The sequence below is a fragment of the Caulobacter sp. SSI4214 genome (assembly GCF_012184455.1).
GTDB classification, from domain to species: domain Bacteria; phylum Pseudomonadota; class Alphaproteobacteria; order Caulobacterales; family Caulobacteraceae; genus Caulobacter; species Caulobacter vibrioides_E.
This window is the reverse complement of sequence record NZ_SZWJ01000036.1, coordinates 1-41306: the sequence shown is the minus strand read 5'-3', so window position 1 is coordinate 41306 and position 41306 is coordinate 1. Positions and strand designations below refer to the sequence as shown.

The following is a 41306-nucleotide window of genomic DNA, read 5'->3' as shown; positions in this document are numbered from 1 at the left end:
GCGGCGGCGGCGGCCGTGGCCCTGGTGATCGGCGGGACGATGTCGTTCGGAACCTCGACCGCCTACGCCACCGCCATCGGCGAGCGCCGGGTCGTCGTGCTCAGCGACAACAGCCGCATCGAGCTGAACACCGACAGCAAGGTCGTGGTCCGCTACGCCCACGGCGTGCGCGAGGTGAAGCTGGTGCGGGGCGAGGCGGTCTTCGAGGCCGCCAAGGACATCCGCCCCTTCGTGGTCAAGGCCGCCGACGCGGTGCTGCAGGCCGACGGCGGCGCCGAGCTGGCCGTGCGCGTGGCCGGCGACGGCGGCGCGGTCACCGTCAAGCGGGGCCAGGTCGAGCTGGACGCCGCGCCAGCTCAAGGCCGCGAGGAGCTGAAGCTGCGCGCCGGCGTGGCGGCGACCTATGGCGGCGGCGTCAGCCGCGCCCAGCCGGTCTCCGACAGCGAGATCGACCGGACCCTGGCCTGGCGACAGGGGGCGATCGCCCTGAACGGCCAGTCGCTGGCCCAGGCCGTCGCCGAGTTCAATCGCTACAACCGCCAGCAGATCAGCATCGCCGACCCGTCGATCTCGGGTCTGCGCCTGGCGGGCTATTTCCAGACCACCGAGCCCAAGAGCTTCGTCGCCGCCGTGACCAGCGCCTTCCCGGTGCGGGCGTCCGAAAGCGCCGATGGCGCCATCCGCCTGACGCGGCGGAGCTGACGCGCAAAAACTTCCCCTGGGACTGGCGGAAGCCCGACTTGGGGACGTCGGTCTATCGAAGAGTCCTTCCCGCGCGCGCGAGGGCTGGGACCAACAGGGGGTGGCTAAGAGGCATGTCCGACCGGCGCGGCCGCGGCGTTCGCGGCTTCCTGATGACGTCCGTGGCGGCGGCGGTGCTGGCGGGGCCGGCCCTGGCGGAGGACGCGCGTCACAGCTTCAACATCCCGGCCGGCGATGCGGTGGCGGCGTTGCAGACCTTCGCCCGGCAGTCGGGCCGCCAGGTGCTGTTCGCCTTCGAGGCGGCGTCGGGCAAGCGCACCCCGGCGGTGGCCGGAACCTTGTCGGACGGCGAGGCGCTGACGCGCCTGGCGCGCGCGGCCGGTCTGGTCGTTCAGTCGGACGACGGAAAGACCGTGACCCTGCGGTCCGTTCCGGCCGAAACGGCGCCGTCTCCGCTCCCCCAGCCCTCGAGCGCGGGGGCCCGCGCGATTGAAGAAGAGGCCCAGGTCGTCGACACCCTGGTGGTCGTCGGCTCCCAGATCGAAGGCGCCAAGCGCACCGCCGCCCTGCCGGTGACGGTGATCGGCGAGAAGGAGATCCTGGCGACCGGCGCGGTGTCGGGCGACGAGCTGTTTCGCGCGATCCCCCAAGCCGGCGACGTGCAGTTCCAGGAGGCCCGCACCACCGGCAATCTGAACGACGCGCGCGGCGACGTCGCGTCGCTGAACCTGCGCAGCCTCGGGACCGGCAACACCCTGGCCCTGCTGAACGGCCGCCGCGCCGTGCTCGCGCCGGGCAGCCAGACCGAGAACCTGGTGCCGGTCCAGACCGTCAACACCAACGCTTTTCCGGTGGCGGGCATCAAGCGGGTCGAGGTGCTGCGCGACGGGGCGGCGGCCATCTATGGCGCCGACGCGGTGGCCGGCGTGGTCAATGTCGTGCTGGACACCCGGTTCCGGGGGCTGCGCATGGAGGCTCAGGCTGGCGGCTCGGAAGGAACCGGCTACCGCGAGGGCACGGTCAATGTGAAGGCCGGGACGCGATTGGCCGACGGTACGCGCCTGACCCTGTTCGGCGGCTACACCGCCCACGGCCGTCTGATGGCCAGCGAGCGCGCCTACGCGGCCAGCGAGGATCATCGCGCCGCGACGGTCGGCACGCCCTGGGAGGGCGACACCGCCTTCGACAACCGCTCGACCTCCAGCCCCTGGGGCGCGTTCACGGTGATCCCGGCCTCGACGACGGTGCGCCAAGGCGCCAGCGCCCTGACGACCTCGGGCGTGTTCCACGTCGAGCCGACCAGCAACACAGCCGCCGGCTGTTCCAGCGCCCCGCTGGCCGGCGACCTATGCCTTAAGGCCGGCGTGATCACGGGCGCCGCCGACCGCCCGCTGCGCTATGACGAGAACCCCGACCGGACGCTGAAGGGCGGGCTGGAGCGGTTCAACCTGTTCTCGACGGTCGAGCACGACTTCGGCGCGGTCACCGCCTATGGCGAGGCGGGCTATTACCACGCCCTGTTCTCGGGAAGCCGCGAGCAGTCGGCGCCGATCAGCTCGGCGCCGATCAGCATCGCCGCCAACGCCTACTGGAATCCCTTCGGTCCGGCGACCAGTCCCAATCGGCTGGCCAATCTGAGCGGCGTTCCGGCCTCCGGCCTGGCGATGACCATCACCAACTATCGTCCCGTCGACGCGGGTCCGCGCACCTACACCGTCACCGACGACAGCTACCGCCTACTGGGCGGGCTGAAGGGCGATTGGAAAGGCTGGAAGTGGGATTCGGCGCTGCTCTATTCGACGGCCCGCACCAAGGACATGACGCACAATGCGATCAGCAACACCCTGTTCCAGCAGGCGCTGAACCGCACGGACGCCAGCGCCTACAACCCGTTCAACGGCGGCGGCCTCGACAACTATTCCTTGGGTGACGCCACGCCCAACGGCCGGGACACGATCAATTCGTTCCTGATCAACGTCTATCGCGTCAGCGAGACCTCTCTGGCCCTGGCCGACTTCAAGATCTCCCGGAAGGACCTCTTCCGGCTGCCGGGCGGCGATGTCGGGGTGGCCGCCGGCGTCGAATGGCGGCGCGAGACCTATGACGACAATCGCGACAAGCGCTTGGACGGGACGATCAAGTACACCAACACCGTCACCGGCGTGACCTACGACACCGACGTGATGGGCGCCTCCGCCGCCCCGGACGTCGCCGCGCATCGCCAAGTCGCCTCGGCCTTCTTCGAGCTTGCCGTTCCGGTGATCTCGCCGGAGATGCGCATCCCGTTCGTCGAGGAGGTCAGTCTGCAGATCGCCGCCCGCGACGAGCGCTATTCCGACTTCGGCAATGTGCTGAAGCCCAAGGGCGCGATCTACTGGAAGGTCGGCCGGGGTTTCGCCTTGCGCGGCTCGGTCTCGCAGAGCTTCCGCGCGCCCAACCTGCCGCAGTTCTATAGCGACGGCTCGACCGTCTCCAACACCCGCACCGACTGGGCGGCGTGCAAGATCAACAATCCGGCCGCGACCACCTGCGCCAGCGCCTCGACGCTGGAAGTGCGCAGCGGCAACAAGACCCTCCAGCCCGAGCAGGCCGACAACGCCACCATCGGTTTCGTCTACCAGCCGAGCTTCATCCCCGCCGCCCTCGGCAAGCTGACCCTGACGACGGACTTCTGGTCGATCCGCGAGAAGAACGTCATCGGCATTCTGGGCGGGGGCAACCAGATCTATTACGACTGGCTGCTGCGCCAGAGCGGGTCGTTCAATCCCAATGTCGTGCGCGACGCGCCGGTCGGGACCAACACCGTCGGGGCGATCGCCTATATCAACGACACCTACGCCAACCTTCAGCCGCGCGTGGTCCAGGGCGTCGACTTCTCGCTCGGCTATGACTTGGACGGGACGCGCTGGGGCGACTTCGGCGTGGACGTCAATGTCGCCAAGCTGCTGAAGTTCGACCAGGCCCCCAGCCCGATCGAACGACTGCTGATCGAGGCGGCGGCGGCTGGCAAGCTGCCGGGCGTCTCGATCGTCTCGTCCGGCAACCAGATCAAGCTGGGCGGCTTTCCCGAGTTCCGCGGCGGCGCCAGCCTGACCTGGCGTCAGGGCGGCTGGGGGGCGGGCGCCTTCGTCAACTATGTGGGCGAGGTGTTCGACACCGGCTCCACCCTGATCAATGGGCGCTATTGGAAGCTGAACGCGTGGACGACCGTGAACCTCTACGGTCAATACGCCTTCGACGACGGCTGTCTGGCCGGTTCGACGGTCCGCCTGGGCGTCCGCAATGTCGGCGACAAGGACCCGCCGCTGTCCGCCTCGAACTTTGGCTACTACGGCTCGCTGCACAACGCGACGGGTCGCTACTGGTACGTGAACTTCAGCAAGCGGTTCATCTAGATCTTCGACCTGGGCGGTCCACCGCCCACGCCGGAGCGATCGCGCCCCTCCCGGGCCATCCCTCCCCCCCGAGAAGCCCTCGGGACGCGATCATCGGCGCCGGAGCTGCCCCTCCGGCGCCGAACTTCGTTTTGGGAGGTACTGGTCCCGCCTACTTCCCGCTCACCGCCGGCCCGTACAGCAGGCCGTTGAACAGGAACTTGAACGTCCCCCACGACTGGGCGCGCTGGGTGATTTCCGGGCCGAAGACGAAGACCTTGCCCTTGCCCACGTCGATGTCGAGCATGTCGGCCGAGCCCTTCAGGCGCTCCTGGCCGACCGCCCAGCCGCTGTGCAGCGGCTTGTCGCTGTCGAACCACGAGACCTTGGCCACGCCCTTGGCCTCGGCCTTGACGGTGAAGGTCGGGCTGCGGTCGAAGAAGACGTCGATGTCGGGACCCGAGCCGTAGGCCAGGGGCTGCTTGACGTCGACCTTGGCGCGCAGAACCGAGCCGGGGATGTAGAGCTCGCGGGTCGACAGGGCCTTCAGTTGGCCGTTCTCCATCTTTGCCGTGGCGACGTCGATCGGGGCGCCCAGGGCCTGGGCCAGGCGCGTCGACGCGCCGATGGCCACGACCGTGCCGCCGCCCTTCACGAAGTCGGCGATCTGGGGAAGGGTCTTGTCGTCGCTGATCCGGCCCAGCCAGGAACGGTACTGGGCCGGAATGGCCTCGGGCTTGGGCTGCGGCCCGCCGCGTCCGGCCTTGTAGGGGCCGTCGGCCGGGGCGGGGACGACGCCGTCGGGGAACACCAGGACGTCGAAGTCCTTGCCGATGTCGCCCGCGTCGAGGCGCTGCGGGTACACCACCTGGAACGGCGCCTCGAACTTCTCGAACATCCAGCGGTTCCAGCCGGACGGCATCGAGCCGCCATAGACGTCGACCAGGCCGACGCGGATCGGCTTGAGGGCGATGGTCGCGCCCGAGGGTTTGCCGCCCACGGCGTAGGCGTCGATGCCCAGGTCCTTGACGCCCTTGTCGATCACCGCCTTGGCGGCGGGCGAGGCGGGGACGAAGATCGCGCCGGGACCAAAGGCCGTCTTGCCGGCCTTGGCGCCGTCCTTGACCCAATAGACCTTGGCGCCGGCCTTCAGCAGGCGGTTGGTCAGGGTGAAGCTGGCGTTGGCCTCGTGGCTGATCAGCCAGCCCGCGCCGCCCGAGCCCTTCACCGCGCCCGGCGCGACCGAGATCAGGTCCGGCACGCGGGTCGTCGGGGCCTCGAAGCCCTCCAGGATCCGGTCGAACTTGATCCCCATCTGGTAGGCTAGGGTGTAGCCGGTCACGTCATAGGGCGCCTTGGGCGGGCCGCCCGGATATTCCAGGTCGTGCGGGTGATCCTGCGGCTCGAACATGTCGAGGATATGCGGGCGATAGGCCTGGGCCGTCCGCACGACATACGAGCCGGCGGGATAGGTCTTGCCGGCGATCGCGAAGGGCTTGGTCGCCTTGTCCACGTCGACGCCGGTCTTGATCAGGGCGTTCAGGAACGCGACCACGGTGGGCATGTCGGCCTGATCGGCGGGGATCACATAGCCGCGCGGGTCGCGGCTCTCCGGCGTCTGCAGCACCGTCTTGTACAGGCTGGGGTCGATCGCCGCGCCGTAGGGGCCCGGCTTGTCCTTGCCCGCGGCGGCCAGCGCCTCGACGCGGGTCGGGGTGGTCGTCCAGCTATCCTTCGAGCCGCGCTTGATGCTGTTGTCGCCCATCTTCCAGATGCCCAGAAGCAGGCGTTCCCTGTTGCGCGACGCGTAGTCGATGACCGCCCGGTTCATCGTCCACTGGTAGTCCAGCGAGTCCTGCAAATGCCATTCGCGCGGCGCGATGGGGGCGGGGCGGTCGTTGCCCGGCAACTGCAGTTCCGGCACCAGGTTGACGGTCGTCGGGGTGGGGCCGCCGATGATCTCGGTCAGAAGGCCGATCGAATTGTGGAAGTAGGCGACCGACCGCTCCATGCCGTTGTGCCAGGTGGAGTAGGGCGCGGCGCTGCGGGCGCCCGAGCCGGGCTTGTCCTCGGCCACCAGGCGGCTGTGCATGGCCATGCCGACTTCCTGCAGCTCGGTCATGACCAGAGGGTCGTAGTTGAAGTTGAACGGATCGCGGAACGGCGGAACGAACACGACCATGCCGTTCGGGCCGGTCTGGTGCTGGTTGTAGATGATCTGCGGGTACCATTCGCGGAACAGCTGCCGGTTGACGTTGGTCGTCTCGGCCATGGCCGACATGAAGCTGTCGCGGTTGTTATCGTGGCCGATGTACTTGTGGTACAGGCGCGGCAGCGAGCCGAACTCGCGCTTCTTCGGGTCCTGGTTCCGCATGTACCAGTCCGAGACCATCTCCATGCCGTCCGGATTGTCCTGGCCGAACAGGATGATGGTGTCGTCCAGCATCCGCAGGGTCTCGGGATCGGTCTGCGTCAGCATCCGATAGAGCACTTGGATCTGGCCCTGCGAGGTGATGGTCTCGCTGGCGTGCAGGCCGGCGTCGATCCAGACGATGGCCTTGCCCTCGGCGGCCAGCTTGCGGGCCTCGTCCTCCTTGACGCCGTCGGCCTTGGCCAGCTTGCGGGCGATCTCCTTGTAGCGGTCCAGCTTGGCCAGGTTGGCCGGCGACGAGACGATGGCCACCCACATGGTGCGGCCTTCCTCGGTCTTGCCGATATCGACCAGCTTCATGCGGTCCGACTGGCCAGCCAGGGTCTTCAGATAGGCTTCATAGGCCGTGTAGTTGGCCAGGAAGTAGTCGCTGCCGACCGGCTGGGCGAAGGCCTTATCGGGCGGGGTGATGTCGGCGGCGATCGCGCCGCTGAGTCCGCTGAAGGCCAGTACCAAGCCCAAGGCCGCTCCGGCCATCGCTCCGCCACGCGTCATTTCCAACCCCGTAAGCTCTGGGCGGACGCATCGGCGCGCCGCTCCTCCCTAGACTGACGTAACTGGAGAGCGTTTCCGCACCCGGAGCAACGGACCGTTCAGCCCATTTTTTCGGGTCGCCAAAAGAAAAGGGGCCGCCCTCGCGGGCGGCCCCTTCCATCTCATCCGGCCCTACTCACGCGGCCGGTAAGCGAGATAGCTCGGAAACTCAGTACTTCAGGCGGACGCCCAGCCGGAAGTACCGACCCACGGCGCCGGCCTGCGAGTAGGTCGGGTTCCAGTTCACCGCGGCGTAGTTGGCCGGGTTGAACATCGGGCCCGCGTCGAACAGGTTCAGCACATCGGCATAGACCGTGGCCTTGTCGTTGATGTCGTACCGGCCCGTCAGGTCGAAGTCGTAGAAGTCCTTGGTGTGGCACTTGAAGCCGTCCCCGCCATACAGGCACGACTGGTCGCCGGTGTAGCTCTCGTCGATCTCACGGATGCCGCTGACATAGTTCAGCGTGCCGGTGAAGCTGATCGGACCGCGGGTCAGGGTGTTGCTCCACGACGCGCGGTACTTCGGCGTGCCGGCGCCCGACGACAGGGCGTAAGGCGCTTCCTTGCCGGTGTAGTTATAGGTCACGCCGTCCTGCGTGTACTTGAAGTCGAACATCGCGGTGGCTTCCAGATTGCTGGTCCACTTGATGTCCGCCGGCAGGTACATGGTGTTCTGGACGCTGAGGTCCATGCCGCTGGTGCGCAGCGAGTCGGCGTTGATATAGGGCGACGACACCGACAGGATGCGCGGCAGGGCGGTCGGGTGATCCGGATCCGGCAGGTCCGGGGTCACCACATAGCCGGCCGGGATGGCTTGACCCGCGTAGTAGGCGGCGATGGCCGTCCCCGCGCTGGCCTGGGCGATCACGTTGTTCTTCTTGATGTGGTAGTAGTCCAACGCGACGCTGAAGCCGCGCGTCGGGGCCCACACCACGCCGGTGGTGAAGCTGGTCGACTTCTCGGGCTTCAGGTCGGGGTTGGCCGCGGTGATGTTCGAGAGCGAGTAGGTCTTGGTGTACTCGCTGCCGCCGTGGGCCGCGACGAAGGCCGGGTAGTTCGTGAACGAGAAGTTCGTGAAGCCCTGGCTGGCCGAGTTGCCCGATTCCGAGAACGACGGCGCGCGGAAGCCCTTCGAGAAGGTGGCGCGCAGGGCCACGGTCTTGATGGGCGTGTACTTGATCCCGATCTTCGGCGAGAAGTTGCCGCCGAAGTCCGAATAGTGGTCGTAGCGGCCCGACAGGTTCAGCTCGACATTGTTCAGCACCGGCATCCCCAGTTCGGCGAAAGCCGAGGCGACCGTGCGGTTGCCGATGGTGCGGGCGTTGCCGAGGCCTTGCGCGTCGTTGACCGGGTTCAGGGCCGGATCGTTCGTGGCCTCGTAGCGGAACTCGCCGCCCACACCCAGCTGGGCGGGGCCGCCCGGCAGGTTGAAGACGTCGCGCGAGGCCACGAAGTTGATCGAGTCCAGGTCGGTGGTCGAGGTCTTGGTCAGGGCCGGGGCGAGGGCGGTGCGCACGGCCTGGCTGTTCTGCGACGGGTCGATGAAGTTGTAGGTCCCGTTCTTCACCGCGCTCAGCAGGTTGCTGTAGCTGACGAAGCCGTTGGACGTGCTTTCCAGCCAGCCGTGGGCGATGACCAGATTGGCCTTGTAATTCCAGTCGTGGGTCGTGCCTTCCACGCCGCCGACCATGCGGGCCATGCGATTGGTGTAGCGCGAGCCGGTCGCCAGGTCGCTGAAGGCGTAGCGGATCAAGGCGTCATAGCCTTGGGCCGCGAACGGGTCGTTCGGGTTCAGCTGGCCGTTCGACAGCACCGCCGGCAGGACGATGGTCGACAGGTTGTGCGGGGTTGACGACGAGATGCCGGGAGGGCCGCCGGTCACCGAGGTCTTCGACTGCATGAAGCTGGTCGACAGATAGGCCTGGAAGTCGTCGCTCGGCTTGATCGTGAAGCGGCCGTAGACGCCGGCGCGCTCCTGCTGGGGCTGAACGTCGCCGAAGGTGGCGAGGTTCTGGGCGCAATAGGTCCCGCCCGCCGAGGTGGTCAGCGGAGCGTTGGCGCCGCAGGTGCGCAGCGGTTGCCACAGCGAGCCGGGGACGGCCACGCCGGTCGAGATGTCGCCGGGCGTTCCCTGGGTGGCCGGCTTGACCTGACCATAGAAGGTGCTGCCGCCGGCGCCCGGATTGTTGTTTTGGCCGCCGGGAATGCCCGACAGGTCGTTGGTGTTGTACGGATAGCCGCGCTGGTCGATGCGGATGCGCTGGTCGCGCTGGTACTCGACGTCCAGATAGACGTTGTACTTGTCGGTATCGAGGTCGCCGTGGCCGATCTCGCCGTTGAAGCGGTACTGGTTGCCGCCGCCATGCTGGGACGTGCCGACCGACAGGTCCGCGCCCATGCCCTGGTAGTTCGACTTCATGATGATGTTGACCACGCCGCCGATGGCGTCGGCGCCGTACAGCGACGAGGCGCCGTCCTTCAGCGTCTCGATGCGCTCGACCGCGTTGAACGGGATCGAGTTCAGGTCGACGAAGCCGCGCTGGCCGTCGTCGGCCAGGGGATAGTTGGCGTTACGCAGGCCGTCGATCATGACCAGGGTCGAGTTGACGGTCAGGCCGCGCAGGGCCACGCCGGTCGAGCCGGCGGCGAAGCCGTTGCCGAAGGCGGCCGGAACCGAGCCGGAATTGTCGGCCGACAGGCTGCGGATGGCGTCGGCCACCGTGGTGATGCCCTGGGCCTTCAGCTGTTCGCTGGTCTGGACGGTGACCGGCGACGGGGTGGCGGTGTCGGTGCGGCGCAGCAGCGAACCGGTGACGACGACGGCCTCGACCTCGTTGTTCTGGGCGGCCGCGGGCGCGGCGGGGGCGGTGGTCTGGGCGTTCGCGGCGAAGCCGGCCAGCGTGGCCATGCCCGCGATCATCGTGGTCGCGAGCAAACGACCCCGGGTAATCTGGTACTTCATTTTCGATCCTTCCGGGCAGCCCGCGCCGGCGGTGGCCGACGTCCTCACGCCCGATCCAAGATTGACGTTCCCGTCGAAATCGGCGGTTGAGGCGGCTTAGAAGTCGGAAGGCGAAGCGGTCAATCGCACATGACGAATATGTAAATGCTTTGTCTTGGTGCTGTCGCTTTAAGGCAACGCCTTGCGCCAATTGAGGCGGCAATAAGTCAAAAACTTCGCCTAGGCGAAACATTACAAAAATTTATCGGCAAAAAGTCGGAACCGAACGCATATTTGGGCAATGCGCGAACATGAACATTTTTTCATTTTATGAATATCGATACTCAATATCGAACTTTATTCAATAACGATGATCTTTCATTTGGCGGGGGCACGCGCGGTCAAGTTCGCGGCGCAAGGCTTCGCGGTCGGCGGGGCGTCGCGGCAAAGGGGAAATCGCAGCGGCTCAAACTTATTTGGCCAATTTGGTCTGACCAATCTTGCCGCCCTTTCGTGATCGGTTATGGTCTCCGTCGCGACCGCGAAAATCGGCGTTTCGGGAGGCTTCGGGATGGTGCGATCGGTGATCGGGGGCGTGGCCCTGTGCGCGAGTCTGCTGGCCAGCGTCCCCTGCCTTGCCTTGGCCGACCCTGTCGGCGGCGCGCCGGTCTGCCGCGCCAGTGACGGCTACGCCGCCGACTTCGGCGGTCGCCGCACCTTCCGCTGGACCCCGCGAGGGTTGGCCGCCGCTAAGGCCGACCGCGACAGCCCAGCCCTGGCGCCCGCCTACAAGGCTCTGATCGCGCGCGCCGACCAGGCGTTGGCCGGACCTGTCTATAGCGTCGTCGACAAGTCCCGGGTCCCGCCCAGCGGCGACAAGCACGACTATATCTCGATGGGGCCGTATTGGTGGCCCGACCCCGCCCGGCCGAACGGCGAACCCTATGTCCGTAGGGACGGCGAGGTGAACCCCGAACGGGACACCAACGCCTTCGACGCGAGCCGGATGGAGCGGATGTCCGCCGCGGTCGAGGCCCTGTCGCTGGCCTACTACTTCACCGACGATCCCCGGTACGCGACCAAGGCCGCCGCGCTGCTGCGCGTCTGGTTCCTGGACCCGACCACGCGGATGAATCCGTCGATGACCTACGCGCAGGGGGTGCCGGGGCGCACGCCGGGCCGGGCCGAGGGCGTGCTCGACACCTATCGTCTGCTGCGGGTCGTCGAGTCGATCGGCGTGCTGGCGCCGTCCAAGGTGCTGACGGTCGCCGATCAGAAGGGCTTGGAGCGCTGGTTCGCCGACTACGTCCAGTGGATGCGGACCGCTCCGACCGCCCTGGAGGAGCGCGCGGCCAAGAACAACCACGGCATTTGGTACGACGCCCAGCTGGCGACCTTCGCCCTGTTCGCGCGCCAGCCTGACCTCGCCAAGGCGGTGATCGCCGGCGCGGGGCCGGGACGCATCGACCCGCAGATCCAGCCCGACGGCAAGCTGCCCGAGGAACTGGCCCGCACCAAGGCGCTGCACTACAGCTATTTCGCGCTGGAGCCCCTGGTCGGTCTGGCCGAGCTCGGCCCTTGCGTCGGCGTCGACCTCTGGCGTTACAAGGGGCCGAAGGGGCAGGGGATCCGCGTCGCCTTCGACTATCTCTCCCCGTTCGTCGGCGACGAGGCGGCCTTTCCCTACAAGGACCTCAAGCCCCAGGAGGCCACGCGCGAGGCCCTGCCGCTCTACGACGCGGCGGCCTGGGCCTATGGCGACGCGGGTTTCGCCGCCAAGGCCGACCAGATCGCCAAGACGGAGCCGGCGGCGATCAGCCGGCTGACGGCGCCGGCTTATCGGAAGTAGGGGCGTTCAGATCGCCGACCGTCGCGCCAGCTCCGTCCGGCGCGCGGCCACTTCCTTGCGGGCGCGTTCCAGGGCGTCGATCTCGGTGGCGGTCAGAAGGTTGTCGATCACGCGGCCCAGATGTTCGCGCATGGCGTTGCGGGCGGCGGTCGGATCGCGCTCCTTGAGGGCCAGCAGGATCTCCTGATGGTCGTCGATCAGCGGACGGACGCCGACTTGGCGGGCGCGTTCCAGCATCGCCCGGCACAGAGGCGACTTGTAGCGCAGGTCCCAGAGGTTCTCGACCACGGTGACCAGAGCGCTATTGCGACTGGCGCGGGCGATCGAAACGTGGAAGCGACGGTCGGCGCGCTCGCCGCCGCGCGGATCGCTGTCGTTCTCCACGACCATGTCGTCCATGATCGCGGCCAGCTCGGCCAGCTCCTCGTCGGTGATGGTGGCGGCGGCCAGGGCCGCGACCTCGCCCTCGATCAGGCGGCGGGCCTCGGTCAGCTCGAAGGCGCCGATGTCGAGCTCGGGCTCGGCGGCCTCGGCGCGCGGGGTTTCGGTCACATAGACGCCCGACCCGTGACGCGCCTCGACCAGGCCGCGAATTTCCAGCGCGATCATCGCCTCGCGCACGGTCGGGCGGCTGACCTTGTAGTCCTCGGCGAGGTCGCGCTCGGACGGCAGGCGCTGGCCGGGCTTGTGCAGGCCGTCGCGAATCGACTCGGCGATCGCGTTGGCGACCTGTTGGTAGAGCTTGCGGGTTTCGGCCGTCGAAGTGGTCATATGTTTCTGGTCCAGCCGGCGCGGCGCCGGCGTTTGGCTCAACCTATTGCAAGCCTCCTCGCTTCGCTACAGCCCTTGGCGACCAGAAACTGGCAAGGCCACTAGCATCTTGCCAGATATCTCTATAGAAGTGGTCAGGCCACTTAACGCCACGTCCAACCCCTTAGGTCCATGCTGAAGATCATCGACGCCAAGGTCATCGTCACCTGCCCCGGCCGCAATTTCGTGACTCTGAAGATCACGACCGAGGACGGCATCACCGGCGTCGGCGACGCCACGCTGAACGGCCGCGAGCTGGCCGTCGTCAGCTATCTCCAGGATCACATGATCCCGTGCCTGATCGGTCGCGACGCGCACCAGATCGAGGACACCTGGCAGTTCTTCTACCGCGGCTCGTACTGGCGCGGCGGCCCCGTGGGCATGAGCGCCCTGGCCGCCGTCGACATGGCGCTTTGGGACATCAAGGCCAAGGTCGCCGGCCTGCCGCTGTACCAACTGCTGGGCGGCGCCAGCCGCGTGGGCGTCACCGTCTATGGCCACGCCAACGGCGAGACGATCGACGAGACCATCGCCGAGGCCGTCCGTTATAAGGGCCTGGGCTATAAGGCCATCCGCCTGCAGACCGGCGTGCCGGGCCTGCCCAGCACCTACGGCGTGTCCAAGGACAAGATGTTCTACGAGCCGGCGGACAACGATCTGCCGTCCGAGAACGTCTGGTCGACCCCGGCCTATCTCAGCCACACCCCCAAGCTGTTCGCCAAGGCCCGCGAGGTTCTGGGCTGGGACGTCCACCTGCTGCACGACGTGCACCATCGTCTGACCCCGATCGAGGCCGCGCGCCTGGGCAAGGACCTGGAGCCCTACCGCCTGTTCTGGCTGGAGGACTCGGTTCCCGCCGAGAATCAGGCCGGCTTCCGTCTGATCCGCCAGCACACGACGACGCCGCTGGCCGTCGGCGAGATCTTCTCGAACGTCTGGGACTGCAAGCAGCTGATCGAGGAGCAGCTGATCGACTATCTGCGCGCGACGGTCCTGCACGCGGGCGGCATCACCAACCTGAAGAAGATCGCCGCCTTCGCCGACCTGCACCACGTCAAGACCGGTTGCCACGGCGCGACCGACCTCTCGCCGGTGACCATGGCTGCGGCCCTGCACCTGGGCATGGCGATCCCGAACTTCGGCCTGCAGGAATATATGCGCCACACGCCGGAAACGGACGCGGTCTTCCCGCACGCCTACACGTTCAACGACGGCATGTTGCATCCGGGCGACCAGCCGGGCCTGGGCGTCGACATCGACGAGGCCGAGGCCGCCAAGTACGACTACAAGCGCGCCTACCTGCCGGTGAACCGCCTGCAGGACGGTACCATGTTTAACTGGTAAGACCAAATCGACTTGACATCTATCGGTGTGCGCTGAGATTGGTCATGCCAACTCGGCGCCGCCGGCTTCGCCATGGCGTCCGAATAACCGACCCGTCTGGGAGGCGGGCGCCATGAGCGAGCGATGCGCGTGCGTGATCTTCTGTTTCTGACGGCGGCCCTCGCGATCGCCGGCGCCGTTCCCGCCATCGCCGCCGAGGATCCGCGCGGTCCGCTCTACGCCGGCGCCCTCGCGCCGATGAACCAGACGATCGAGACGCGCCTGCTGCCGCGCATGGCCGTGCTGGCCGACAAGCTGCTGGCCGAAAAGCGAGACATGGCCCTGGACGGGGTCAAGGTCTTCGAGGCCGACGACAAGTTCCTGCCGGGCAAGATCGCCGTCGGCCTGGCCTATCTGATCATCGACACGCCGAGGAGCGATCCCAGGTCGGCCAAGTACCTGGCCGCCTATCGCCAGATCGCCGACATGACGGTCGACGACCCCAATGAGACCTGGGGCGTCTACTACTACTGCCAGGCCATCGTCATGCTGAAGCAGGCGGGGCTGCTGGACCAGGCGATCTCGCCCGCCACGCTGGAGAAGCTGAAGGCCAAGCTGGACTGGCGTCGCTTCGTGCGCGAGCGCGACATGACGCTGATCGGCCTGCCCAACAACTATTACGGCGTGGCGTTCAGCGTGGCGCGGCTGCGCTATCGGCTGGGCTGGGAGGACGCCAGCGCCAGCGAGGCCCTGCTGGCCCGCACGCTGGACCACTATCGCCAATATTCCGGCCAGTACGGCTTCGCCGACGAGACCGACGGCGACGGGCGGTTCGACCGTTACAGCGTCCTGCTGATCGGCGAGATCAGCCACCGCCTGATCGAGGCCGGGATGCCCGCCACCCCCGAGGTCCGCGTCTGGCTGCGCCGCTCGGTCGACCTGATGCTGCCGCGCCTCAACCCGCGCGGCGAGGGCTTCGAATATGGTCGCAGCATCGGGACCTATGGCGAGACGGCGTTTCTCGAGGTGCTGACCGCCGCCGCCAAACTGGACGTGCTGACGCCGGAAGAGAAGGCCATGGCCTATGCGTTCAGCGCGCGGGTCGCGGCCCGCTACATGGACTTCTGGTTCGATCCAGCCACCGGCTCGGTCGACATGTGGGACCATGGCCGGCGGACGGACGCCTATCGCGGCAAGCACCGGATCCTGGGCGAGAACCTCAGCCTGGGGCGGCAGTACATCTATACGAACGCGATCTGGAACGAGCTCGGCTTCAAGGACCAGGCGCCGGACCCCCGCTTCCAGGCCTGGCTGGATCGGCTGCCCAAGCGGACCGTGACCTGGTTCGCGCGGGGCCGATATGACCGGCTGGTCGTGACCCTGCGCGATGGCGGCCACGTGATCGGTCTGCCGATCATCAATGGCGGCGAGGGGCAGCACATGAACACGCCCTACTATCCGATCCCCTTCTCGCCCGGGATGCTGCAGGGCGTGGCCGACGGGGTGTTTCCGCAACTGCTGCCGCGCCTGACCCTGGAGGACGGCGCGCGACTGGCGCCGCTGGCCTACGCCAAGGGCGTCAAGGTGGAGGGCCGGGGCGCGCGGACCACGGTCAGCTATGCTCAGGACCAGCTGGATCGCCTGGGCGGCAAGGCCCCGGTCGCCGATGACCGGGTCGGGGTCAGCACCACCTATCGGTTCGAGCCGGGCCGGATCAGTCGGACCGATGTCTTCACGCCCAAGCCGGGCGTCATGATCAAGGCCGTGGACCTGGCCTTCGCCAGCTTCTCAGGCCAGGCCGTGACCCGGGGCGCGGCGACCGCCTTCGGAACCGGCGACGTGACCGGTTTCAAGGTCGAGGGGCTGTCGTGCTCGACGCGCGCCCTGGCCGACGAGCCGGCCTATCGTTCGCCGACAGGCGCGATGACCAGCCTGACCAGTTGCGCCGGCGCCGCCGGAACGACCGGTCCCGTCACGATCAGCTGGGAAATCACCTATCGATAGGGGGCGTCGCCGAAGGGCTTCGTCCTCTGCAAGGCCGTTCGAGGTGGGCGGCGGCTTGCCATCTTCGCCGGGCGCGGAGCGGGATCCCAAGCTGACCTGGGATCGCGCTGGGAGTTCGCGCGCGAAAATCAAAATTTCTGATCTATAGTTCCAGCTGCAATGTATCCAATAAACCATGATAATTAAACAGTAATCCGATTAAGATATCGGTCTTGTGTCGGATACTCGACTAATCGAGGTTGGTCGCGGTCAAATTTTATATTGTTCGTACTCAAATCGGGTGGTAATGTGTATAAATCATTGGCACCGATTATTGAGCGCTGATGGCTGAGAGGGAAGGCTTCCTTCACTCCCGCTCGCAGAAGCCGGAGCGCACTCCATGCCTACCTATCTCTTTTATCCTAGACGCGCGGATGGCGTGTCGCTGACCTTCATCGCCGAAGCCGCCCCGAACGACGTCGAGGCCATGGATCTGGCCGCCGAGATCGCCGAGGCGCATGACTGTGTCGGAGTCTTCGTCTGGGAGCCCGGCGAGCAGGACGTCAAGGACCGCTTCGTCGGCCGCGCGGAGCGCCACGCGACGACCCATGGCGATGTAAACCACGAACGTCCGGAGCGCGCGTCGGAGGCGTCCGCCGAAGCCTGAAATCCGACCGCGCCGATCAAGTCTGGACGTCGGGGCTTGTCGATGGTAGCGGTAACATCCAGCGAAGCCGACCCAACGGCTCGGCGGGAGGATGTCGCCGTTGTTTCCGAAAATCCGAGCCCTGCGCTGGTGGATCATCGGCCTCGTCATGCTGGGGGCGATCGTCAACTACCTGACCCGCTCGACCATGGGCGTGGCCGCCCCCACGGTGCTGAAGGACCTGGGCGTTTCGGTGAAGGAGTATTCCTGGATCACCAGCGCCTTCCAGCTGGGGATCATGCTGCAGCCGGTCTGTGGCTATGTGCTGGACACCCTGGGCTTGCGCACGGGCTTCGCGATCTTCGCCGCCGCCTGGTCGCTGATCGCCATGGCCCACGGCCTCACCCACGATTGGAGAGGTCTCGCGGTCTTGCGGGGGCTGCTGGGTTTCGCCGAGGGCTCGGCCCAGCCGGCGGGCATGAAGACGGTGGCGACCTGGTTCCCCGCCAAGGAGCGCGGCTTCGCCGGCGGGGTCTTCAACATCGGCGCCTCGATCGGCTCTCTGCTGGCGCCGCCGCTGGTGGTCTGGGCCGTCCTGACCTGGAGCTGGCGAGCCGCCTTCGTGCTGACCGGCGCGCTGGGCGTCGTCTGGGTCGCGCTGTGGCTGCTGCTGTACCGCTCGCCCGAGACCCATCCGGCCTTGACGGACGACGAGAGGGCCCGCATCGCCGCCGGCCAGGAGGCGCGGCTGGCCGAAGCTGGCCCGCGACCGTCGATCGTCTCGGTGCTCAAGCAGGGCCAGTTCTGGGGCATAGCCCTGCCGCGCTTCCTGGCCGACCCGACCTGGGGCACCCTGTCGTTCTGGGTTCCGCTGTACCTGTCCCAGACGCGGGGCTTCGACCTGAAGCAGATCGCCCTGTTCGCCTGGATGCCGTTCGTGGCCGCCGACCTGGGTTGCCTGGCCGGGCCGGCCATCGCCCACGTCCTGCAAGGGCGAGGGGTGTCGCTGATCAACGCCCGCCGCGTGGCCTTCACCCTCGGCGCGATCCTGATGACCGGCATGATGTTCGTCGGCAAGGTCCATAGCCCCTATGCCGCCATCGCCCTGCTGTGCCTGGGCGGGTTCGCCCACCAGACGCTGTCGGTCACCGTGATCACCATGGCCTCGGACCTCTTCCGCAAGACCGAGGTGGCCACCGTGGCGGGCCTGGCCGGGATGATGGGTAATCTCGGCCTGCTCATCTTCTCGCTGATGATCGGCGGGCTGGTGACGAGGATCGGCTACGACCCGTTCTTCGTGGCCCTGGGCGTGCTGGACCTAGCGGGCGCCGCCATCCTGTGGACCCTGGTGCGCGACCGCGCCCCGTCCGTGACTTCCAACCCGTGAGCGTCTCCGTGATCCGCAATCCGATCCTGCGCGGCTTCAACCCCGATCCGTCGATCGTCCGGGTGGGGGAGGACTACTACATCGCCACCTCGACCTTCGAGTGGTTCCCCGGCGTTCAGATCCACCACTCTCGGGACCTGAAGAACTGGCGCCTGCTGACCCGGCCGCTGACCCGTCCCAGCCAGTTGAACATGTTGGGCGATCCGGACAGCTGCGGCGTCTGGGCGCCGTGCCTGACCCACGCCGACGGCAAGTTCTGGCTGATCTTCACCGACGTGAAGCGCTATGGCCGCACGACCGTGGGCGGGGCGTCGGGCGCGTCTCTGCGCGACTTCCACAACTACCTTGTCACGGCCGAGACGATCGACGGCCCGTGGTCGGATCCCGTCCATCTGAACAGTTCGGGCTTCGATCCGTCGCTGTTCCATGATGACGATGGCCGCAAGTGGCTGGTCAACCAGCTGTGGGATCACCGGCCGGGCCAGAGCCGGTTCGCCGGCATCGTGCTGCAGGAATATTCGGTCGGCGAGGGCCGCCTGGTCGGTCCGCGCAAGGTGATCTTCGAGGGCACGGCGATCGGCCTGACCGAGGCGCCGCACCTCTACAAGCGCGACGGGTGGTACTACCTGGTCACCGCCGAGGGGGGCACCGGCTGGGGCCACGCGATGACCATGGCCCGGTCGCGGCGCCTCGAGGGACCTTACGACCTGCATCCCGACACCTACGTGCTGACCGCGCGCGATCGGCCGCATGTTCCGCTGCAGCGGGCCGGTCACGCGGATTTGGTCGATACCGCCGATGGCGAAACCTACGCCGTCTATCTCTGCGGCCGTCCATTGCCCAACCGCGGCCGCTGCGTCCTGGGTCGCGAGACGGCGATCCAGAAGCTGGTCTGGGGCGAGGATGGCTGGCCCCGCACCCTCGACGGCTCGGGCGATCCGACGCTGGAGACGCCGGCGCCGGAACTGCCCGAACGCCCCTGGCCCCACGCGCCGATCCGCGAGGACTTCGACGGCCCCGACCTGCCGATCGATTTCCAGTGGCTACGCACGCCCTATCCCGACGAGATCTTCAGCCTGACCGCCCGGCCGGGCGCCTTGCGGCTTTATGGCCGCGAGAGCCTGGGCAGCCTTTTCCGCCAGGCGCTGGTCGCTCGCCGCCAGCAGGCGATGTGCTATTCGGCGGCGACGACGCTGGACTTCGAGCCCGAGCACTTCCAGCAGGCGGCTGGCCTGGTCTGCTACTACAACGGTGCCAAGCTGCACTATCTGCACGTCACCCACGACGAGGCGCTGGGCAAGCATCTGCGGGTGATGAGCTGCCAGCCCGACAGTCCGCAGGCCGACAGCTTCACCCGCCCGATCGCGTTGGCGGCTGGGCCGGTGGAGCTGCGGGTCGAGGTCGACTTCGAGCGCTTGCGGTTCGCGTTCCGGCAGGGGCGGGGCGACTGGACCTGGCTGCCGGAGGTGTTCGACGCCTCGATCCTGTCCGACGAGGCCACGGCGCCGGGCGCGCCCAACTTCACCGGGGCGTTCGTGGGCATGGCGTGCCAGGACACCGCCGGAACGGCCGCGCCGGCGGACTTCGACTGGTTCGACTACGAGGAACGCGACTACCGCGCCTGACTTTCTCAGGGCGCAAAAGAAAACCGGCCGGCCTTGCCCTTGGGGCCCGGCCAGCCGGTCTAAACAAAAAGGTGTCGGACGCGGTGGGGTGCGCCGAGTTCTAGACACATCCAATGAGTCAGCCGCCGACGCAATGTCGAAGATCGAAAGAGCGTGCGGCGAAACGGCGCGGGTCTCCCCGATCCGGGGTCTGACGTTTTGGGACGGCCTACTTCCCCGCTTCCTTCGCCTCGTAAAAGGCCCGCAGCACGAAGAAGGCCGGCTTGCGGCGACCGGTCGGCGAGACCAGACCCTTGCGGTTCCAGCCCTGTTGATAGATCGGGTGCTGGCGGCGGGGCGCGCGGAAGTCCTTCAGGATCCAGGGCGACATGCCGCGAAGGGTCGGGATCGCCCGCGCCATGGCTAGGGTCTTCTCGTAGTACGCCTTTTGGAAGTCCTCGGAGAACTTGCGCTTCAGCACCGGGTCGCTGAAGCCCGACAGGGCGTCGGCCCCGAATTCGGAGAACACCATCGGCTTGTCGGTGGCCTTCCACGTCATGGACGGCAGGTCGTCCAGCGCGTCGTCGGTGTACCAGCCGTTGTAGGTGTTGGCCGCCAGCACATCCAGCTTGTCGGCCAGCGGGTCGTTCAGCCCGATCACAGGATGGCCGTCGACCGTCTTGCGGTCGGTCAGCAGAGCGGCGGTGACCAGGCGCGTGTCGTCCAGGGCCTTCACGTCGTCGACCAGCTGGCCGAGGAACCGGTTGCGGAGATCGGTGATCGGGGTCTCGTTGGCCACGCTCCACAGGATGATCGAGGCGCGGTTGCGGTCGCGGCGGATATTGTCGGCCAGCATGCCGCGCGCCAGGGCCAGGGTGCGCGGATTGCCGAAGTCGACCAGCCAGTAGACCGGGATCTCGCTCCAGACCAGCAGGCCCATCTCGTCGGCCAGGCGGGTGGTGATCTCGCTGTGCGGATAGTGGGCCAGGCGCACGAAGTTGCCGTGCAGCCCGGTCTTGACCTCGCTGAGCAGCGCCCGCGCCCCGGCCTCGGTGATGGTGCGCGCGGGGTTGTCGCCGAACTCCTCCTCGTGGACCGAGATCCCGCGCAGGAAGATCGGCTTGCCGTTCAGCAGGATCTCGCTGCCCTTGGTCTCGATCGTGCGGAAGCCGACGCGGTCGCTCAGGTGGTCGTCACGGCTCTCGACGGCGATGTCGTAGAGCTTGGGCTTGTCGGGCGACCATCGGACCAGGGCCTTGGGCGCGGCGGCCGAGACGTTCAGCACGCCGCTCGCGTCCGTCCTGCCGGCCACGTCGAGACCGAGCTCGGCGACGCGAACGTGCACGTCCTGACCCGCCGCCTGGGGGCCGTCCAGCTTGACGGTGGCGGCGATGCGGCCGTCGCGGGTCATCCGGACCCACGCCTCGTCGATGAAGGTCCCGGGGGTGATGACCAGGCGCATGGGCCGGGTGATCCCGCCATAGTTCTCCCAGTCGGTGACGGGCGGGGGCGCGCCGTCGGCCTTGGGCGTGGAGTCCACCCCGACCGTGAGCTGGTTTTGGCTGGCCCGCAGGACGTCCGTGACCTCCATCGAGAACGGCGTGAAGCCGCCCTCGTGCTCGCCGACCGGCTTGCCGTTCAGATAGACCTTGGCGGTGTAGTTGGCCGCCTCGAAACGCAGGAAGGCGCGCTGGCCGGGCTTCAGGGCGGGCGCGTCGAAGCGGCGCTCGTACCACATCAGGCCCTGGTAGTAGCGCAGGGTCGGGTCGTGGCCGATCCAGCCCTGGGGCAGCACAGCCGTCGGACTCCGGTCCATGTCATATTCGTAGAGCGCCGTCGGCTTGGCCTTCAGCAGGGCGTCGACATCGACATCGTCATAGCGCCGATGCCCCGCGCCGGGCGCGCCCCGGTGGAAGCCCTCCAGGCCGTCGCGATAGGGATCGACCGAATAATGCCAGGTTCCCGACAGGTCGCGCCCCTCGCGGGTGTCGGCGCGGGTCAGGGTCGGCGAAGAGGCGTTCGCGCCCAGCGGCGCCAAGAAGATCAAGGCGCACGCCGCGCCCAGCAAGGCCTTCAACACCATCGCTTCCTCCCAGCCCTTCGGCTTGTATGGCGCTGTTGAAGCACGGGTATGGTCAGGGCGCAATGAAAATTGGCCAGGCCAATTTGGATGGCAAAACGGCCCGACCGTGAGGTCGGGCCGTGAAGGTGGGATCTCTGGAGTTCGTTAGAAGCTCTTGCGGACCGTCACCCCGTAGGTGCGCGGCTGGGACGGATAGCCGCTGTAGCTGCCGTCCTGGGCCACGGTCGGGAAGGCCGAGATCAGGTACTTGTCCTTGGTCAGGTTGCGCGCCCAGAACATGATGTCGATCTGGTTGGCGCGGTTGGTGACGCCGATGGAGGCGTTGACCACGTTCTGGCTGTACGAGTTCAGGTTCGGCGGCACGGTCTCGGTCAGCTGGGTCTTGCTGACATAGTCGTACTCGACGCGGGCATAGCCCGAGTAGTCGTTGCCGAAGTCGTGGTTGATCGTCGCCGAGCCCGAGACGGTCCACTTCGGAATGCCGGCCGGGGTGTCGCCGGTCAGGTTGCGGAAGTTCGGACGCAGGCCGGTGGCCGGGTTCACCGGGCAGCGGGCGGTGTCGTAGTTCACGCAGGCCGCGCCGGTGAAGCTGTCATAGACCGGATCGAGATAGGTCGCCGCCGCCGTCAGGTTCAGCCAGCTGATCGGGCGCCAGGCGCTGTCGAACTCGAAGCCCTTGACCGATTCCTCGCCGGCGTTGACCAGGCTGTAGCCCAGGCCCGTATAGGCGTTGGACTGGAAGCCCTTGATCGACTGCTTGAACACCGCGACGTTCGCGTAGCCGCCGGTGAAGCTGGTCTTCACGCCCAGCTCGTAGACGTCGACGTTTTCCGGCTGGGCGGTGCGGCCCACGCCGTTGGCGTTCGGCGGACGGCTGTCCGAGGACAGGTTGTAGGCGCCGGCCTTCCAGCCCGTGGAGTAGCTGACATAGGCGTTGATGTGGTGGCCGAAGTCATAGGCCGCCCGGATCGCGTAGGTGACCTTGTCGCCCTTCAGCTCGCCCGACTCGGTGGCGTTCGGGAAGTTGACCGGCGCGTGGTTGGTCGTATTGGCGTAGAAGAACTGCAGCGCGCCCAGGGCCTGATACAGGTTGCCCGGCAGGCCGATCGCCTGGAACTGCGGCACGGCGGCCAGGTTCAGCGCCGAGAACGGGTCGTTCATGACCACGTTCGAGCTGGCCTTCTTGTCATCCGACAGATAGGCGAGGCCGCCGGTGATCGTCAGCTTGTCGGTGACCTTGTAGTCGGCCTGGCCGAAGATCGAATACGACCGCTGGGTCATGCTGTAGTAGTCGTTCAGGCCTTGGCCCGCCTGGAAGTAGGTCGAACCCGGCTTGACCAGGGTCGGCGTGGCCAGGCTCTGCAGGAATTCCAGCGCGTAGAGGTTCGACTTGCCGGTCAGGGCCGGGCGCAGCGTCGGGGGCAGGGCGCCGAGCAGGGTGGCCGGAACCGCGCCCGACAGGACGTCGGCGTAGGAGCGGATGTCCTTGCCGTAGGTGATGGTGCGGCCGGTATCGAGCTTTTCGTGCTCGTAGAAGCCGCCGATCAGCCAGTTCAGCGGGCCGTCGCTGTTCGACGCCAGGCGGACTTCCTGGGTGAACGTCTTGATGTTGTTGGCGGTGCGGTTGTTGGAGATATCCGCGCCCGAGAAGTCGATGTCCTGGAACGAGGCGTTCTTCTGGTTCCGGTAGGCGGTGATCGAGGTCAGCTTGGCAAAGCCGAAGTCATGGTCGATCTGGCCCGACACGCCCTTGCCCGACAGATCGTTCGACGGGTCGGTGTTGAACACCACGTTGTAGCTAAAGATGTCGTTCGGATTGCCGATCTGCTTGCCCAGCACCGCGCCGATCGCCTGGGTGGCCGGGCCGTTATAGATCTGGGCGACCGCGCAGCAGGTTTCCTTGATCTTGTTGTAGTCGGCGATGATGCGCACCGAGGTCTTGTCGGTCGGCTCCCACAGCACGTCGCCGCGCACCGACCAGCGGTCGCGGGTGTTGACGTCGTTGCCGGTGATCACGTTGGTGAAGAAGCCGTCGCGCTTGTTCAGGCTGCCCGACAGGCGGATCGCCAGGGTGTCGCTGAGCGGGGTGGTGAAGGTGCCCTTGATCTGTTTCTGGTTATAGTTGCCCATCGTGGCCTCGACCTTGCCGCCGGTCTCGAACTGGGGCTTCTTGGTCACGATGCTGATGGCGCCGGCGGACACGTTCTTGCCGAACAGGGTCGATTGCGGGCCGCGCAGCACTTCGATGCGCTCGACCTCGGGAAGGTCGTCCAGGGCCGCGGCCGAACGCGAGCGGTAGACGCCGTCGATGAAGACGCCGACCGAGCTTTCGATGCCGTCGTTGCCGTTGCCGTTGCCGAAGCCGCGGATGACGAAATTCGTCTGGCCGGTGGCGTTGAACTGCGAAACCTTCAGCGAGGGCACGACCGACTGCAGGTCGATCAGGTCCTTGACCTGGGCGCGTTCGATCGTCTGCTGACCGGTGACGGCCACCGAGATCGGCACGTCCTGAAGGGTCTGTTCGCGCTTGGTGGCGGTGACGACGATCTCTTCGATGGAATTGTTATCGGCGGCCTTCTGTTGCGCGAAGGCGGGCGAAGCGATGGCGAGCGCCAGGGCCGACACCCCCAGCAGGTGGACGTTTCTCATACCTAACTCCCTGTTTATATTTATTGATCGCCGCGTTTCTTCCCGCCCCAGCTCGAGCAATCCTGGGGTCTTCCGTGGGAAGGGCGGTCGTGATGACGTAGGGGAAGGGCGATCGGGGCCGGATCGCCGCCGTGCTGGCCTGGAAAGCCGAGACGGACGGTTGGGCCAGACCTTCAGTGCAGACGCTTTGCGTCATGTTTTCGCCCCAGCACGCCCGGTCTTGCATCCCGCGCGTGGCTACGCCGATTTTAATATGACCTCGATATTTTAGCGCAAGTTAGAATTTATCGGATTGATCCAAATCGCGTTCCGGATCAGCGTCACATTTCGGCGTTCGCTCGACGACAGAATCGAGCGCGCCGCGCGGAGGAGAGAGCGCGATTGGCGAAGGGTGCCGACCCCTCGGCCCTGACGGACGACGTCAGGCCGTTGGCGCAGAGCGAGAAGTCGGTCAGGAAACGCGAGGCGATCCTGCGGGCCGCGATCGAGATCATCAACGCCAGGGGCTTCGCCGCCGCGACCATGACCGACATCGCCGCCGCCCTCGATCTGAAGGACGCCGCGCTCTACTACTACTTCCCCAACAAGCAGGCCCTGGCCTATGCCGGCCACCAGCGTTCCCTGGAGCGGTTCGAAGCGCTCCTCCTGCGCGTCGACGCCGACGGCGGCACGGGGCTCTGCAAGCTGCGCCGCTTCCTGCGGGCCTTGCTCGATGACGCGGTCGACAACGGGCCGCAGCTGTATTTCGGCGACAACTCCTATCTCGACCCCGACCAGCGCCAGGCCATCGAGACCTGGGCGGCGCGTCTCTCCAAGCGCCTGGAGCGCTTTTTGGAGGAGGGCATGGCCGACGGCTCGCTGGCGCCGTGCGAACCGGAACTGGTGGTCCAGCTGATCCTGGGCATGTTGATCTGGCTCACCAAGTGGGCCCCGGGCACGCCGGGCCTGACCAACGAGCGGCTGCTGGGCGCCATCGAATCGATGGCCCTGAACGGGCTCGCCGGCCCCCGGGCCGGGCGGGAATAGGCCCCCGCGACCGCCCGCTCGGCCGCCTTCGGCCCCCGGGACGGCCCGTATCGCGTCTTTCGTCGGGAACGCGCTTGCTACCGGCCGGCCCCTGAGTATATTGCGCGCCTTCCCGCGCCGGGGGTCTCAACCACCCCCGACCCGAATGCGCTGGTGAGGTGGCCGAGTGGTTGAAGGCGCACGCCTGGAACGCGTGTATAGGGGAAACTCTATCGAGGGTTCGAATCCCTCTCTCACCGCCACGCATCTTCAATGAAATCAACGGGTTATTGGGATTTTTGGTGCCCGCAGTTTTGCGGACTATACGCGCTTGGTTGGAGGCTTTGATGACTCGGAAGTTGCCATCAGTTGGTTAGTCTAGGCTTCTGGGTCGCCGATGAGCTTCTTGTAGGCTAACCAGTGCGCCTCAAGCATGTCATCGAAATCGGTGGCGTTTGCGATCTCTTTGAAGGCAACAGTTCCGGCCAAAAGGAAGCAGCAGGCCAATTCGATCGTTGGCCCAATCTCCGCCGAGCTGCAGTCAGGACCCCACATAATATCCGCGCCGACGCCACCTTGTCTGTCGTCGACATATCGGTTCAAGGCATCAAGCATGGGATGGGCAGCGTCCGATGACAGCTGGCGGAAGAAAATATAGAGATCGTGTAGTCCTCCACGGCGCGCCATATCTTCAGCTGGAAATCCGCCGGTCGGGGTATTCTCTGACTGAAGCTTGTCGAGAAAACCCCGCAGTTCAGCCTGCGACTCTGGTGCCAAGAACTCATCTTGGTTCGACCGCTCAAGTAGCCAATAGGCTTTCGTTCTCCGCGAACCCATGTCATTGGCAATCATTTTATGGACGAAGGTCTGGTCCATTTTCACGGCGGCTCCGAGGGCGAAGACTGTCTCTAGGCATGTCCGAGCCAGCGTTCTTGCCTCGACTACAGCGCCGCGTTCGGCCATCAAAATGGCACCCTGAAAGTTTGATAGAGTTCGCACAAAGAGGAGCTGAGCGAGGTTCTTCTCGCTATAGCTCTTACTCTCTATCTTCACTCTGGCGGCTGCCATCAATTTCTGGGCGGTCTTGTTAAGGCCCTCGGCGAGTTCGAAGGCTTCCGCATTCGTGTGCCGATGCTCGCGAATGAACCGGCCAATGTCGGGCGAGAGGAAGCCCTGTTCCAAAATCGACATCGTCGCTCTCCTACTGCCTTGCAGAAGCGGTATGCCTAGCTAGCGGGTCCCCGCCGCCGCCTTCAGCGCCGCCAGCTGCCCGTCGATCATGATCCGGTTCGGATCGTGCCCCGTGCGCGGCAAGAGAACCCAGGTCTTCTGCGGCGCCTCAATTGCGTTGAAGTACGGCTTGGAGACGTCGGGAGGCGTCACGAGGTCGGCCTCTCCCTGCAGAATCCAGATTGGCATGGCGAACCTTGTCCCCAGCTTTCGCAGATCGATCCGCGGCCCCATGCCATCGCCGTGCAAGCCGACAAAGTTCAGGAAGGAGTAGTCCTCGCCCGCTGTGTAGTCGGCCTCGTAAGCAGGGGTGTCGTAGCCGGGACCGAAAGCGAACCAGTCCTTGGGCGGCGCCTCGGCGCCCTGAGCCTCGTACTTTCGAGTGATGCGGCGCAGGATCCCAAAGGCGCGAGGATCCGTCCAAGGCGGCGGGCCCAACGGCTGCAGCTTAGCAAGGGATTCGGAATCGCCCGCAGCCTTCGCCAACGCCAGGGTCTTGGCGTAGCTGGTCTGCATGTCCAGTTGATAGTTTACCAGCTGGGCCGTGCCGATGTAGGCGCTGAACAGCTCTGGCCGCGCCATGGCGATGTTGACGGCCAGGGCCGATCCCCAAGAGCCGCCCATCAGGATCACTTGGCGCTTGCCAAAGCGCTGCGCCGCGTAGCGCGCCATCTCGACCCCGTCTTCGGTCAGCCGCGCCATCGTCAAGGGCTCATCCTCGGCGGGCTTGTTCTCGCCGTAAGTCTTTCCCGCGCCGCGTTGATCCCATTGGACGACGGTAAAGTCCTTGGCCCAGCCGCCGAATAGGTTGTGGGCGAAGGGGGTGTTGGGGTTGCCGGGGCCGCCGTGAACGATCAGCACCACCGGATTGGCGCAATCCTGGCCGTCCACCGTGACCCATTGCCGGATGCCGCCGATCTGGACGAAGCCCTGTTCGCTGACGGGCCGACCTGGCGCGCGACAGGCGGGATTGAGTTCCGTCGCCCAGCTTGCCTCATTCCCGGCCATCAGAGCCATGATCGCCGTTGCGACCGCCCACAGACGTTTCATCGAGCCCCCGAGGTTCATCTCTCGCCGAGCCGTGGGGCAAGTCGGGCCGCACGGCAAGAGCGCCTTCGCCCAGTGTTAGCCTTCCCGAACAAGTGCTGGAAGGGCGGTTCCCAGAGCGGTCCCAACGGCGGCGACGGGCGCGATCGGGGCGCAGCGTCGGCAGGGGCGCGGCGGCGATCAACGAATAGTTTCAAACCGGGGCGGGGGAATTTTCGTCACGCTGCGTCTTCATACCTTGGGTGCGTCCATTTGCGGCGGGGCGCCGAGAGAGGTGACGTGACGGAGGGCGGGTTGTGAGGCGGGGAGGGCGTCTGGCCGCGGTCGATCCGGCCTCGCTGGCGAGCTTGGCGCTGTCCTATCGCCAGCCGCTTCTGCGGTTCTTCGCCCGACGTTCGCTGACGCCAGAGGCGGCCGAGGACTGTGTGCAGGACGTCTTCATGCGCCTGGCTCGCGTCGCCGATCCTGGTGTCGAGAACTCCGAGGCCTATCTGTTCAAGGTCGCGCGCCACGTTCTGATCGATCGCGCCCGGCGGGCCAGCGTCCGCTTCGAGGGCATGCACGATCCGATCGCCGACCTACAGCTAGTCAGCTCCGAGGGCTCGCCGTCGCGGATCCTGGAGGGCCGCGAGGCGCTGGAGCAGGCCGCCAAGGCGCTGCGCGAACTGCCCGAGCGAACCCGCAATATCTTTCTGCTGAACAGGCTGGACGGGCTGACCTATACCCAGCTGGCCGCGCGGTACGCCGTCAACGTTAAGGTCATCGAACGCGAGATGAGCAAGGCCTTAAGTCACCTTCGTCAACGGCTGCCCGATAATGACCGACGCTGAGCGCACAGAAGGGGAAGCGGCGGCCTGGGTCGTGCGTCTGCACTCGGATCAGCGCACGCAGAGCGACCAAGAGGCGTTCCGCGCCTGGCTCGACGCCGACGCGGCCAATGTCGAGGCCTTCTCGGCCCACGTGGCGATCTGGGACTCCGTGGCGGCCTGGGGCGATGACCGGGAGGCGCGGGAAATCCTGCAGTTCTCGCCGTTGTGGTCCGGCTTTGGTCGGCGGGTGGCGAAATGGGGCGTGTCGATCGGAGGGGTGGCCGTCGCCGCGGCGCTGGTCGTTTTCGTGTCGGGCGGTCTTCGGCTGTCGCAACACTATGCCACCGTACCGGGCGAGCTGCGCACCATCTCGCTCAGCGATGGCTCGACCCTGCTGATGAACACCGACTCCAAGGTCAGCGCCCGGTTCAGTCAGGGCGAGCGACGGGTCTATCTTGAGCGGGGACAGGCTTATTTCCGCGTGGCCAAGGACAGTCACCGCCCGTTCCGCGTGTTCGTCGGTCACGACGAGGTCCGCGCCGTCGGCACGGCGTTCGAGGTCCGGCGGATGGGAGACCGCGCCGAGGTGGTGCTGGAGGAGGGGCGGCTGGCCATCTTCCGCGGCGTGGAGCAGCCGGCCGACAAACCACTACTGCCTACGCGCGCGGCGTCGACGCCGCCAAAGCCTTTGCTCTACATGACCGCCGGCGAGGCGCTGGATCTCGCCGATCGGACCCCGCCTGTCGTGCAGCCGGCCAATGTCGTCCAATCCAGCGCCTGGCGTTACGGCCGCGTGGTGCTGGACGAAACCCGGCTGGAGGACGCCGCCGCCGAACTGAATCGCTATGGCGGTCCGCGCATCGTCCTGTCTGATCCGCGGCTCGCCGATATCCGCATCAGCGGCGTCTTCCATACCGGGCGGCCTCGCGACGTGGTCAGCGACGTCGTCCGCGCCTTTCCCATCAAGGTGGTGAAGGACGATGGCGAGCAGATCGTCCTGGCCATGGTCCCGTCGGCGAGCCCCGCCGACGCCCCGGCTGTCGTCAAAAATTCACGGTGAGTTTCCAGGGGTAGGTTCGTCGGACTGCGTCTTCCCAGCTGCCGGCAAAGGCCGGAGACGGGGATGATCATGCAGTACAAATTCTTGTCCGCCGCCCTGGCGGGCGTCTCGGCTTTCGCCGTCGGTCTGTCGGCGCCTTCCGCCCACGCCCAGGTCCAGGCGCGCGCCTTCGAGATCGCGCAGCAGCCGCTGGGCCCGGCCCTCCGCGCCTTCGCCCTGCAGAGCGGCAAGGACATCGTGTTCGATCCCAAGCTGGTGCGCGGCAAGAACGCGCCGCCGCTGAAGGGCCAGTACCTGAACGAGGAAGCCCTGCGCCGGCTGCTGGCCGGCTCGGGACTGACCTTCGAGGGCTCCGCGACCGGCGGCTTCATCATCCGCGCCCTGGCGACGCTGGGCGCCGACGCCCGATCGGGCGAAGATGTCGCCGACATCGGCGGTGTCGTGGTGATCGGCCGCCGCTCCGTCGAGACGCCGCGCGACCAGATCAAGCGCTTCACCTCGGGAATTTCGGATTCGGTGACCGTCGCCGACATCGAAAACACGCCCGACACCACGCTGCCCGAGGCCTTGGACCGCGTGGTCGGCGTCAGCGCCGACAAGTACTACGGCACCAGCGACGGCGGCTATGTCTCGATCCGGGCTTTCGATTCCCGCTACAACAGCATCGACATCGACGGCAATCCGATCTGGTTCAGCAGCCAGAACAACCGCGGGGCCCAGATCGGCGTCTTTCCATCCTCGATGGTCAAGGAAACTAGCGTCTACAAGACCGTGACGCCCGATCAGGACGGCAATTCGGTCGGCGGGCACATCTCGCTGCGCACCCTGCGGGCGTTCGACGGCGGCGGCCGGCCCTATCTGTCGCTGGGCGGGCGCGTCGGCCGTTTCGACCAGGAGGGCGCCGTCGCCTCGGGGCCGTCGATGCGCCTGTACGGCGCGGGCAAGGCCACCTTCGGCCCCGATCGCCAGTACGGCGTGGTCGTCGGTTTCAACGCCCAGCGAATGCGCAACGCCGACAAGTACGGCGGGGTGGACGCCTATACGCAGGTGAACGGCGCCGACCTGGTCAACAACAGCAACGTCTATGCCGACAGCGCCTACGACAAGGACGTCAAGAACCTGGTCGGCTACGCTAAGGTCGAGCTGCGCAAGAACGACGGCCTCTACGCTTTCCTGTCGGGGACGGTGATCGACGACAAGCGCCGCCAGTATCTGCAACGTGAAGGCACTTACATCTACCAGACCAACGGGCGCACGACGAACTTCAGCGACGGCGCGGCCGACTTCAACAAGGCGGTCGGCCAGACCAAGGAGTACGACTACGACGGCAACCGCAAGGCCAAGATGCTGGGCGGCGGGGTGGACTACCAGATCGGCGCCGGCGGCGTCCTGACGGTGCGGGGCAACTATACGGACTTCCGAAACGACCTGATCACCCGTTACCCGGAGACGTTTCAGTTCAGCAACCTGTCGGGCCACTACGACCTGAACGGCGACCTGCCGACGATCCGCTACGACAACCCGGCCGCCTACGCCGACCCGACCAACTGGGTCAACCGCAACACCACGGCGTCCTATGTTCGCGACCAGGACCTGAGGGACAAGGTCACGGCGCTCAGGGTCGACTACAGCCAGAACACCTTCGCCGACGCTCGTGGGTTCGGCTTTGCCGCCGGCGCCAGCTGGACGCGGCTGGATCGGCGCTACGACCAGAACCAGGACAACTATCTGTTGCCCAAGGGAACGACGCTGCGCCTGTCGGACGTGATCGATCCCGGCGCGACCATGGCCGGCAACGCCGCGATCAAAATGAACTGGGACCGGTTCTGGACCTATGTCTACGCTAACGGGATCAAGACGACCGACCTCGCCCCGGCGTCGGACTACGCCCTGGTCGAGGACGTCGCGGCCGGCCACGCCGAGGCCTATCTCAGCGGCGATCGCTATCGGGTGATCGCCGGCGTTCGCTACGAGACGACGCACGACGTGGACGACACCGGCGACACGGTAGGCGGAGTCTCCACCCCGTCGCATCGCACGAACCGCTATGGCAATTGGATGCCCAACATCCAGGGCAGCTATGACCTGACGCCGCGCCTGAAGCTGAAGCTGGCCTTCACCAAGACGATCGGCCGACCAGACTTCGCCGATATCGCGCCGGGCCGGACGGTGGGCGTGGACGCCAACGGCAATCCGGTGATCAGCGGCTCGAACGCGCAACTGGGCCCGCGCCTGTCGACCAACTACGACGCCAGCCTCGAATACTATCTGAAGGACGGCTACGTCTCGCTGGCGGCGTTCCACAAGGATCTCGACCACGAGACCTTCAACGAGAAGACCGTGACGCTGGACGCCAGCGGCGCCGTGATCCTGACGCGGACCACGCCCCTGAACAGCGGCAGCGCCTGGGTGACGGGGGTCGAGGCGTCGTTCGCCAAGCGGCGGCTGGAGTTCCTGCCGGGCCCGCTAAAGCGCCTCGGCCTCACCGCCAACTACACCTGGCTGGACAGCCGCTGGTCGGTGGTCCTCACCGACGGGACGGTCCGCAGCATCAACTCGCTGCGCAACCAGCCCAAGTACATGGGCAATGTCGGCCTCAGCTACGACCTCGGACGGCTGGACCTGCACCTGGACTATCGCGTCCGCGGCCGGGCCTTCACCACGACGTTCGGGACCACGCCCGCCGGCGACCAGTGGATCAAGGCCAGCGACCAACTGGACCTGCAGGCCAACTGGCGGGTGCGGCGCGACCTGCAGCTGACGTTCGAGGCTCGGAACCTGACCGACAGCTACACGACCATGACCACGGGCGTCACCAACGCCATCTACAACAGCGTCGGCGGCGGCAGGAGCTACTTCGCCGGCTTCAAGTATCGCTATTGAGGCGGGCGTCATGACCGACCATCGAGACGAGGCGTCGCGGCGGGCCTTCCTGGCCGGGGCGCTGGGCCTGACGGCGACCGCCGAGCTGTGGCCCGGCGCTCTGGCGCGAGCCATGGAGACGCCGGCCGCCCATCGCACCGGCACGATCCGCGACGTCGAGCACGTGGTGATCTTCATGCAGGAGAACCGCTCGTTCGATCACTACTTCGGGACGCTGTCGGGCGTGCGCGGCTTCGCCGATCGGCGGCCCTGGACCCTGCCGAATGGCGACCCGGTCTGGCGCCAACCCGACGGAAAGGGCGGGGTGGTCACGCCGTTCCGCTTCGACGCCGAGGGCACGAACTTCCCGGTGATGAAGAGCCTCCACCACGACTGGGCGACCGGCCACGCGGCTTGGAACGCGGGGCGCTACGACAACTGGATTCCGGCCAAGGGCCCCCTGACCATGGGCTATCTGGCCCGCCCGGACATCCCCTATCACTTCGCCCTGGCGGACGCCTTCACCGTCTGCGACGCCTATTTCTCCTCGCTACAGGGGCCGACCTGCCCCAATCGCCTCTATCTGATGACGGGCTGTGTCGACCATCACGGCAAGGGCGGCGGTCCCGTGATCGCCAACATCGACATCACCCAGAAGCCCGACGGCATCGTCTTCGGTCCCGAATGGCGGACCTATGCCGAGCGCCTGCAGGACGCCGGGGTGTCGTGGCGCCTGTATCGGCAGGGGGCGGACCTGGCCAGCGACGACGACAGCGACGGCGGCATGAACACGCTGATGGCGTTCGAACGGTTCCACACCGCCCGCCCCGGCGATCCGCTGTATCAGGCCGGCGTCGAGCCTCGGCGGCTGGAGCAGCTGAAGGCCGACGTCCAGAACGACCGCCTGGCCCAGGTCTCGTGGATCACCCCGCCCCGGATCTTCTGCGAGCATCCCAACTGGCCGCCGGCCTACGGCGTCGAATATCTGGCGCGGATCCTCGACGCCCTGACCTCGAACCCGGACGTCTGGAGCAAGACGGTGTTCCTGGTCATGTACGATGAGAACGACGGCTTCTTTGACCACGTGGTTCCGCCCGTTCCGCCGTTCAGCCGCGCCGAGGGGCGCAGCACCGTGGCGACCGACGACGAGCGCCATCCGGCGACCGGGCAACCCTACGGCCTGGGCATGCGGGTGCCGATGTTGGTCATCTCGCCCTGGAGCCGGGGCGGCTGGGTATGTTCGGAGGTTTTCGACCATACCTCGGTGATCCGTTTCCTGGAGGCGCGGTTCGGCGTCCACGAGCCCAACATCAGCGCCTGGCGGCGCGCGGTTTGCGGTGACCTGACCAGCGCCTTCGACTTCAAGACCCCAAACGGCGAGCCGCCACGCCGCCTCGCGACGATCAGCGCCGATCTGGCCTTGCCGAACCAGGCCGCCTTCAACGCCTACAAGGCGGTGGTGGGCAAGCGGCCCAAACCAGTCGTCCCCGCCAGTCCGCCCCAGCCGGTCGCGGAACCAGGTCAGCGTCCCTGGCGGCCTTTGCCTTACGATCTGGCGGTGGACCTGAAGTCGGAAGAGGAGGGTGTCGTCCTGACCTTCCGTAACGCCGGCAAGGCGGGGGCCAGCTTTTACGTGAATGATCGACTTGCGCCCGAGACGCCGCCTCGGCGGTTCACGGTTGGGGCCGGTCGGTCACTTTCGGATCGGTGGAAGGCGATCGACGGGCGCTATGAGCTCGTCGTGCACGGGCCGGCCAGCTTCTATCGCGCGTTTGAGGGCGGTGACGACGACGGGCTTGAGGTGCGTCTGCGGACGTCGGCGGACGGCGGGGTGAGGCTGGATTTGAGGAACCGGACGGCGCACCGTTTGGACCTGGCTGTTCACGATCACTACGCGCCCAAGTCACGGAGCATTTCGATGGGGCCCGGCGCGAGGCTCGCTCGTCTTTTTGACCTCAGGCAGAGCGCTCGGTGGTACGACCTGACGATCAATACAGCGGGGCTTAGCTATCGTTTGGCGGGACACGTCGAGTGCGGGCAGGGCAGCCTCAGTGATCCCGCCGCGGCGCGCTGAACAGCTTCGCTGTCGGCGTTCCCGATTTCGAACCGAATGTCCAGCCTTTGGAAACGCGCCAAAGACAGCGATTGGCGCATCGCTTCGGTCGAACTGTCCCGCGCTCCCGCGGGACGCTAAAGGAAGCCCCTGTTCCAGGCCACCAGCGGCCGGGCGGGGGAGAGCGTGCTCTCCGAAAGGTCGCCAGACTTGGCGACCTAGATGTGCGCTCTCAATAGGTTGTCCATCCGGTCCGGACCCGAGAAGCTGTGGTTGCGAAGCTACAGAACCTCAGGAGAGGATCGGATGAACGTGCATAAGAATGCCCGTCTGATAGCGCACAGTCGAGCCGAGGTGGTGCGGCGTGTGTTGGATGAAGGTCAATTGTGGAGGGCAGTCGCCACAAATGAAACGGGTTGGCCTCCTTCGGGCGGACGGTGGATCTGACTCGCGATGCAAGCGCCGTCGATCGCGGACGGCCGTCGCCCGTCCGGGTCAGGTCAGCCGGTAGCGTTCGGGCGTGATGGGCGGCGGCAGGTCTTCGCGGCCGAGGGAGAACAACAGTTCGCGCTCCACCATGCGGGCCATGGCGTCGAGCGGCAGATCATTGTCGTCATGGCCAAAGGGATCCTCCAGCTGATCCCCAAGCGCGTCGAGACCGAAAAAGGTGTAGCTGACGATCACGACCAGCAAAGGGGTCCACCATCCCAGCGTCGGCGCGAGGCCGAACGGCAGGAGAACGCAAAACAGAAGCGCGGTGCGATGCAGGAGCAGCGAGTAGGCGAAGGGCAGCGGCGTGGTCTTGATCCGCTCGCAGGCGGCCTGCACGACGCTGAGCTCGGACAGTTTGGTTTCGAGCACCGAGTAGTGAATATCCGAGATCGTCTTGCTGGCGGCTAAGCGCAGACATTCGGCGCCGACCTCGGCCAGGACGGCGTCGGTCGGATTGGGCGCCGCCCGCCACGCGCGATGTTGGACCCAGGGCGCGATGGCGGCGATTTCGTCGCTTTCCCGCAACCGCGCCGTGAGGCCGTGGGTGAACCCGCAGACCCCGGTCAGCAAGGCTTCGCGCGTCTCCTTATCCAGCGTCGCCGTCTGCCGAGCGAAGGATCGCGAGGCGATGATCAGTTGCCCCCAGAGTTTTCGAGCCTCCCACCAGCGATCGTAACAAGCGTTGTTTCGAAAGCTCATGAAGATCGAGAGCGACAGTCCGATCAGCGCGAACGGCATCGTGCTCAGATGGATCATCTGTCGCGGGAACTGGATGTGGAGCAGTATCGCCAGAAAGGAAATCGCGGTCAGGGCGACGAGGCGGGCCGCGATTTTCGGAATAATCGAACCGTGGATCGCCAGCAGAACATCTAAAGTTTCCGGCCTGTCCCTGACGATCATTACCGAATACCTCTTTTTCGTTGTGTTCGGCTTACGGCACAAAACGCGGGCTAGCCATGCGACATACTGGAGCAGGCGATGGCTCTGAATCGAATTAAATAATTGATATAATTAAATATTTTAGAGCGGGCGAGCGGACCTGGAATGCGGCCAAGCCCAGCTCGATGGCGTCGGCGGAGGCTTTTCTCGCGCGCCGTGTTCGGGGCTTGCGACCTTTGGACGCGTCCGCTTGGCCGCGTCTTCGCTTGCGAGGTTCGAATTCCAAGCCAGAACTAAACCTAGAACAGCAGAAACCTCGCTCGACCGGATTCACGCGATCTCTCGGCGGCGCGAGGTTTACAAAGCCGATTGGGGAGGGATTCAAACGATGCGGCCGCGTCACTGGCTCGCGCCTCTGTGGGGCGTCGTCCTGAGCTTGCCAGCGGGTTTCGCCGCGGCGGCGGACAACGGGGCCGCCGCGGCCGTGTCGCCCGTCGTGGTGGTGGGCGTCACGCCCCTCGGCGCCGGCGTCGACGCGGACAGGGTGGCCGCGCCCGTGCAGACCGCGACGGGCGAGGATATCGACCGAAGCCATGCGCTGGACCTGTCGGCCTTCATGATCCGCAAGCTGCGCGGGGTTTACGTCAACGATATCCAGAACAATCCGCTGCAGCCGGACCTGAACTACCGGGGCTTCACCGCTTCTCCGTTGCTGGGCACGGCGCAGGGGCTGTCGGTCTTTGTCGATGGCGTTCGCTTGAACCAACCTTTCGGCGAGGTCGTCAGCTGGGACCTGATCCCCCGCCAGGCTATCGCCGATATGGCGCTTGTCCCGGGCTCCAATCCGTTGTTCGGGCTGAACGCCTTGGGCGGCGCGATCTCGATCCGCACCAAGGATGGCCGGCGCGACCCTGGCGGCATGGTTCAACTGAGTTACGGCTCCTACAACCGACGTCTGGCCGAAGCCGAGATCGGCGGCGCGTCCGGCGCTTTCGACTGGTATGCGACCGCGTCGGCGTTCAAGGACAAGGGCTGGCGCGACGCCTCGCCGTCCAACGCCACGCAAGGGTTCGCCAAGCTTGGCTGGACGGGGGATCACACCCGGCTGACGCTTTCCGGCGCCTACGCCAATACCGATCTGACCGGCAACGGCCTGCAGGAGCAGCGCTTCCTGGCGCGCGACAGAGCCAGCGTCTACACCAAGCCCGATGTCACCCATAACCTGTCGCGTCTGGTCAACCTGACCTTCGATCACGACGCGAGCGACGGGCTGGTCCTGTCGGGCAATCTCTATTTTCGCGAGATCCACACCCGCACCCTCAATGGGGATATCAACGACGACTCGCTGACCGAGAGCGTCTATCAGCCCAACGCCGCCGAGCGCGCCGCGCTGGCGGCGGCCGGCTACGCCGGGTTTCCAGTTTCCGGCGAGAACGCGGCCAACACCCCGTTTCCTTCGTATCGCTGCATCGCCAACGCGTTGCTGAATAGCGAGCCCAACGAGAAGTGCAACGGCCTGCTGAATCGCACCGGCGCGCGTCAGCGCGAAGGGGGCGTCGCGGTTCAGGCCGCCTGGCGAGGAACCCTGGCCGGGCGTGACAACATGTTCGTGGCGGGGGGCGGCTACAGGGAAAGCCGAGCGCATTTTCTGCAGTCGTCGCAATTTGGCTATCTGACCGCGGACCGTGGGGTGATCGGCGTCACGGGCCCCGGCGCCTTCGCCGATGGAACCCAGGATTCCGAAAACGCCTTCGACGCTCGCGTCGACCTTTCGGGCAGGACACGAAGCTTCGGCGCCTATGCCGCCGACATCCTCCAACTGACCCCTGTTCTGTCGGCCACGCTGTCGGCGCGATACGATGTCGACCATGTGCGCGATCGCGACGCCATCACGCCGGGCGGCGGCCCCGGTTCGCTGGACGGCTCGCCGAGGTTTTCACGCCTCAATCCGGCCTTGGGGCTCACCTGGAAAGCCTCCGCCAGCCTTACGGCCTATGCGAACCTGAGCCAGGGCGGACGAGCGCCGTCGGTCATCGAGCTGGGCTGCGCCGATCCCGCCAACCCCTGCCGGCTGCCCAACGCCATGGCCGGCGATCCGCCGTTGAAACAGGTTCGGACACGCACGGCCGAGCTGGGCGCGCGCGGCGCGTTGTCGGGCGTCCATTGGACGATCAGCGCCTTCCGGGCCGACAATCGCGACGACATCCTGTTCGTCGCCGACGACACGGCCGGCTATGGCTATTTCAAGAACTTCGGACGCACGCGTCGGGAAGGCGTCGAGCTGGGCCTGGAGGGACGCCATGGGCCGGTGTCCGCCAGCCTGAACTACACCTATCTGCGCGCCACCTATCGCACCGCGGAAACCGTGGGCGGGGCGGGCAACAGCGCCAACGACATCGGCCCGGGTTTCGCGGGCAACATCCAGATCGCGCCGGGCGACAGGATCCCGCTGATCCCCGAGCATCTCTTCAAGGCTCAGCTGGACTGGGACGTGACCAGCGCCCTGGCGCTCAGCGCCGATATGGTCGCCCAGAGCGGCATCTACGCCCGCGGCAACGAGAACAACGCGCACCGACCGGATGGCGTCTATTATCTCGGCGCGGGCAAGACCAAGGGCTATGCGGTCTTCAATCTGGGCGCGGACTATCGTCCGACCAAGACGGTGAAGCTGTTCGTTCAAGTGACCAATGTCTTCGACGCGCGATACGAGACGGCGGCGCAACTGCGCGCGACGGGCTTCACCGATACGGGCGCCTTCATCGCCAGGCCCTTCAGCGGACCGATCGTCGGTGGCGAGCGTCCGGTGCGCTCGGCCACCTTCTATGCGCCTGGCGCGCCCAGAATGATCTGGGCCGGCGTGCGCTATCAGTTCGGGCGTTAGAGCGTTTTCCGACGAAGCGTCACGCTCTAAGTATTTGATTTAGAAACCTGTTATCGCGTCAAAACGATTCCATTTCGACGCGCGCGGCTCTGGGTATGGTCGGCGGGAGGGGCGTCCGCGACGCCGCCCCTCCCGCCAATCCTTATCTCTAGAAGAACAGGATCGCGCCCAGAGCCGTGGTGTCCGACTCCGCGCTGTTGCCGTTCTGGGCCTCCGAACGGGTTTTGGTGTATTCGCCGACCAGATTGATCCAGGGCGTCAGAGCGTATTGTGAATGGAACAGGGTCGAGCTGTTCTTCGAGACCAGCGTCGGGAACACCTCCCCGCGCGCCGCGCGCAGCCGGCTTTCGCCATGGCTGGCGCCCAGCGAGAGCTTGCGGGTGACCTTGTACGCGCCTTGGACGTAGTAGCCGCTGCTGTCGCGTTTGCGGCCGTCGGCCGTCGCGGCCAGGATGAAGAGCCCCGTCGTGCCGACGCCGGAGCCATTGTAGTAGTAGCCGGTGACGGTCGCCTTCCCAGCCGTCAGCTTGCCGCCCAGATCATAGGCCGAGCCGGTGTAGCCGCCAAAGCCGCTGACGCCGTCGTGCTTCTGGGTCAGGGCGTTGGCCCACAGCTGGCCGCTGAAGCCCTGGCCGCCGAACGCGTAGGTGAGCTTGCCCTGGAAGCCCGGGCTGGAATTGGCCTCGCTGGCGCCGGCGGTGGTCAGGGGCTGGAACACGCCGACCGCCATCTGCAAGCCGCCGAATTTCGGTGAGGTGTAGGTGATCTGCGGTTGGAAGTCGGTGTAGATGTAGCCGACGCCGATCCGCCCGATCGAGGTGTTGCTCGGCGCGCTGTTGCCCGCCGCGGTGCCGACGCCCAACAGGCTCAGATCGTTCAAGATCGCTTCGGAGCCGAACAGGCCGATATCGCGCCCGATCTTCAACTCGCCCAGATCCTTGCGGCCGATGGTCAGATAGGTCTGGCGCGCGTCGATGCCGGAGGTGGAGAGCGCGGTGGGCGACCCCGCCGAATTGGCGCCGCCGACGTTGGAAACGCTGTTGATGCCGGGGTAGAGGCCGAAGTGGGCCCCGACATCGAAGCCGTTCTGGACGCTGGTCACATCCACCTTGAGGAAGCCTGGCAGAAGGCCGTTACGGACCGACGACGTGTCGGGCCCAAGGCTGGCCAAGCCGCCGACCACGGTTGACCCAGGGCCAGCCGTCGCGCCGCTGTCGTGGACATAGAACCCGTTGACCGAGCCGGAAAACTTCACGGTGACGGGGCCGGCCTGGAAGCCGACGCCGCTATCGGTGGTGCGCACGAAGCTGTCCGCCCGCCCGTCGGGTTTGGCGCTGGCGGATGACGCGTCGGCGTTGGGGGCTCGCGCCGACGCGGAGGCGACGGGTTCGTCGACGGCCTTTCGACGCATCAGTTCATCGTACTCGGCCTGCGTCAAAATGCCCTTGGCCAACAGCTTGCCGAGCAGAGCGTCGGTGGTGTCCGCCGCCGCCGAGGACGCCGTTCCGAGCGCGCCCGCAAGGATCGCGGAGATGAGAAGTCCATGCCTTTTCATGATTGTTTCCGTCCCCATGTTTGGAGGAAGTAATTGATTTTACTTCTCTATCGACGTGGCCTCGGCGTCGTGTTCGGCGCGGGCGGCTTGGGTCGATCCGCCAAGCGTGTGCCTTGGGGGCGATAAGCGTCGCCGTGACAGATGGCCCCACGGGAGTGGCCTTCGCCCCGTTCGAGGGCCTGGCCTGGGCCCTTGACGATACGGGGCGCGGGAGTGCGATCTTTGCGCGCTCTCGCCGAGCGGAGCGTTCGACCGTTTCCGCGTCTTGGTGGCGAGCCAATGGCCATTCATCGGGAGGGCTTCGGGTGTTCAGATACTGTCTCGCGGCGATCTCAAGCGTTTGCCTTCTGGGGGCGGCGGGTCTTGCCCCAGCCCAGACGCGGGCGCCGACCGCTCAGGCGAGCGTGAACCCCGCCGAGGCGCGATCCGGACAGTACCGAGTCGATCCCAACCACACGCGCGTGGCTTGGAGCGTCAGCCACAACGGATTTTCGACCTTCCAGGCCATGTTGACGGACGTGTCCGGGTCGCTTGTTCTGGACGTGGCGCATCCCGAAGCCAGCAAGCTCGATATCAGCATCGACATGACCAAGGCGGCTTCGGGGCTTCCGAAATTCGACGAGACCTTGCGGGGCGCATCCATCTTCAATAGCGCCGCCTTTCCGAGCGCGACGTTCAAGTCGACGCGCGTCGAGCGGTATGGAGAGCGCGACGCCAAGGTGACCGGGGACCTGACGTTCCTGGGCGTGACGCGACCCGTGACGCTGGATGTAAGGTTCAATCGCGCGGGGCCCGGCTCGGGCGCGCCCGGCTATCGCCTCGGCTTCGACGCCAAGGCCGTGATCGATCGCAACCAGTTCGGGCTTTTGGCCATGCCCTCCATAGGCAACCAGGTGACCCTGGTGGTCGAGGCCGAGTTCCTGCTTTCGGAACCCAAGCTTTAGGAGGCCCCGGTCGCCTCGACCTCTGGGTTGTCTCGAAACTGCACTGTGGGTCGAAATGTCGCGGCCCAATCAAGATTTTCGAATGCTCTAGCGATTGAGTTTTCATGAAGCCCCGATAGGGTTTCGAGCCATTCGAGGCACGCAATACTGATCTCGAACCGCCAAAATATCTG

Annotated in this window: 24 protein-coding genes and 1 tRNA gene; 16 read left to right on the top strand and 9 right to left on the bottom strand. The window is 66.3% G+C overall.

Annotation, left to right across the window (positions count from 1 at the left end; genetic code table 11):
• Both FCU40_RS12360 and FCU40_RS12355 read left to right on the top strand, forming a co-directional pair.
• On the top strand, window positions 1-702 hold a 702-nt coding region (locus FCU40_RS12360; protein ID WP_168075299.1), incomplete at its 5' end, for a FecR domain-containing protein.
• Window positions 703-815: 113 nt separating this feature from the next.
• On the top strand, window positions 816-4097 hold the full coding sequence (locus FCU40_RS12355; RefSeq protein ID WP_168075297.1) for a TonB-dependent receptor: 3282 nt from the start codon (window positions 816-818) through the stop codon (window positions 4095-4097).
• A gap of 151 nt (window positions 4098-4248) precedes the next feature.
• Here the strand turns inward: FCU40_RS12355 and FCU40_RS12350 are convergent, their stop codons facing one another.
• Window positions 4249-7002, bottom strand: a complete 2754-nt coding sequence (locus FCU40_RS12350) for a M14 metallopeptidase family protein (RefSeq protein WP_168075295.1) — start codon at window positions 7000-7002, stop codon at window positions 4249-4251.
• Between the two features lie 208 nt (window positions 7003-7210).
• A complete protein-coding gene (locus FCU40_RS12345) occupies window positions 7211-10003 on the bottom strand; it encodes a TonB-dependent receptor (protein WP_168075293.1) in 2793 nt (930 codons plus the stop codon).
• Window positions 10004-10553: 550 nt separating this feature from the next.
• Between FCU40_RS12345 and FCU40_RS12340 the strand changes: the two genes are divergently transcribed.
• Complete coding sequence (locus tag FCU40_RS12340) at window positions 10554-11831, top strand: alginate lyase family protein (RefSeq protein ID WP_168075291.1); 1278 nt, start codon at window positions 10554-10556, stop codon at window positions 11829-11831.
• 6 nt (window positions 11832-11837) lie between these two features.
• Here FCU40_RS12340 and FCU40_RS12335 read toward each other — a convergent pair whose 3' ends face one another.
• Complete coding sequence (locus FCU40_RS12335; protein WP_035017646.1) at window positions 11838-12602, bottom strand: FadR/GntR family transcriptional regulator; 765 nt, start codon at window positions 12600-12602, stop codon at window positions 11838-11840.
• A 171-nt stretch (window positions 12603-12773) separates the two neighbouring features.
• Here FCU40_RS12335 and manD point away from each other — a divergent pair, with 171 nt between their 5' ends.
• From manD to FCU40_RS12310, 5 genes are all read left to right on the top strand, one after another.
• Window positions 12774-13985 carry a D-mannonate dehydratase ManD gene (gene manD, locus FCU40_RS12330; protein ID WP_004622686.1) on the top strand — a complete coding sequence of 404 codons (1212 nt, stop codon included), beginning with the start codon at window positions 12774-12776 and terminating at the stop codon, window positions 13983-13985.
• A 123-nt stretch (window positions 13986-14108) separates the two neighbouring features.
• Window positions 14109-15968 (top strand): hypothetical protein, encoded by a 1860-nt coding sequence (locus FCU40_RS12325; protein ID WP_168075289.1) that lies wholly within the window; start codon window positions 14109-14111, stop codon window positions 15966-15968.
• Window positions 15969-16347: 379 nt separating this feature from the next.
• Window positions 16348-16614, top strand: coding sequence for a hypothetical protein (locus FCU40_RS12320; RefSeq protein WP_206677340.1), 267 nt, complete (start codon window positions 16348-16350; stop codon window positions 16612-16614).
• A gap of 148 nt (window positions 16615-16762) precedes the next feature.
• Complete coding sequence (locus FCU40_RS12315) at window positions 16763-17980, top strand: MFS transporter (RefSeq protein WP_241693604.1); 1218 nt, start codon at window positions 16763-16765, stop codon at window positions 17978-17980.
• Complete coding sequence (locus FCU40_RS12310) at window positions 17977-19605, top strand: glycoside hydrolase family 43 protein (RefSeq protein WP_168075285.1); 1629 nt, start codon at window positions 17977-17979, stop codon at window positions 19603-19605. Before FCU40_RS12315 ends, FCU40_RS12310 begins: the two co-directional genes overlap by 4 nt.
• Window positions 19606-19813: 208 nt before the next feature.
• Here the strand turns inward: FCU40_RS12310 and FCU40_RS12305 are convergent, their stop codons facing one another.
• Both FCU40_RS12305 and FCU40_RS12300 read right to left on the bottom strand, forming a co-directional pair.
• Window positions 19814-21667, bottom strand: coding sequence for a glycoside hydrolase family 2 TIM barrel-domain containing protein (locus FCU40_RS12305; protein WP_241693603.1), 1854 nt, complete (start codon window positions 21665-21667; stop codon window positions 19814-19816).
• A gap of 144 nt (window positions 21668-21811) precedes the next feature.
• On the bottom strand, window positions 21812-24316 hold the full coding sequence (locus FCU40_RS12300) for a TonB-dependent receptor (RefSeq protein WP_004622679.1): 2505 nt from the start codon (window positions 24314-24316) through the stop codon (window positions 21812-21814).
• Window positions 24317-24697: 381 nt separating this feature from the next.
• On the opposite strand from FCU40_RS12300, the gene FCU40_RS12295 reads away from it, so the two are divergent.
• Together FCU40_RS12295 and FCU40_RS12290 are read left to right on the top strand one after the other, a co-directional pair.
• Window positions 24698-25342, top strand: coding sequence for a TetR/AcrR family transcriptional regulator (locus tag FCU40_RS12295; RefSeq protein WP_168075283.1), 645 nt, complete (start codon window positions 24698-24700; stop codon window positions 25340-25342).
• A 152-nt stretch (window positions 25343-25494) separates the two neighbouring features.
• Window positions 25495-25584, top strand: a tRNA-Ser gene (locus FCU40_RS12290).
• A gap of 115 nt (window positions 25585-25699) precedes the next feature.
• Here FCU40_RS12290 and FCU40_RS12285 read toward each other — a convergent pair.
• A complete protein-coding gene (locus FCU40_RS12285) occupies window positions 25700-26512 on the bottom strand; it encodes a DUF5677 domain-containing protein (RefSeq protein ID WP_168075281.1) in 813 nt (270 codons plus the stop codon).
• A gap of 39 nt (window positions 26513-26551) precedes the next feature.
• Window positions 26552-27601 carry an alpha/beta hydrolase gene (locus tag FCU40_RS12280; protein WP_175582078.1) on the bottom strand — a complete coding sequence of 350 codons (1050 nt, stop codon included), beginning with the start codon at window positions 27599-27601 and terminating at the stop codon, window positions 26552-26554.
• Between the two features lie 293 nt (window positions 27602-27894).
• Between FCU40_RS12280 and FCU40_RS12275 the strand changes: the two genes are divergently transcribed.
• The 4 genes from FCU40_RS12275 (at window position 27895) to FCU40_RS12260 (ending at window position 34403) form a co-directional block, all read left to right on the top strand.
• Window positions 27895-28428: a sigma-70 family RNA polymerase sigma factor gene (locus FCU40_RS12275; protein WP_004622675.1), complete on the top strand. Its 534-nt coding sequence runs from the start codon at window positions 27895-27897 to the stop codon at window positions 28426-28428.
• Entirely contained in the window at window positions 28415-29467 is a 1053-nt protein-coding gene (locus FCU40_RS12270; RefSeq protein WP_168075279.1) for a FecR domain-containing protein, read from the top strand. The genes FCU40_RS12275 and FCU40_RS12270 overlap by 14 nt, the downstream gene beginning before the upstream one ends.
• Before the next feature lie 69 nt (window positions 29468-29536).
• The gene (locus tag FCU40_RS12265; RefSeq protein ID WP_168075277.1) at window positions 29537-32350 is read left to right on the top strand and encodes a TonB-dependent receptor; all 2814 of its coding nucleotides are present in this window, start codon (window positions 29537-29539) and stop codon (window positions 32348-32350) included.
• Window positions 32351-32360: 10 nt separating this feature from the next.
• Window positions 32361-34403: a phospholipase C, phosphocholine-specific gene (locus FCU40_RS12260; protein WP_168075275.1), complete on the top strand. Its 2043-nt coding sequence runs from the start codon at window positions 32361-32363 to the stop codon at window positions 34401-34403.
• Window positions 34404-34877: 474 nt separating this feature from the next.
• On the opposite strand, the gene FCU40_RS12250 is transcribed toward FCU40_RS12260, so the two are convergent.
• Window positions 34878-35774, bottom strand: a complete 897-nt coding sequence (locus FCU40_RS12250) for a bestrophin family protein (protein WP_004622669.1) — start codon at window positions 35772-35774, stop codon at window positions 34878-34880.
• Between the two features lie 367 nt (window positions 35775-36141).
• On the opposite strand from FCU40_RS12250, the gene FCU40_RS12245 reads away from it, so the two are divergent.
• Complete coding sequence (locus tag FCU40_RS12245; protein WP_168075271.1) at window positions 36142-38634, top strand: TonB-dependent receptor; 2493 nt, start codon at window positions 36142-36144, stop codon at window positions 38632-38634.
• Window positions 38635-38782: 148 nt separating this feature from the next.
• On the opposite strand, the gene FCU40_RS12240 is transcribed toward FCU40_RS12245, so the two are convergent.
• Window positions 38783-40189, bottom strand: a complete 1407-nt coding sequence (locus tag FCU40_RS12240) for a porin (protein WP_168075269.1) — start codon at window positions 40187-40189, stop codon at window positions 38783-38785.
• 404 nt (window positions 40190-40593) lie between these two features.
• Between FCU40_RS12240 and FCU40_RS12235 the strand changes: the two genes are divergently transcribed.
• Window positions 40594-41133 (top strand): YceI family protein, encoded by a 540-nt coding sequence (locus FCU40_RS12235; RefSeq protein ID WP_168075267.1) that lies wholly within the window; start codon window positions 40594-40596, stop codon window positions 41131-41133.
• Window positions 41134-41306: the final 173 nt, after the last annotated feature.

Bases quoted from the DNA above. Each gene is read 5' to 3' on its own strand.
- FCU40_RS12280 (WP_175582078.1), bottom strand. From the start codon at position 27,601: ATGAAACGTCTGTGGGCGGTCGCAACGGCGATCATGGCTCTGATGGCC.
- manD (WP_004622686.1), top strand. From the start codon at position 12,774: ATGCTGAAGATCATCGACGCCAAGGTCATCGTCACCTGCCCCGGCCGC.
- FCU40_RS12305 (WP_241693603.1), bottom strand. From the start codon at position 21,667: ATGGTGTTGAAGGCCTTGCTGGGCGCGGCGTGCGCCTTGATCTTCTTG.
- FCU40_RS12320 (WP_206677340.1), top strand. From the start codon at position 16,348: ATGCCTACCTATCTCTTTTATCCTAGACGCGCGGATGGCGTGTCGCTG.
- FCU40_RS12345 (WP_168075293.1), bottom strand. From the start codon at position 10,003: ATGAAGTACCAGATTACCCGGGGTCGTTTGCTCGCGACCACGATGATC.
- FCU40_RS12250 (WP_004622669.1), bottom strand. From the start codon at position 35,774: ATGATCGTCAGGGACAGGCCGGAAACTTTAGATGTTCTGCTGGCGATC.
- FCU40_RS12245 (WP_168075271.1), top strand. From the start codon at position 36,142: ATGCGGCCGCGTCACTGGCTCGCGCCTCTGTGGGGCGTCGTCCTGAGC.
- FCU40_RS12350 (WP_168075295.1), bottom strand. From the start codon at position 7,002: ATGACGCGTGGCGGAGCGATGGCCGGAGCGGCCTTGGGCTTGGTACTG.
- FCU40_RS12285 (WP_168075281.1), bottom strand. From the start codon at position 26,512: ATGTCGATTTTGGAACAGGGCTTCCTCTCGCCCGACATTGGCCGGTTC.
- FCU40_RS12355 (WP_168075297.1), top strand. From the start codon at position 816: ATGTCCGACCGGCGCGGCCGCGGCGTTCGCGGCTTCCTGATGACGTCC.
- FCU40_RS12300 (WP_004622679.1), bottom strand. From the start codon at position 24,316: ATGAGAAACGTCCACCTGCTGGGGGTGTCGGCCCTGGCGCTCGCCATC.
- FCU40_RS12335 (WP_035017646.1), bottom strand. From the start codon at position 12,602: ATGACCACTTCGACGGCCGAAACCCGCAAGCTCTACCAACAGGTCGCC.
- FCU40_RS12340 (WP_168075291.1), top strand. From the start codon at position 10,554: ATGGTGCGATCGGTGATCGGGGGCGTGGCCCTGTGCGCGAGTCTGCTG.
- FCU40_RS12315 (WP_241693604.1), top strand. From the start codon at position 16,763: ATGCTGGGGGCGATCGTCAACTACCTGACCCGCTCGACCATGGGCGTG.
- FCU40_RS12265 (WP_168075277.1), top strand. From the start codon at position 29,537: ATGCAGTACAAATTCTTGTCCGCCGCCCTGGCGGGCGTCTCGGCTTTC.
- FCU40_RS12260 (WP_168075275.1), top strand. From the start codon at position 32,361: ATGACCGACCATCGAGACGAGGCGTCGCGGCGGGCCTTCCTGGCCGGG.
- FCU40_RS12270 (WP_168075279.1), top strand. From the start codon at position 28,415: ATGACCGACGCTGAGCGCACAGAAGGGGAAGCGGCGGCCTGGGTCGTG.
- FCU40_RS12240 (WP_168075269.1), bottom strand. From the start codon at position 40,189: ATGAAAAGGCATGGACTTCTCATCTCCGCGATCCTTGCGGGCGCGCTC.
- FCU40_RS12325 (WP_168075289.1), top strand. From the start codon at position 14,109: ATGCGCGTGCGTGATCTTCTGTTTCTGACGGCGGCCCTCGCGATCGCC.